This is a genomic window from Mesorhizobium sp. P3_A10 (assembly GCF_056403175.1).
Window position 1 is genome coordinate 553,925 of the sequence record NZ_JBFUFZ010000002.1, and the last position, 54,913, is coordinate 608,837.

General features: G+C 61.9%; 58 protein-coding genes and 1 pseudogene (2 of these 59 cut by a window edge). 22 read left to right on the forward strand and 37 right to left on the reverse strand.

Annotated elements, in window-relative coordinates:
• From AC1DXU_RS09500 to AC1DXU_RS09510, 3 genes are all read right to left on the reverse strand, one after another.
• Positions 1-326, reverse strand: partial view of a GGDEF domain-containing protein gene (locus AC1DXU_RS09500; RefSeq protein WP_477367411.1) — the 5' portion only. It extends 463 nt beyond the left edge of the window; 326 of the gene's 789 nt are visible here — the first part of the coding sequence; the start codon lies at positions 324-326; its stop codon lies off the left edge, out of view.
• 294 nt (positions 327-620) lie between these two features.
• A complete protein-coding gene (locus AC1DXU_RS09505; RefSeq protein ID WP_477367413.1) occupies positions 621-1,202 on the reverse strand; it encodes a hypothetical protein in 582 nt (193 codons plus the stop codon).
• Positions 1,203-1,709: 507 nt separating this feature from the next.
• Entirely contained in the window at positions 1,710-2,222 is a 513-nt protein-coding gene (locus AC1DXU_RS09510; protein ID WP_477367415.1) for a DinB family protein, read from the reverse strand.
• Between the two features lie 61 nt (positions 2,223-2,283).
• Between AC1DXU_RS09510 and AC1DXU_RS09515 the strand changes: the two genes are divergently transcribed.
• On the forward strand, positions 2,284-2,976 hold the full coding sequence (locus AC1DXU_RS09515; RefSeq protein ID WP_477367418.1) for a glutathione S-transferase family protein: 693 nt from the start codon (positions 2,284-2,286) through the stop codon (positions 2,974-2,976).
• Between the two features lie 177 nt (positions 2,977-3,153).
• Positions 3,154-3,789: a 5,6-dimethylbenzimidazole synthase gene (bluB, locus tag AC1DXU_RS09520; RefSeq protein WP_477319374.1), complete on the forward strand. Its 636-nt coding sequence runs from the start codon at positions 3,154-3,156 to the stop codon at positions 3,787-3,789.
• Positions 3,790-3,829: 40 nt separating this feature from the next.
• Here bluB and AC1DXU_RS09525 read toward each other — a convergent pair whose 3' ends face one another.
• A complete protein-coding gene (locus AC1DXU_RS09525) occupies positions 3,830-4,036 on the reverse strand; it encodes a hypothetical protein (RefSeq protein ID WP_477367421.1) in 207 nt (68 codons plus the stop codon).
• A gap of 202 nt (positions 4,037-4,238) precedes the next feature.
• Between AC1DXU_RS09525 and ndk the strand changes: the two genes are divergently transcribed.
• Complete coding sequence (ndk, locus tag AC1DXU_RS09530; protein WP_477319378.1) at positions 4,239-4,661, forward strand: nucleoside-diphosphate kinase; 423 nt, start codon at positions 4,239-4,241, stop codon at positions 4,659-4,661.
• A 142-nt stretch (positions 4,662-4,803) separates the two neighbouring features.
• The gene (locus AC1DXU_RS09535; protein WP_477367423.1) at positions 4,804-5,412 is read left to right on the forward strand and encodes a class I SAM-dependent methyltransferase; all 609 of its coding nucleotides are present in this window, start codon (positions 4,804-4,806) and stop codon (positions 5,410-5,412) included.
• A 49-nt stretch (positions 5,413-5,461) separates the two neighbouring features.
• Here AC1DXU_RS09535 and AC1DXU_RS09540 read toward each other — a convergent pair whose 3' ends face one another.
• The 6 genes from AC1DXU_RS09540 to AC1DXU_RS09565 all read right to left on the reverse strand — a co-directional run bounded on the left by AC1DXU_RS09540 (position 5,462) and on the right by AC1DXU_RS09565 (position 10,617).
• The gene (locus tag AC1DXU_RS09540) at positions 5,462-6,229 is read right to left on the reverse strand and encodes a YbaY family lipoprotein (RefSeq protein ID WP_477367426.1); all 768 of its coding nucleotides are present in this window, start codon (positions 6,227-6,229) and stop codon (positions 5,462-5,464) included.
• Positions 6,230-6,298: 69 nt separating this feature from the next.
• The gene (locus tag AC1DXU_RS09545) at positions 6,299-6,781 is read right to left on the reverse strand and encodes a molybdenum cofactor biosynthesis protein MoaE (RefSeq protein ID WP_477367429.1); all 483 of its coding nucleotides are present in this window, start codon (positions 6,779-6,781) and stop codon (positions 6,299-6,301) included.
• Between the two features lies 1 nt (position 6,782).
• Positions 6,783-7,037 (reverse strand): molybdopterin converting factor subunit 1, encoded by a 255-nt coding sequence (moaD, locus tag AC1DXU_RS09550; protein ID WP_477367431.1) that lies wholly within the window; start codon positions 7,035-7,037, stop codon positions 6,783-6,785.
• 1 nt (position 7,038) lies between these two features.
• On the reverse strand, positions 7,039-7,635 hold the full coding sequence (gene pgsA, locus AC1DXU_RS09555; protein ID WP_091577231.1) for a CDP-diacylglycerol--glycerol-3-phosphate 3-phosphatidyltransferase: 597 nt from the start codon (positions 7,633-7,635) through the stop codon (positions 7,039-7,041).
• Positions 7,636-7,789: 154 nt separating this feature from the next.
• Positions 7,790-9,856: an excinuclease ABC subunit UvrC gene (uvrC, locus tag AC1DXU_RS09560; RefSeq protein WP_477367434.1), complete on the reverse strand. Its 2,067-nt coding sequence runs from the start codon at positions 9,854-9,856 to the stop codon at positions 7,790-7,792.
• Positions 9,853-10,617, reverse strand: a complete 765-nt coding sequence (locus tag AC1DXU_RS09565; protein WP_477319388.1) for an SDR family oxidoreductase — start codon at positions 10,615-10,617, stop codon at positions 9,853-9,855. Before AC1DXU_RS09565 ends, uvrC begins: the two co-directional genes overlap by 4 nt.
• 412 nt (positions 10,618-11,029) lie before the next feature.
• Here AC1DXU_RS09565 and AC1DXU_RS09570 point away from each other — a divergent pair, with 412 nt between their 5' ends.
• On the forward strand, positions 11,030-11,689 hold the full coding sequence (locus AC1DXU_RS09570; protein WP_477319390.1) for an outer membrane protein: 660 nt from the start codon (positions 11,030-11,032) through the stop codon (positions 11,687-11,689).
• 94 nt (positions 11,690-11,783) lie between these two features.
• On the opposite strand, the gene AC1DXU_RS09575 is transcribed toward AC1DXU_RS09570, so the two are convergent.
• From AC1DXU_RS09575 to AC1DXU_RS09590, 4 genes are all read right to left on the reverse strand, one after another.
• Entirely contained in the window at positions 11,784-12,206 is a 423-nt protein-coding gene (locus AC1DXU_RS09575; protein ID WP_477367437.1) for a GFA family protein, read from the reverse strand.
• Between the two features lie 76 nt (positions 12,207-12,282).
• Positions 12,283-12,624, reverse strand: coding sequence for a TfoX/Sxy family protein (locus AC1DXU_RS09580; RefSeq protein ID WP_477367439.1), 342 nt, complete (start codon positions 12,622-12,624; stop codon positions 12,283-12,285).
• A 154-nt stretch (positions 12,625-12,778) separates the two neighbouring features.
• Positions 12,779-13,375: a glutathione S-transferase family protein gene (locus AC1DXU_RS09585; RefSeq protein ID WP_477367442.1), complete on the reverse strand. Its 597-nt coding sequence runs from the start codon at positions 13,373-13,375 to the stop codon at positions 12,779-12,781.
• Positions 13,376-13,692: 317 nt separating this feature from the next.
• Positions 13,693-14,115 (reverse strand): hypothetical protein, encoded by a 423-nt coding sequence (locus AC1DXU_RS09590; RefSeq protein ID WP_477319397.1) that lies wholly within the window; start codon positions 14,113-14,115, stop codon positions 13,693-13,695.
• A gap of 539 nt (positions 14,116-14,654) precedes the next feature.
• Between AC1DXU_RS09590 and AC1DXU_RS09595 the strand changes: the two genes are divergently transcribed.
• On the forward strand, positions 14,655-14,966 hold the full coding sequence (locus AC1DXU_RS09595; RefSeq protein WP_477367445.1) for a transcriptional regulator: 312 nt from the start codon (positions 14,655-14,657) through the stop codon (positions 14,964-14,966).
• 32 nt (positions 14,967-14,998) lie between these two features.
• Here the strand turns inward: AC1DXU_RS09595 and AC1DXU_RS09600 are convergent, their stop codons facing one another.
• From AC1DXU_RS09600 to AC1DXU_RS09620, 5 genes are all read right to left on the reverse strand, one after another.
• A complete protein-coding gene (locus tag AC1DXU_RS09600) occupies positions 14,999-15,451 on the reverse strand; it encodes a hypothetical protein (protein WP_477367448.1) in 453 nt (150 codons plus the stop codon).
• A 233-nt stretch (positions 15,452-15,684) separates the two neighbouring features.
• Positions 15,685-16,158: a MarR family transcriptional regulator gene (locus AC1DXU_RS09605; RefSeq protein WP_477367451.1), complete on the reverse strand. Its 474-nt coding sequence runs from the start codon at positions 16,156-16,158 to the stop codon at positions 15,685-15,687.
• Between the two features lie 29 nt (positions 16,159-16,187).
• Positions 16,188-16,445 carry a DUF1127 domain-containing protein gene (locus AC1DXU_RS09610; RefSeq protein WP_477367454.1) on the reverse strand — a complete coding sequence of 86 codons (258 nt, stop codon included), beginning with the start codon at positions 16,443-16,445 and terminating at the stop codon, positions 16,188-16,190.
• Between the two features lie 238 nt (positions 16,446-16,683).
• The gene (locus tag AC1DXU_RS09615) at positions 16,684-17,532 is read right to left on the reverse strand and encodes a 23S rRNA (adenine(2030)-N(6))-methyltransferase RlmJ (RefSeq protein WP_477367457.1); all 849 of its coding nucleotides are present in this window, start codon (positions 17,530-17,532) and stop codon (positions 16,684-16,686) included.
• A complete protein-coding gene (locus AC1DXU_RS09620; RefSeq protein ID WP_477367460.1) occupies positions 17,529-18,149 on the reverse strand; it encodes a hypothetical protein in 621 nt (206 codons plus the stop codon). The genes AC1DXU_RS09615 and AC1DXU_RS09620 overlap by 4 nt, the downstream gene beginning before the upstream one ends.
• Before the next feature lie 1,228 nt (positions 18,150-19,377).
• Between AC1DXU_RS09620 and AC1DXU_RS09625 the strand changes: the two genes are divergently transcribed.
• A complete protein-coding gene (locus AC1DXU_RS09625) occupies positions 19,378-20,415 on the forward strand; it encodes a UDP-glucuronic acid decarboxylase family protein (RefSeq protein ID WP_477367463.1) in 1,038 nt (345 codons plus the stop codon).
• A complete protein-coding gene (galE, locus tag AC1DXU_RS09630; protein WP_477367466.1) occupies positions 20,416-21,495 on the forward strand; it encodes a UDP-glucose 4-epimerase GalE in 1,080 nt (359 codons plus the stop codon). It begins immediately after the preceding gene.
• A 72-nt stretch (positions 21,496-21,567) separates the two neighbouring features.
• Here galE and AC1DXU_RS09635 read toward each other — a convergent pair whose 3' ends face one another.
• The 3 genes from AC1DXU_RS09635 to AC1DXU_RS09645 all read right to left on the reverse strand — a co-directional run bounded on the left by AC1DXU_RS09635 (position 21,568) and on the right by AC1DXU_RS09645 (position 25,744).
• Positions 21,568-22,143 carry a DUF995 domain-containing protein gene (locus tag AC1DXU_RS09635; protein WP_477367469.1) on the reverse strand — a complete coding sequence of 192 codons (576 nt, stop codon included), beginning with the start codon at positions 22,141-22,143 and terminating at the stop codon, positions 21,568-21,570.
• A gap of 320 nt (positions 22,144-22,463) precedes the next feature.
• Positions 22,464-24,953, reverse strand: a complete 2,490-nt coding sequence (locus tag AC1DXU_RS09640; protein WP_477367472.1) for a sulfatase-like hydrolase/transferase — start codon at positions 24,951-24,953, stop codon at positions 22,464-22,466.
• Positions 24,954-25,225: 272 nt separating this feature from the next.
• Complete coding sequence (locus AC1DXU_RS09645; RefSeq protein ID WP_477367475.1) at positions 25,226-25,744, reverse strand: hypothetical protein; 519 nt, start codon at positions 25,742-25,744, stop codon at positions 25,226-25,228.
• A gap of 233 nt (positions 25,745-25,977) precedes the next feature.
• Between AC1DXU_RS09645 and AC1DXU_RS09650 the strand changes: the two are divergent.
• From AC1DXU_RS09650 to AC1DXU_RS09660, 3 genes and pseudogenes are all read left to right on the forward strand, one after another.
• Positions 25,978-26,586, forward strand: a pseudogene (locus AC1DXU_RS09650) (glycosyltransferase); the annotation flags it as partial.
• 12 nt (positions 26,587-26,598) lie between these two features.
• Positions 26,599-28,671 carry a glycosyltransferase family 2 protein gene (locus tag AC1DXU_RS09655; protein WP_477368922.1) on the forward strand — a complete coding sequence of 691 codons (2,073 nt, stop codon included), beginning with the start codon at positions 26,599-26,601 and terminating at the stop codon, positions 28,669-28,671.
• A gap of 143 nt (positions 28,672-28,814) precedes the next feature.
• Positions 28,815-29,102, forward strand: a complete 288-nt coding sequence (locus tag AC1DXU_RS09660; protein ID WP_477319420.1) for a hypothetical protein — start codon at positions 28,815-28,817, stop codon at positions 29,100-29,102.
• A gap of 39 nt (positions 29,103-29,141) precedes the next feature.
• On the opposite strand, the gene AC1DXU_RS09665 is transcribed toward AC1DXU_RS09660, so the two are convergent.
• Positions 29,142-30,149: a glycosyltransferase family 2 protein gene (locus AC1DXU_RS09665; RefSeq protein WP_477367478.1), complete on the reverse strand. Its 1,008-nt coding sequence runs from the start codon at positions 30,147-30,149 to the stop codon at positions 29,142-29,144.
• A gap of 130 nt (positions 30,150-30,279) precedes the next feature.
• Here AC1DXU_RS09665 and AC1DXU_RS09670 point away from each other — a divergent pair, with 130 nt between their 5' ends.
• Positions 30,280-33,582 carry a DUF6212 domain-containing protein gene (locus AC1DXU_RS09670; RefSeq protein ID WP_477367481.1) on the forward strand — a complete coding sequence of 1,101 codons (3,303 nt, stop codon included), beginning with the start codon at positions 30,280-30,282 and terminating at the stop codon, positions 33,580-33,582.
• A gap of 84 nt (positions 33,583-33,666) precedes the next feature.
• Entirely contained in the window at positions 33,667-34,443 is a 777-nt protein-coding gene (locus AC1DXU_RS09675; protein WP_477367484.1) for an OmpA family protein, read from the forward strand.
• Positions 34,444-34,495: 52 nt separating this feature from the next.
• Here the strand turns inward: AC1DXU_RS09675 and AC1DXU_RS09680 are convergent, their stop codons facing one another.
• A complete protein-coding gene (locus tag AC1DXU_RS09680) occupies positions 34,496-35,155 on the reverse strand; it encodes a TetR/AcrR family transcriptional regulator (protein ID WP_477367487.1) in 660 nt (219 codons plus the stop codon).
• A gap of 85 nt (positions 35,156-35,240) precedes the next feature.
• Between AC1DXU_RS09680 and AC1DXU_RS09685 the strand changes: the two genes are divergently transcribed.
• Positions 35,241-35,708 (forward strand): carboxymuconolactone decarboxylase family protein, encoded by a 468-nt coding sequence (locus tag AC1DXU_RS09685; protein ID WP_477367490.1) that lies wholly within the window; start codon positions 35,241-35,243, stop codon positions 35,706-35,708.
• Between the two features lie 67 nt (positions 35,709-35,775).
• On the opposite strand, the gene arsK is transcribed toward AC1DXU_RS09685, so the two are convergent.
• The 7 genes from arsK to AC1DXU_RS09720 all read right to left on the reverse strand — a co-directional run bounded on the left by arsK (position 35,776) and on the right by AC1DXU_RS09720 (position 40,861).
• On the reverse strand, positions 35,776-37,017 hold the full coding sequence (arsK, locus tag AC1DXU_RS09690) for an arsenite efflux MFS transporter ArsK (protein WP_477367492.1): 1,242 nt from the start codon (positions 37,015-37,017) through the stop codon (positions 35,776-35,778).
• Positions 37,014-38,426 carry an NAD(P)-binding protein gene (locus tag AC1DXU_RS09695; protein WP_477367495.1) on the reverse strand — a complete coding sequence of 471 codons (1,413 nt, stop codon included), beginning with the start codon at positions 38,424-38,426 and terminating at the stop codon, positions 37,014-37,016. Before AC1DXU_RS09695 ends, arsK begins: the two co-directional genes overlap by 4 nt.
• A gap of 51 nt (positions 38,427-38,477) precedes the next feature.
• Positions 38,478-38,798 (reverse strand): ArsR/SmtB family transcription factor, encoded by a 321-nt coding sequence (locus tag AC1DXU_RS09700; protein WP_477367498.1) that lies wholly within the window; start codon positions 38,796-38,798, stop codon positions 38,478-38,480.
• 64 nt (positions 38,799-38,862) lie between these two features.
• Positions 38,863-39,285 (reverse strand): arsenate reductase (glutaredoxin), encoded by a 423-nt coding sequence (arsC, locus tag AC1DXU_RS09705; RefSeq protein WP_477367501.1) that lies wholly within the window; start codon positions 39,283-39,285, stop codon positions 38,863-38,865.
• Positions 39,282-39,971 carry an aquaporin gene (locus AC1DXU_RS09710; RefSeq protein ID WP_477367504.1) on the reverse strand — a complete coding sequence of 230 codons (690 nt, stop codon included), beginning with the start codon at positions 39,969-39,971 and terminating at the stop codon, positions 39,282-39,284. The genes arsC and AC1DXU_RS09710 overlap by 4 nt, the downstream gene beginning before the upstream one ends.
• Positions 39,961-40,485 carry an arsenate reductase ArsC gene (locus AC1DXU_RS09715; RefSeq protein WP_477367507.1) on the reverse strand — a complete coding sequence of 175 codons (525 nt, stop codon included), beginning with the start codon at positions 40,483-40,485 and terminating at the stop codon, positions 39,961-39,963. Before AC1DXU_RS09715 ends, AC1DXU_RS09710 begins: the two co-directional genes overlap by 11 nt.
• 43 nt (positions 40,486-40,528) lie before the next feature.
• Complete coding sequence (locus tag AC1DXU_RS09720; protein ID WP_477367510.1) at positions 40,529-40,861, reverse strand: ArsR/SmtB family transcription factor; 333 nt, start codon at positions 40,859-40,861, stop codon at positions 40,529-40,531.
• Between the two features lie 128 nt (positions 40,862-40,989).
• On the opposite strand from AC1DXU_RS09720, the gene AC1DXU_RS09725 reads away from it, so the two are divergent.
• Positions 40,990-41,607 carry a cation efflux transmembrane domain-containing protein gene (locus AC1DXU_RS09725; RefSeq protein WP_477367513.1) on the forward strand — a complete coding sequence of 206 codons (618 nt, stop codon included), beginning with the start codon at positions 40,990-40,992 and terminating at the stop codon, positions 41,605-41,607.
• Positions 41,608-41,718: 111 nt separating this feature from the next.
• Here AC1DXU_RS09725 and AC1DXU_RS09730 read toward each other — a convergent pair whose 3' ends face one another.
• Both AC1DXU_RS09730 and AC1DXU_RS09735 read right to left on the reverse strand, forming a co-directional pair.
• On the reverse strand, positions 41,719-42,168 hold the full coding sequence (locus tag AC1DXU_RS09730; protein ID WP_477319448.1) for a DNA polymerase III subunit chi: 450 nt from the start codon (positions 42,166-42,168) through the stop codon (positions 41,719-41,721).
• 17 nt (positions 42,169-42,185) lie between these two features.
• On the reverse strand, positions 42,186-43,682 hold the full coding sequence (locus AC1DXU_RS09735; RefSeq protein WP_477367516.1) for a leucyl aminopeptidase: 1,497 nt from the start codon (positions 43,680-43,682) through the stop codon (positions 42,186-42,188).
• Between the two features lie 341 nt (positions 43,683-44,023).
• On the opposite strand from AC1DXU_RS09735, the gene lptF reads away from it, so the two are divergent.
• The 6 genes from lptF to rsmA all read left to right on the forward strand — a co-directional run bounded on the left by lptF (position 44,024) and on the right by rsmA (position 51,810).
• Positions 44,024-45,226, forward strand: a complete 1,203-nt coding sequence (gene lptF, locus AC1DXU_RS09740; RefSeq protein ID WP_477367519.1) for an LPS export ABC transporter permease LptF — start codon at positions 44,024-44,026, stop codon at positions 45,224-45,226.
• Positions 45,227-45,239: 13 nt separating this feature from the next.
• A complete protein-coding gene (lptG, locus tag AC1DXU_RS09745; RefSeq protein WP_477368924.1) occupies positions 45,240-46,325 on the forward strand; it encodes an LPS export ABC transporter permease LptG in 1,086 nt (361 codons plus the stop codon).
• Positions 46,325-48,751 carry an LPS-assembly protein LptD gene (locus AC1DXU_RS09750; protein WP_477367521.1) on the forward strand — a complete coding sequence of 809 codons (2,427 nt, stop codon included), beginning with the start codon at positions 46,325-46,327 and terminating at the stop codon, positions 48,749-48,751. The genes lptG and AC1DXU_RS09750 overlap by 1 nt, the downstream gene beginning before the upstream one ends.
• A gap of 217 nt (positions 48,752-48,968) precedes the next feature.
• Positions 48,969-49,904: a peptidylprolyl isomerase gene (locus AC1DXU_RS09755; RefSeq protein ID WP_477319456.1), complete on the forward strand. Its 936-nt coding sequence runs from the start codon at positions 48,969-48,971 to the stop codon at positions 49,902-49,904.
• 12 nt (positions 49,905-49,916) lie between these two features.
• Positions 49,917-50,945 (forward strand): 4-hydroxythreonine-4-phosphate dehydrogenase PdxA, encoded by a 1,029-nt coding sequence (gene pdxA / locus AC1DXU_RS09760; protein WP_477367524.1) that lies wholly within the window; start codon positions 49,917-49,919, stop codon positions 50,943-50,945.
• A gap of 10 nt (positions 50,946-50,955) precedes the next feature.
• Positions 50,956-51,810, forward strand: a complete 855-nt coding sequence (gene rsmA, locus AC1DXU_RS09765) for a 16S rRNA (adenine(1518)-N(6)/adenine(1519)-N(6))-dimethyltransferase RsmA (protein WP_477367527.1) — start codon at positions 50,956-50,958, stop codon at positions 51,808-51,810.
• Between the two features lie 15 nt (positions 51,811-51,825).
• Here rsmA and AC1DXU_RS09770 read toward each other — a convergent pair whose 3' ends face one another.
• A complete protein-coding gene (locus AC1DXU_RS09770) occupies positions 51,826-52,263 on the reverse strand; it encodes a DUF4260 domain-containing protein (protein WP_477367530.1) in 438 nt (145 codons plus the stop codon).
• 90 nt (positions 52,264-52,353) lie between these two features.
• On the opposite strand from AC1DXU_RS09770, the gene AC1DXU_RS09775 reads away from it, so the two are divergent.
• On the forward strand, positions 52,354-52,674 hold the full coding sequence (locus AC1DXU_RS09775; protein WP_477367533.1) for a LysR family transcriptional regulator: 321 nt from the start codon (positions 52,354-52,356) through the stop codon (positions 52,672-52,674).
• A gap of 87 nt (positions 52,675-52,761) precedes the next feature.
• Here AC1DXU_RS09775 and gmk read toward each other — a convergent pair whose 3' ends face one another.
• The 3 genes from gmk to mltG all read right to left on the reverse strand — a co-directional run.
• Positions 52,762-53,418 carry a guanylate kinase gene (gene gmk, locus AC1DXU_RS09780; protein WP_477248296.1) on the reverse strand — a complete coding sequence of 219 codons (657 nt, stop codon included), beginning with the start codon at positions 53,416-53,418 and terminating at the stop codon, positions 52,762-52,764.
• A gap of 5 nt (positions 53,419-53,423) precedes the next feature.
• The gene (locus AC1DXU_RS09785; RefSeq protein ID WP_477367536.1) at positions 53,424-54,314 is read right to left on the reverse strand and encodes a YicC/YloC family endoribonuclease; all 891 of its coding nucleotides are present in this window, start codon (positions 54,312-54,314) and stop codon (positions 53,424-53,426) included.
• A 174-nt stretch (positions 54,315-54,488) separates the two neighbouring features.
• Positions 54,489-54,913: the final stretch of an endolytic transglycosylase MltG gene (mltG, locus tag AC1DXU_RS09790; RefSeq protein WP_477367539.1), read on the reverse strand. 832 nt of this gene lie beyond the right edge of the window; the window shows 425 of its 1,257 coding nt (coding positions 833-1,257); its start codon lies off the right edge, out of view; it ends in the stop codon at positions 54,489-54,491.

A 54,913-nucleotide genomic window follows, 5' to 3' on the forward strand; every position in this document is an offset into this window, starting at 1 on the left:
GCCTGGTCGAGATATGCCTCGACAAGCATGGAAAACGCGCCGCGGTTGAACACCGCAGTCAGGCTGTCGGTTGCCGCGACAATGCTCAGTTCCCTTTGAGCGATGGCCAGCTGGCGCATCTTGTGCATCAGGAAAAAGAAAAACGACCCCCCCAGCACCAGCGGCAGCAGCAGGTCGGTGAGCTTCGCCCAGCGCAATGCGTCAGGCGACAGAGACGGAAAATTGAAGGAGTCGACGAAGAAGGCGGCGGCAATGCAAACCGCCGTGCCGGCGATGGTTACAGCTATGACCCTGCCCCAGCTCGTTGGGGACAAATCGATCCGCATGCCGTTACTCCCGCTACGTCAGCCATTTTGCAGCGGCAAGGCAAACGAAATCCTAAGACCTTGCTTCCAACTCGAATGTGGTTAACCGCGCGTCAAAGGTACTGAAGCGCCTGCGCAGCCCCCATGTGCAGCAAAAAGCCCGCCACCTGAGTGGCGGGCTTTCCGACTGGCCGGAGGCCAGGAGTGTGCCGTCGAAGCCTCCCGGCTGGTTCGACACTTTTTGCCGGAGTTAACCGGCCCTGCAGTGCGGCGCGTCCGCTCTGGATGCGCCGGGCGCTGTAGCACCCTCATGCGTTAGCGGCGTGAGATCAGCAGGCAGAGCTGCCGCAGGTCACTATCATAGGTGCCTTCGCTGGCGAGCACGTCGACGCAGCGCTTCTTCATGTGTGCGATCTGGCTGTTCGACATGCTGGCGACGACGCCAGGGAGGCCAGGCGTGCCGGGCGTACCCGGGGTGCCAGGCGTGCCTGGAGTGCCGGGCGTTCCAACGCCGACTCCGACACCGACATTGACGCCATTGTTGGTACCAACGGATACGTTGGCAGTGGTGCCATTGTTGGTGCCAACGGTTACGTTTGCAGTGGTGCCATTTGTGCCGATAGATGCCGTGGCACCGCCACCGCCAATGGTGGCGTTCGCATCTGCGCCGCCAGCGCCGCCGATCGAAACGTTGGCACTGGTGCGGTTACCACCCAACGACACACTGGCATTGGCCCCGTTGGCGCCGCCCACATTCGCGCTGGCTCCGCCATTGCCGACGGAAGCGCCGCCGACGCCACCAAGGCCAATACTTTGGGCGTTTGCGGGCATGGCAAAAATAACGATAATCACGCCACTCGCAAGTGTTCTAGCGATTTTCTTGCCGATACTATGCATGACACTCTCCTTTGTGGTCCTTCTATTTGCTGCACTGCAACAGCCTGGAATCAGGCCCCGCCTCTTTGCTTGTGCATCTAAGGATACGTACGCGATCTCCTTTTAGTTTCTTAATTTTTTCTGTGATCAGAAATTTTAGTTTGTAACCATTTCATCTCTATTCTAAAAAACTATACAATTTTTCTTAAAGGTCTAAATTTTATCGAATCGGCCAACAAAATTTCAACCAAAGATTAAGTATAAGTTCACCCTAATTTAGCACGATGGCCGAACGGCACCTGTGGGCGGCCCGGAAGTGGTCAATGACCGAGTTCCAGGTCCGTGCAAAAATCCGGAATGTCGGCGCTGGACCGCACCGTTTGCGGCGCCTTAGTGAAGCGAAAAGTGGTCTTGGTCAGGCTAGCGAGGAGAGCGCCAATGCCGCCGATAGCTTTTCCCGCGGAAGGGGCCAGTCCAGGCCTTGTGAAAAGTTCTCGCTAGGGATGACAGCTGCGCAAGCACCCTTCGTCAGGCGTAGACGCGCCCTTCTTCGGTGCGCTGGAACAGCATCAGGTCGAGCGGCACCGAAGGCCGGCCCAGGATCGTCAGGATCGCGTGCGCCTGGCCACGATGATGGGTCTGGTGGTTGAAGACGTGAGCCAGCGCCGGCGCCAGCCGCTGCGAGACGGTGCGCATGTCGGAGACGGTCATGTAGGTGAAGCGGCCCGACAGCGCCTTGTCACTGAGGCCGCCGACCCAGTCGATGATACGCCTGTCTTCGGACTCCCGCGCCATCCGCAATACGGGCAAAGCGCGGTGCATGATGGCGTCGAGACTGGCCGGTGCGTCGCCTTCGCCAGTGAAGCGTTTCATCCAGATGCGATCGGCGGTGAGCAGATGATTGAGCGTGCCCATCATCGAGCCGGAGAAGGCGCCGACATTGCGGTTGAATTCATCGTCGTTGATTTCGCCGGCGGCATCGTAGATGCGGCCATTGGCCCATTGATTGTAGGCCGCAAACATCATGAAATGCTGTTTCATCTTTTCTACCCGCCTCGCATCGAATCCCGAGCCTACCTAAACCGCAGGGGCGACCCCGCCAATGACCATTCTGCTCTATGAGCTCGTTGGACGCGATGCCGCGCGTCCCTTCAGCCCGCATTGCTGGAAGGCGGCGATGGCGCTTGCCCACAAGGGGCTCGACATCTCCAGCGTGCCGACGCGCTTTCTCGAAGTGCCTGCCGTCGAAGGCGGCGTCTCGAAACTCGTTCCGGTGATCCGCGACGGCGATCATGTGGTCGCCGATTCCTTCGCCATCGCGCTCTATCTCGAGGAGGCCTATCCTGAGCGGCCGACGCTGTTTGGCGGCGACGGCGGCAAGGCTGCGGCGCGCTTCATCGAGCGCTGGTCGCAGCTGGCTATCCATCCCTTTGTCACCACGGCCGCGATCATGGATCTTCACGCCATGCAGGACGGGGCCAATGCCGCCTATTTCCGGCAGAATCGCGAGCAGCGCTTCGGCAAGCGGCTGGAAGAGGTGATGGCGGCCCGCGACGCCGGGCTTGGGGCTTTTCGCGCCTCGCTGGAGCCATTGCGCTCGATGCTTACGTATCAGCCGTTCATCGGCGGTCCATCACCGCTGTTTGCCGACTACATCGTCTTCGGCGCACTGCAGTGGGCACGCATCGCGACGCCCTATCGGTTGCTCGACGATGGCGACGTGGTGGCGCAGTGGTTCGAACGCTGCCTCGATTTGCACGGCGGCCTCGGCCGCAAGGTGGCGGCGGCAGCCTAGGACGGCACGTCTCCCGAAAAAAGGGAGCGGATCTCAGCGGTTTTTCGCCAATCGCCAACGAAATGCGACAATGTGGATGCACAAGCGTCGCTTCACACGCCTCACCGTTGCCCTGATCCGGGCAAAGAAGACGAAAAATCCCGTGACCGGGCAATCGAAACAAGGCAGCGCGACGCCATGACGTCAGGCCCGGAATTCCGCGACGATTTTCGCGCCGAACTCGTCAATCTCTTCCTGTGGCGCCGGGACGTCAGGCGATTCAGGCCGACGCCGCTGCCCGAAGGGGCGCTGGAGCGGCTGCTCGACCTTGCCAGCGTCGCGCCGTCCGTCGGACTTAGCCAGCCCTGGCGGTTTGTCGTGGTCGAGAGTGCCAATTGCCGTGACGCCGTCAAAGCGTGCTTTGAACGCTGCAATGCGGAAGCGCTGACATCGTTCTGCGGCGAGCGCGCCGCCCTCTATGCCCGGCTGAAGCTCGCCGGCTTGAACGAGGCGCCTTGTCAATTCGCGGTTTTCGCCGACCGCACGACGGAGCAAGGGCACGGACTTGGCCGCCTGACGATGCCGGCGACAATCGAATATTCGGCGGTGATGGCGGTCCACACGCTGTGGCTGGCGGCGCGCGCCGAGGGCATCGGCATGGGCTGGGTGTCGATCCTCGACCCAGTCGAGATGGCGACGATCCTCGACGCGCCGCCGCAATGGACGCTGATCGGCTATTTCTGCGTCGGCTATCCCTCGGAGGAGCACATCACGCCGACGCTGGAGCGCGAAGGCTGGGAGTTTCGGCGGCCCTCGATGGTGATAAGGCGGTAGAGCGGCCTGCATGGGTCGACAGGCCGGAGCGGGAACCCGGTCACTTCGAGCCATCGGGGTTGAGCAGGCGCACGCAGATCGGCTCGCCTTTTTCTATGCGGGCGCATTGCCAGTCCGGACTGAGGCCGAAATTCTGTCTTTGCCCCAACCCCGGATGGAAAACCAGAACAAGGACCACAATACCAAGAGCCACGGCAATCAGCAGGATGCCGGCGACGTCGCCGTGTTTCAGCCAGGGCCAGGGCATCGTGTCCGGCGCTTGCGCTGTCCGGTCTCTCCTCTCAGGCCGCCTTTTCGCCGGGCCGACGTTTCGACCCGCGTGCAACCGCTTCCATTTTCTCGCAAAGACCGGTGCTTGACCAGAACGCCCGCGCCCCTTGGCAATAGGCCGGGCGGCTTGTATAGAGCCCGCCACCCTCAATTCCATTCTCTTAAACAAGGACGACCCCATGGCGCTCGAACGCACCTTTTCCATGATCAAGCCGGACGCGACCCGGCGCAATCTCACCGGCGCCATCACCCAGATGCTGGAAGCGGCCGGCCTGCGCGTCATCGCCTCACGCCGGGTGTGGATGAGCCGCCGCGAAGCCGAAGGTTTTTATGCCGTTCACAAGGAGCGTCCGTTCTTCGGCGAGCTGGTGGAGTTCATGTCGTCGGCGCCGACCATCGTTCAGGTGCTGGAAGGCGAGAACGCCATTGCCCGCAACCGCGAAGTGATGGGCGCCACCAACCCGGCCAATGCCGCCGAAGGCACCATCCGCAAGGTGCACGCGCTGTCGATCGGCGAGAATTCGGTGCACGGCTCGGACGCGCCGGAGACCGCCGCCGAAGAGATCAAATACTGGTTCTCGGACACCGAGATCGTCGGCTGAGCAGAAATCACCCGCTCTGATCAAAAAGGCCGGCGTTTCGCCGGCCTTTTTTCGTTTGCAGATAGCCGGCAGGCTCCTCGATCGGTTAGACCTGCGCTAAGGTCAAGGTCCCGGCATTGCCGACAGTGGAGCCGAGCCGAGCATGACCAGCACCATTCCCGGCTTCTTCCAGGGCACAGAGATGCCAAACAGCGGCTGGTGGGAAGCGCTGTGGCCCGACCCGGCCGGCGTGCTCGCGGCAACGGGGATCAGGCCGGGCATGGTCGTAGTCGATCTCTGCTGTGGCGACGGTTGGTTCACGCTGCCGATCGCCAGGGTCGCCCGGCATGTCATAGCCATAGACATCGATCCCGATCTGCTCGAAGCCGCACGGCACCGGCTGACCGAAAGCGGCGTGGCGAATTGCGATTTTGTGGCGGGCGATGCCTGCGAGCTGGCCAAGCTGGTGTCTTCACCCGTCGACTTCGTCTTCATGGCCAACGCCTTTCATGGCGTTCCGGATCGGCCGCGGCTGGCAGGTACGGTGGGCGCGACGCTTGGCCCGGGCGGCCGCTTCGCCATAGTCAACTGGCACCAGCATCCGCGCGAGAACACCACAGTGCTGGGTGAGCCGCGCGGTCCTAAGACCGAGTTGAGACTGTCCCCGCGACAGACCATCGCGGCCGTCGAAACGGCTGGCCTCAAGTTTGCCGAACTGGTCGACGTGCCGCCTTATCACTACAGCGCAGTGTTCGAAAAAACGACAGTTTGAGTGTCTTCTGGGAACCGGCAGGCCGGCACCACCTGAAGATCAGCACATTCTAGCTCGCTGCGTTGAAGCGCAGGATATCGCGGCCGTCCTTGTCGACGATGGTAAGCTTGCCGGCGTCGACATGGTACGTGGCGGCCTTGGCGAGCGCCTCGAACAGCGCCTTTTCCTCGGCCATGATCTCCGGCGCACAGGCCTTGAAGGTCGAGCCGATGTCGCTGATGGCGATCGTAGAACCATCGACCTTGGCGGTGGCGAAGTAGACATTGCACGGGCCGCTGCCGCCAGCCTTGCCGGCCTCGCTGATCCGGAACGTCGCCTGCGGCTCGGCGATGACGCCGATGCCGTCAATATATTCAACCAGCCAGCTCTGCCCGATCAACGCGGCCGCCGTCGGCGTGTCGCGAGGCGCCACCATTTTCAGCACGATGGCCTGCGGCGCATCGCTCAGCGGGTCGACCTGATAGCTGACATCGGTGATGAACAGCAGCCTGTCATCGGCGGTGATGCGCGCCTGCAGCGCGTAGGTCATCTCAGGCCGGATCACGGCCGGGTCGAAGCTGATTTCGAACTTGATCGGCACCTGGCCGGCCGGCGCCACCTTGCGTTCGCCGATGATTGCGGCCGGCGCGTCGGCCAGCGACACATCGGCAAGCTGCACGGACAGCACGGCGTTGGGTGGCAGCGCGATGCGCTCGCGATACATCACCTCGCCCTTCAGGGTTTTCTCGGCAGCGACCGACAGATCGGGCACCGCAAGCACGCCGACGACCAGCGGCACGAAGCCGAAGATGAAGAATTCGGCGATCCTGTCCAGCATGACCTTGCTCCCTTTGCCAAGCGCGATTTGGCCAAGGGATTGCGGTCAATGCATGGCTGCGGCGCGATTTTATTCGGTCGGCTTCGCCTTCCAGCGGCGTGCCGCCGTGTTGTCGGTTTCCTTGGCGTCGACCCAGCCGCCTTCGGAACCGTCGGCACGATGTTCCTTCTTCCAGAACGGCGCCCGTGATTTCAGATAATCCATGAGGAAATTCGCCGCTTCGAATGCCGCCTGCCGGTGCGCCGAGGCGGCCACGACCAGCACGATGTTTTCGCCGGGCGCTATTTTGCCATGGCGATGGATGGCGGTGAGCCCCTGCAGCGGCCAGCGCTGTATCGCTTCTGCCGCGATGCGGGCGATTTCGGCCTCGGCCATGCCGGGATAATGCTCGAGTTCGAGTGCAGACAGCGCGCCCTGCTCGTCGCGGCAGAGGCCCGAAAAAGTCACCACGGCGCCGATATCGGCGCGACCGGCGGTCAGCCTGGCGATCTCGGCGGCGATATCGAAATCCTGCGCCTGGATGCGCACGACAGGCACCACCGGGGACGGCATGTCAGCCACCGGTCATCGGCGGGAACAGCGCGATCTCGCGCGCGCCCGATAGCTTTTCGCGGTGCTCGACATGTTCCTGGTTGATGGCGACACGGATCACATCGGGATATTGCAGCGCGTGCTCGTATTCCTCGCCGCGCGATTTCAGCCAGCGCAACAGGTCGGCGACCGTCTCGATGCCGGCGGGCAGTTCGACATCCTCTTCCGGCTTGCCGATCCGCTCGCGCACCCAGGCGAAATAGATGAGCTTCGTCATCTCACTCGTCCATGATGTGCTTGAGGCCGGCGCGGAAATAATCATAGCCGGTGTAGAGCGTGACCAGGGCAGCGATCCAAAGCAGCACCAGGCCGGTCTGCGTGGTCAGCGGAAAAATCTTGTCGCCGGCCGGCCCGGCCAGCAGGAAGGCGATGGCGACCATCTGGATCGCAGTCTTCCATTTTGCCAGCTGCGTCACCGGCACCGAAACCTTTAGTGCCGCCAGATATTCTCGCAGGCCCGAGACCAGGATTTCACGGCACAGGATGATGATCGCCGCCCACAGCGACCAGCCGGCGATGCCGGCATGGCGGTCGGTGTCGGCCGCCAGCAGCAGCAGGCAGGTGGCGACCAGCAGTTTGTCGGCGATTGGATCGAGCATCTTGCCGATGTTGGATGTCTGCTGCCAGGCGCGCGCCAGATAGCCGTCGAGATAATCGGTGATCGACGCCAGCAGGAAAATGATCAGCGCCGACCAGCGGGCGAAGTCGCTCGATTTCAGGTGCCCTTCGAGAAAAAAGCACAGGACCACCAGCGGCACCGCGATAATGCGGGCGTAGGTGAGCATGTTGGGCAGGTTGAACGCGCGCTTGGCCATGTGCGGGGGGACTCTTTCTTCCTGCGTACTCAAATCAGAAGCGAATGTGGGGGGTCAACTGGCGAGTGTCGATGGACCAAGCGAAAATAGCCGACAATCCTTGTTTTCATGCATGTCGTTGTCCCAAACCGCTTCACACTTTGAGCGACATGCATCAACTCTCGTGAAAATGATTGTAGACCAGTTTGGCCACCTGCTCGGAAATGCCGTCAACCACCATCAGATCCTCCATCGCGGCGCGGCTGACCGCCTTGGCGGTGCCGAAATGCATCAGCAGCGCGCGCTTGCGGCCGGGACCGATGCCGCTGATCTCGTCGAGCGGGCTCTTGACCATCTCCTTTTTGCGCCGCGCACGGTGCGAGCCGATGGCAAAGCGGTGGACCTCGTCGCGCAGCCGCTGGACGAAATACAGCACCGGATCACGCACGGGCAGCGAGAACGAGTCCCTGCCCCTGACGAAGAAGCGCTCGCGGCCGGCATCGCGGTCCTGGCCCTTGGCGATGCCGATTGCCACGACGCGGTCCTCGATGCCGAGATCGGCGAGGATTTTGCGCACCGCCGACATCTGGCCCTGGCCGCCATCGATCAGGATGACGTCGGGCCAGGCCGGGAAACTGCCGGAAATGTCGTCTTCAATGTCATCTGCCGTGGCTTCCGCAGCCGCATCGCCCACCGGGACATCGCCATGTTCCTTCAGCAGTCGCGAAAAACGCCGCTCCATCACTTCGCGCATCATGCCGAAATCGTCGCCCGGGGTGATCTCGGTCGAGCGGATGTTGAATTTCCGGTACTGGTTCTTCACGAAACCTTCCGGCCCGGCGACAACCATGGCGCCGACCGCATTGGTGCCCATGATGTGTGAGTTGTCGTAGACCTCGATGCGCACCGGCGGCTTTGCCAGGCCGAAAGTCTCGGCGAAACCGGCGAGCAGCCGCCCTTGCGTCGAGGTTTCGGCCAACCGGCGACCGAGCGCCTCACGGGCGTTCTGCAGCGCGTTGTCGGTCAAATCCTTCTTCTCGCCACGCTGCGGCACCGAGATCGCCACCTTGCGGCCGGCGCGGGTGGAGAGAGCCTCGGCGAGCAATTCCTGGTCCTCTACGCCATGCGACAACAGGATGGCGCGCGGCGTCGGCTTGTCGTCATAGAACTGGGCCAGGAACGAGCCCAGCACCTCCGCCGCCTCCAGTGCCGGATCGGCCTTGGGGAAATAGGCGCGGTTGCCCCAGTTCTGGCCGGTGCGGAAGAAGAACACCTGGATGCAGACCTGGCCGCCTTCCTGGTGGATGGCAAAGACGTCGGCCTCGTCGACGGTCGCCGGGTTGATGCCCTGGTGGCTCTGCACATGCGAGAGGGCCGCCAGCCGGTCGCGATAGATGGCGGCGCGCTCGAAATCGAGGCTTTCCGAGGCCAGCTGCATGGCGGATGAGATTTCCGTCTTCACCTTCTGGCTGCGGCCCGACAGAAAATCCTTGGCCTCGCCGACCAGCTCGGCATAGTCGGTATGCGAGATCTCGCCGGTGCATGGGCCGGCGCAGCGCTTGATCTGATAGAGCAGGCACGGCCGAGTACGGTTCTCGTAGAAGGAGTTGGTGCAGCTCCTCAAGAGGAAGGCGCGCTGCAACGAATTGATGGTGCGGCCAACGGCGCCGGCCGAGGCGAAGGGGCCGAAATAGTCGCCTTTGCGCGAGCGCGCGCCGCGATGCTTGTAAATGCCCGGCGACACATGATCGCCGGTCAGCAGGATATAGGGGAACGACTTGTCGTCCCGCATCAGCACATTGAATCTTGGCCGCAAGCGCTTGATAAGATTGGCTTCGAGCAGCAGCGCTTCGATCTCGGTGCGGGTAACGACGAACTCCATCGTCGAGGTCTCGCGCACCATGCGGCCGATGCGGCTGGTGTGGAACCGGCCTTGCGCGTAGCTGGTCACCCGCTTCTTCAGGCTGCGCGCCTTGCCGACATAGAGCACGTCGCCGGCGGCGTTCATCATACGGTAGACGCCGGGTGCGTTGGGCAGCCGCTTGACCAGCGTCTGGATGACCTCGGCGCCGACCATGCCGTCGGCGTCACCGGCATGCGGCGTCCAGTCGATGGCCGTGAAGGCGACGTCCGGGCCGGCCGGCGTGACGATCTCTTCTACCGCCTCGTCCTCGATGTCGATTTCGGGAGGCAGGTCGTCGGCGCCGCCGCGCGTCTTGTGTTTCTGCTCTACAGGACTCATTCCGTCATGCCTGTCACATCCGGCGTCTGCCATGCAAGATGCTGGCCGCCATCGAGGGCAATCATCTGGCCGGTAACCGAGCGCGCCGCCCAGAAATAGCGGATGGTGGCGCCGAATTCCGACAGGTCCGGTGCACGCTTCAGGATCAGGCCGTCGACCTGCGCGGCAAAATCGTCGTCGTCCTGGCGGGTGTTCTTCAAGGTCGGGCCGGGACCAATGGCGTTGACGCGGATGCGCGGACCCAGCGCCTGCGCCATCATCTGCGTCGCCGTCCACAGCGTCGACTTCGACAGCGCGTAGGAGAAATAGCGCGGGGTTGGCCGCCAGACACGCTGGTCGATGATGTTGACGATCAGCCCCTCCTTCCCCTCCGGCAGGGCGCGGGCGAAGGCCTGCGCCAGCAGCGCCGGTGCCTTGATATGGACGGCGAAGTGGCGATCCCAGGCCTGCCAGTCGAAATCCTGGACACTGTCGTCGACGAACAGCGAGGCGTTGTTGACCAGAAGCGTCACGGGGCCGAGCGCTGCCTCGGCGCGGCCGACCAGATCGCCGACGGCGTCCATGTCGGTGAGGTCGGCCGCAAGTGCCGCGGCGCGGCCACCGGCATCCCTGATCAGGGCAGCCAGCGCTTCCGCCTCGGCCAGCGAATTGTTGGCGTGGATGGCGACGGCAAAACCATGCGCGGCAAGATCTTCGACGATCGCCTTGCCGATCCGCTTGGCGCCGCCCGTTACCAGTGCGGTCCCGGCCGCTTCATTCATCTGTCAATCCTCAAATTGCGGCCTCGATTCCGGTCTGCCGGCAAATATGGCCCGCCAGGGGGTTAAATGCCGTTTCCACCTGGGGCGGGATTGTGGCGAACGGCCCTATCGGCTCTCCGAGCCTGCCAAGACTCGGGGTGGGCCGAACCGCAATATAGGGCGCTGGACTCCTTGCACCAAGCCGTGTGCAGCGCAGCATGACAAGCTTGCTGACATCTCGCTGTTGCGAAGATGCAACGTCAAGGTTCAGCCTCATTCGCGCCGGGGAATGACCCAAGTTCAGGTTCGCTTCAGCCGCATTTTGACACGACATTTGGAACTGTTGAACGCCAGATCCGTTTCACCCCCCGGATGGGTCGATGGCGCTCATGACAAACAAGCCTGTGTCCTGTGGCTTAAGGAGTAAAGAACAATGCAAGCCAATCTTAAATTTGCGCGACCTCTTGCGGTGGCGCTCGGGCTCTTCGCCCTCAGTGGAACTGCCTACGCCGCGGACGTCGTCTCGGAAGAGCCGCCGGCACCCGCCCCGATCGCCGAGCTCCCCGTCGCGTCCTGGGCTGGTCCCTATGCCGGTCTCAACGTTGGCTATGGCTTTAGCGGCCATACCAAGGAAAGGGATTTCGACGTGGACGTCGGCACCAAGGGTTTCGTCGGCAGTGTCTTCGGCGGCTACCAGTGGCAGCAGGAGAACTTCGTCTACGGCGCTGAAGCCGAACTCGGCTACAACGGCGTCAAAGGCGATGAAGCCGGTGTGAATTCCAAGGCCGGCTTCGATGGTTCGCTGCGTGCCCGCCTCGGCTACGCCGTGACCCCGGAAATCCTGCTCTATGGTACCGGCGGTCTCGCCGGCAGGAGCCTGAAGGTAGAAGATACGGTGCTTGGCACCAGCGATAGCGCTACCATGCTTGGCTGGACCGCCGGTGTCGGCACCGACATCAAGATCACCGACAATGTGTTCGGCCGTGTCGAGTATCGCTACACTGACTATGGCGACAAGGACTTCGGCGGCGGCATCGGTAACGTCAAGGCCACCGACAACCGCGTCACCTTCGGCGTCGGTATGAAGTTCTAAGTCGTTCAAGCCACGACACGAAAAAGCCGGGCCTCGTGCCCGGCTTTTTTATGGGCGGTTTCCCGGAATGGGAGCTGTCACCAACTCATCCGGATCACAAGCTGTGTGGGTGACCCGACGGCTGTTGCTGGAAACCGTCATGGGTGGGGATCGACGGCAGCTGGTCGAGCCACTTCGCCCGCGAGCGCATGACGACCTGCGCGCCCGGCCGGTAGTCACCCGGATCGGTCATCGTGGCAGCGTGAACATGAACCTCGGTGGGCCATCTGTCTGAGCGGAAATAGAGCCTTGAGCCGCAGGACGGGCAGAACCCGCGAAATGTGTTGGGGCTGCTCTCGTAATGCACAATGTCGCCGGTCCAGCTCAGCTGCTCCGGCCTCAGCCCCAGGAAGGCCGTGAAGGGAGCGGACGTGGCGCGCTGGCAATCGGTGCAGTGACAGACCAGGTTGCGTGTGACTTGCCCGGAATATGTCCAGGCGACTGCCCGACACATGCAATGCCCTACTAGAAATGCCATTGCTACCTCCTTGCCGGCTGCGCCCCGGAGCCGGGCTGCAACAACCGACCGGCGCAGGATAGCCAGCGCGATCGGCTCAGGCTTGTCGCTTTGCGACCTTGGTGGGTTTCGATTTCGGCGGCAGCGTCTTGACGAAGGCCAGCGCGAGATCAAGCCAGCCGGCGAGATCGGCGTCGGTCGCCGTGCCTTCCGGCGCGATATGGACATAGCCTTCCATTGCCCGCCCGCCCATCTCCATCGGACGTGCGTGCGGACGCGCGGCGGCCGTCTCATGCGCTGCCTTGCCGACACGCACCAGCAGTCCGCGCTTCGAGGTGCCGATCAGCATGTTGCCGTTCAGCATGAAGCAGGTACCGCCGAACATCCTCTGTTCGGTGAAGGCGCGCTGACCAAGTGCGGCACGCAGGCGCTCGATCATGGGGTCTGCTGTGCTGGCTGATTTCTGCATCTTCGCCACCTGTGCGCGATTTGCGTAGCGTCAGGCAAGCACGGAAGCAGGCGGAGGTTCAACAAGGAAGTGAGGGTGTAGCCAGCGGCAGCCCCTTCTCCCCTTGCTCGAGAAGGAGGAGTGACTACGCTGGTACCGCCGGCTTCAGCTCCGGAAACTTCTCGTCGAAGCGCGCCGCCCAGCGCGTCAGCCGGCCGCGGCCCTTTTCCCATTTTCCGGCAAAGCGTAGCGACAGATAGCCAAGGCAGGCGCGCAGCGCCATCTGGCCGGCGGTGATCTTCTTCGGCAGTTTCGGCGGATTGGCGTTGAGCAGATCAAGTGCCGCGGTGATCTTCGACCACTGCTTGTCCAGCCACGGCTGGTAGACCATGTCTTCCGGCCGCACACGCCGTTCATAGACCATCGACAGCGCGCAGTCGCAGATGCCATCGGCCAGCGCCTCCAGCACCTCCGCCTCGAGGCGCTTGTCGGCATTGCGCGGAAACAGCGCGCCCTTCGACACACGGTTGAGATGCTGGGTGATGGCACGGCTGTCGTGGATCGAGCGGCCGTCGTCGAGCACCAGCACCGGGATTTTGCCAAGCGGATTGGCGGCCATCAATTCGGCTGGCTTGTCCTCGGTCCTCAGCGGCACCAGATCGATGGCGATGCCGGCATAGGCTGCCGCCATGCGCACCTTGGAACTGTAGGGAGAGGATGACGCGTAGAGCAGCTTGGGCATGGTCGGGTTTCCTGTTTGCCGGTGCGCCAGTGTTGACCGATCAAGCACAGCCGAGCAATGGCCAGAAGCGAAAAACCCAGCCGCCAGAAGCGGCGACGGTGATGCCGGCCCGCAGCGAGAGAATAATTTCAAATCCTTGAAAACAAAAAAACCCCACCGGACTTCGCCTGACGGCGAAGTCCTGGGAGCTGCGAAAAGATATCCTCCGTCCGCCTCTGTTCTCGCCTTCCGAATACCAAGCCACTGAGCGAGCGGAGCGCCCGTCCGGCACCCGCCCTCACCTGTCCTGGCACCGTCCCCCGGCGAGGGAGGAAACGTTACTTCTTGCCGGCCTTCGCTGGCGCTGCCTTCTTGGCCGCAGGTGCTGCTTTCTTCACCGGCGCCGAAGACTTCGCTGCCGCTGCCTTCATTGCCGGTGCAGCCTTCGCAGCCGGCTTCTTGGCAGGTGCTGCTTTCTTCGCGGCTGGTTTCGCCGCAGCCTTTGCAGCCGGCTTCTTGGCGGGTGCCGCCTTGGCAGCCGGTTTCTTGGCAGGCGCTGCCTTCTTCACTGCGGGTTTCGCCGCAGCCTTTGCAGCCGGCTTCTTGGCCGGTGCTGCTTTTGCCTTGGCCGCCGCGGCCTTCGGCTTGGCAGCGGGTGCTGCTTTCTTCACTGCAGTCGCAGCCTTGGCCGCCACTGCTTTTGCGGGTGCTTTCTTTGCCGGTGCCTTGGACGCCGGCGCTTTGGATAACTGCTTAGCCATGCGATGCCCCTTTAGTTGTGCCGATGGCCGTTAATGACCCGGCGCGCAATGCATATCTGACTCGCGGCTTGCTAGCCAGCGAAGCAATGCACTGTTTTTGCAGTTTAGATTTTAGAGATTAACTGGAAGCAAAGATCGCGATCCGCTCAAAGACCCACCGCCAATCTTGCGCCCTCGAGCGCGAGCTTTGCGCTGCAATTCAACGCCCTCTATCGCGCGCTCTCTGCTCGTGATGTGCAGAATTTCTGCGGCAGCGAAATCCATTTTGAATCTGCCCGCAAGATGCGCCCGCATGAATGCGCTCGCAATGCATCCGGGAGTGCAGGTTTGATCTTTGGAAAGAAGTCGATCGCGACAAAGGCAGATAACTCTGCTATGCAGAGTCATCTGCGCAAGATGCAAAGGGTGTCAATGTCGATGACTCGGGAGCAAGTGGCGCCAGCCGCCAAAAGCCGGACACCGCGGGCACGCGATGCGGGCTGCGCCGTTCCAGTCCTCCAGAACCGTGCCGCGGCAGCCGCCTTCGCGCGAGCCCGCCGATGAGCGCGGACGAGATCATCCACCAAAGCACGCGGCTCAGGATCATGGCGACACTGAACAGCCTCGACCGAAGGGATGCGCTGGAATTCACCCGGCTGAAGGCCATTGTCGATGCCACCGACGGCAATCTCGGAGCCCATCTCGATACGCTCGCCAGGGCCGGTTATGTCGATGTCGAAAAGCTGTTTGTCGGACGCCGGCCGCAGACCCGCATCAAGGCGACAACGAGCGGACGGCGCGCCTTCCGCGGTCACGTCGCCTTTCTTCGCAAGATAGTCGATCAGGTCGAGCCGGCGCAGCGCCGAAAATAGCGCGGCGATCGATTAGAGCCTGGCTGGCGTTTCTAGCGCAGGACGCGGCAGCGGCCGTTATAGACCATCCAGCGATCGAATCCGGAAACGCAGAATTCGACATTGTCGCCGATCGAGGCAAAGCCCTGGCCTTCCTCGATCAGGTACCAGATGGTGCGAGCGCGACCGTCGGAGAGGCTGACGGTGGCGCCGCAATAGCGGCGGCCGATCGGCCAGGTGTCGTTGGCCGGCAGATAACGATGCTGGTGGATGCGGCGGAAATCGGTGATCGCGACATCGGGCAGATGCGGCACGTGATGCACCTGATAGGAGAAGCGGTTGGTGATCTTGTTCAGCACCCAGGCCTGGCCGCAGACACTGCCATCATCGTCGGAATAGACACCAAGGTCAGCCGCCTGCACCGCCTGGGTGAGGCCAAGCGAGGTACCGAGCGGCGTGCAAAAGGCGATCAGTGCGACAAGACAGGATTTGGCGAAGCGAGTCATGGCAGCCTCTTATGGTCGATTGCGCGCACTGTGCGGATTCGCTCACCCGCGGTCAAGCGGTTGCACTGACGATGGTTTCCAGTTCGCAATTGCTTTTGGTAAATCCGGCCTGAGGCATGGAACCGGAAGCGCATTGGCGCGTTGATATCCAGATCCGAGACCCCAAAGACTTGGGTCGTTAAAGAGCCCGCCTTCCCGACCCCTCAGGAAAGCGGGCTTTTTCGCGCCTGCCGTCACTTCAAGGCACTGGCCTTGTTTTTGCGGCGCAGGATTTCGGTCTGCGACGACTGCATCACGCAAACCTCTTCGATGAAGCCGAGCAGCAGCTGCATCTCGGCCGCCGAGTACCTTGCCAGCAGGGCGGCCCCCGCCTCGAAGATCGGGTGGTACGCCCGCTTGACCAGCTCTTCAGTCTTCTTGCCCGCGGCTACCATCACCTTGCGCCGGTCGTCAGGGTCCGGCTGGCGACGAACGAAGCCACGCTTTTCCAGCCGGTCGATCAGGGACGTGACCGCCGCCGGCGTAAGGTTTGTTTCCCTGGCGATCGCGCTTGCAGGCTGCGGGCCGCGACTGATCGCGCCGAGACAGCGGTGCTCGGCAGCGCTCAGCATATAGATTTCCGCGACCGTCCCATCGAACGTCTCAACGGCATCCTGCCAACGCGAAATCGCGAACCCTATCGCATTGACCAGTTCGCTTTTGCTCATTCTTGGCATTTAGTTCGAAAATCTTATTATCAGAATATTTGCCTATCTGATTTTGGAATGATCGTCAACGCCGTTGAATAGGCATCGCTACGCGACAGGCCTATGTCCTTGAGCTGTTCGTCGGTCATTTCGAGCAAGGCGAGCCGGCTTCTGCGCCTCACCATCTGACGGTTGATCCAGCTCGCCACCGCTATGGCTGGCGCCGAGAAGAATTTCCAGATTGTCAGCAGGTTTGAGGGACGAGCCGCCGCCCGGCATTGCGCCGTCGCGACATGATCCGCGCGCATCGGTCAGCCCTCACCAAGGCTGGTTGCCGAAACCGGTGCGTCGGCATCCAGTTTGCAATCGCAGGCCGCAAAAATTTTCTCGGTCATGCTGTCCATCTCCGTGGCGTTCGGTTCGATGGACACAGAGGAGCACTTGCGAAGGGCACCCGGCTGTCAAATTCTTTAGCGACTTTGCTTCGCTGCCGCGGGCTCGCCAGCTGTGAAAGCGGTCAGCACATGAGCACCAGCGGTCGAGCGGCTACTCGCCGGCCAGCCACTCCAGCGACCAATGCGCCGGCTTTTCCACGACAAGCAATTTGTGCAAGGCCGGCAGCACGGTTCGCAGTTCGCCTTCCAGTGTGAATGGCGGGTTGACCACCAGCATGCCGCTGCCGTCGAGGCTGGGCTCTCGCGACGCCGGCCTGATCTCGAATTCGATGTCGAGCAGCTTCGGGATGCCGGATTGCTTCAGCGCCTTCCTGAAGGCGATGACCGCCTTGCGGTCCTTGATCGGATACCACAGCGCATAGATGCCGCCCGGCCAGCGCTTGTGCGCTCTATGCAGCCCGTCGACGAGGCGCTCGAACTCGCCCTCCTCCTCGAACGGTGGATCGATGAGCACAAGGCCGCGCTTTTCCTTTGGCGGCAGATGCGCGCCGAGCGCCAGCCAGCCGTCGAGCTCGATCACGCGGGTCTGGAAATCGCCGGCGAACAGCGTCTTCAGCCTGGCGACGTCCTTGGGGTGCAGCTCGATCGCCGACAGCCGGTCCTGCTTGCGCATGAGGTGGCGCGCGATCAGCGGCGAGCCGGGATATTTCTCGACGCCGCCCTCGGGATTGAGCGAACGCACCGCATCGAGATAAGGCGCCAGCAGGGCCGCTGCCGGGCCGCCGGCCGCGGCATCGATCAGTCTTCCGATGCCACCCTGCCACTCGCCGGTCTTCTGCGCTTCGACCGACGACAAATCGTAGCGGCCGATGCCGGCATGGGTGTCGATGACGCGAAACGCCTTGTCCTTCTGCTTGAGATAGTCGAGCAGCCGCACCAGCACGACATGCTTGACGACATCGGCAAAATTTCCGGCGTGATAGGCGTGGCGGTAATTCAATTGGCGCCCCTGCCCCAGCGCGGCGGTGGCGGCTGCGAATTCGGATTTTCCGGCCGGCCGCTACCGCCACCACGAAAGCGCCTGGCCAGCAGCAGCCCGATCAGGCCGGCAGCCATCAGCGAAAAACCGACCGGCCGGGCTCTGTTGTCGATCGCGCCGGCGCCCGAGCGCAGCACGAGATCCACCGCCCGCATCTCGATGCCGTCGGCATCGCCCGGGCCGACGGTGAAAAGATACGGGCCAGGGCTGACGGGAGCGATCACGCCGGCCTCGTCGCGAAAAATCTTGTCGGGCAATTGCGGGCTCGCCTGGCGCGGATTGTCGGCATGGTTGAACTGCAACGTCGAGGCCAGCACCGTCTTGCCACCTGTCGCGGCGGTCAGCGTCAGCACGGTGCGCTGCTGCGACACAATGCGCTCGGCTTTTGCGGTGAGATCGACCAGCACGCGCACCGGCGCGTCGCGCGCGCCCAGCGGCACCGTCACCGGCTTGAAGCGGCCCTGCTCGTAAACCCGCCAGGTGCCGATCTCATGGCCGGAGAAATTGCTCATCGCCCAGGGATAGACGATGCCGATGCCGGCGCCGGCAAGCAGGATCAGGACAAACAGAAAGCGCATTGAGGATCACCCGAGTGTTCGACCAGCTTGCCAATAGCGCTCTAAGGATCAAAAGGCGATGGCCTGCTCGGCAGGCCTCGTCTTTCCAAAACAAAGATAATCGCCAGATCGATGTTTGCGCGGATTCCGCCAAATCGAGTTGCCCGCCGCCCGACTGCTTCGGCGCCACGGCTGCGTCACAACGATCATGAATTTCTACCTATGCGCTCAAAAGCCATCGCTAAATTAAAAACATCTACATAAATGGATGGGAGCCGGGACCGTTCCGCGATTTTGATTGTCGAGAGGCATATTGTGCCCGAGGTAAATTTAAGCCCCAAAGTCTACAAGAAGAATGATGGCACATATTTCGATCCGAAATTTCTTCGATACGGACATTCATGCATAGAATGCCAGTAATTATTTCTATCTTAACTGCAATTAACCACATAACCCCTGCCAATGACGAATCCGTACTGTTAAATCCGCATATTATCTTAGAATCTTACATGGACAACCTGAATATATGTCAGGCAATAAAGAGCACGAACGCGCCTGCTCCAATCGGCGGGGCGAATCTAAACCCCTACATTGGGAATGCTGCGAACATTTTTACCTCGAGCCGCCTCGGGCGCCGATCGCATCGTTTTCCAAGAATTTATGGACGAAACGCGGCGCTAGGATATTTTGATATTTTACAAATCGGAACAACCTCAAATATATGATGTGACATACAAGGTCGGTATAGGCCTTTGGCTGACTCGTTCCGCTCCGAATTCGAAAATACTTCGTCGTATCTTCGGTCACGGCCATCGAAAAACCCCATACATATTCTTATTTTCTACTGGCATATTGCCAATTGTGCGTTTAATGCTCGAGCGGCGGCGGCAGACGCTACCGACCTCATGATTAACCACTCCCAAACGATTACGGTTAAGGATTCGCTAATTTAGTTGACTATGCTCTCCACAGGTATATTTTTGATGCGTTGGGATGTGCAATTTGGGCGAGCAATGGGCGATGGCGGTACCAGACGCGTAACCGTGATTTCGGGGCGTATCGAATGCTGAACGGCAGCCAATAGCCGCATAGCGTCGCGCAGCGAACTCAGAAAGCAATCAACAGACATCAGGAGTGACGATTCCGCAGAGGCGGAAGGTTGGTGACGTCCGCAAGGACGTGGCCGGGCAACGCTATGGCCCGGTCTGGGCGGAGCGTGCGCAGTGCGTAAGGGCGAAGGGGTGGGCATATGGGTAGAAATGTCAACGTTCTAAAACTCGAGTCTAGGAACAGCCGAAGGCGCGGCAACATCAATCGGGGCCGCGCCCTTGTTGCCGGCGGGGCAGGATTTCTGGGTTCGCATCTGTGCGAACGTCTCTTGTTGGATGGATACGAGGTTGTCGCGCTGGACAATTTCCACACCGGCAAAAGATACAATCTCAATGCCCTCCTGCGTGATCCGCGATTTAGCTGCATCGAGCACGACATTGTCGATGCACTGCCTTTGGATCTTCAGGTCGATGAAATCTACAATCTCGCCTGCCCGGCCTCCCCGCCGCATTACCAGGCAGATCCGATCCATACGTTCAAGACAAGCGTGCTTGGCTCGCTGAACCTGCTGGAACTCGCGCGGCGGAACAATGCCAAGATATTTCAGGCTTCGACGTCCGAGGTCTATGGCGACCCCCTGGTGCATCCGCAGCCGGAGGGCTACTTCGGCAACGTCAACCCGCATGGTCCGCGATCCTGCTATGACGAGGGCAAGCGTTCGGCCGAGACGCTGTTCTTCGACTATTCGCGAATGTTCGGCCTCGATATCCGCGTCGCTCGGATTTTCAACACCTATGGCCGCCGCATGCAGCCGGACGACGGCCGCGTCGTGTCGAACTTCATCGTCCAGGCTTTGCACGGTGACGACCTGACCGTCTACGGCAGCGGCCAGCAGACACGTTCATTCTGCTACGCGGACGACCTGATCGAAGGCTTCATCCGGCTGATGAATGCACCAAGCGCACCGCAGCACCCGGTCAATCTCGGCAACCCTGCCGAATTCACCATTCTGGAGCTGGCGACACTGGTGATCGAATACACCAACTCGCGGTCGAAGATCGTGCATCGGCCGCTGCCCGTGGACGATCCCAAACAGCGCAAGCCGGACATCTCCTTTGCCAGGGACAATCTCGGTTGGGAGCCAAAAATCAGCCTGAGCGAGGGGCTCGCGCATACTACGGCGTATTTTGACGCCCTGCTCTACGCGCGCCGGCCCGTCAAAGAGGCTGCGATGTAAATGAACCGCCCGGCAATCCTGGTGACGGGTGGGGCCGGTTACATTGGCAGCCACACCTGCAAGCTGTTGTCGGCTGCCGGCTACCTGCCCGTCGTTTTCGACAATCTGAGCCGCGGCAACGAGAAATCCGTTGCCTGGGGGCCGCTTGTCGTCGGCGACATCCGGGACCGGAAGGCGCTGCAGCAGGCGATCAGGACGCATCAGCCGAAAGCGATAATCCACTTTGCGGCGCTGGCCTATGTCGGCGAGTCTGTTCATGAGCCCGCGGAATACTATTCGACCAATGTGTCGGGTACCATCGCGGTGCTTGACGCGGCGCGCGCGAGCTCGATCGAAAACATCATCTTTTCCAGCAGCTGCGCGACATACGGTGTGCCCGAAACACTGCCCATTCGCGAGACCTCGGCGCAAAATCCCATCAGCCCCTATGGGCGGACCAAGCTGATGGGCGAGCAGATGATCAGGGACTATGCCTGCGCCTACGGAATGAAATATGCGATCCTGCGCTATTTCAACGCCTGTGGCGCCGATCCCGACGGCGAGCTCGGTGAGTGGCACTCGCCTGAAACGCACCTGATCCCGCGCGTGCTCATGGCCGCGTCCGGCATGATCGACGAGATCGAGGTTTTCGGCACGGACTATGACACGTCTGATGGAACCTGCGTGCGCGACTACATCCATGTCAGCGATCTGGCGAGCGCGCATCTGAGGGCGCTCATGCATCTGGAGTTGGATGGCGAAAACCTGGCGATCAATCTCGGCACCGGCCGTGGGGTGTCCATCAAGGAGATTCTCCAGGCGGTCACCCGGGTGACATCAAAATCAGTCCCGGCCGTCTTCAGGCCCCGGCGCCCGGGAGACCCGGCAGAACTCTACGCCGACCCGGCCAATGCACTCAAACATCTCGGCTTTGCACCGGAATTTTCCGACATCGATACGATCGTCAGGACAGCCGCCCCATTCTTCGGATTGGCGACCACCGCGTCCACAATGCCGATGCCGACGGCGACGCGCCGCCGGCCAACTGCGCCAGGCATGTCAAATGCATCGGAAAGCAATACCAGCTCGCAAGGCTGGTAGTCGTCCCTGTTTGTAGTGTGCCGGGGACGTGGGCTCGCTGAGGTGGGTGGGGCTTCTCAGCGAGCCTTTGCATCAATTTTTGGAATCGATCAGGCTACGGATCCTTTCGAACTCCACGCCCTTCGTATCGCCTGCCTCGAATTTGCGTTGCTCGTCGGAAGGGTCTTCCGCGGCGTGCCTGAAACTGTACCAGGCGCCGTCCGGATCCTTGCGCTGCTCGAGTATCCCACCCTGGATGCGGTGGCTGAAGCAGGTGCGAATCGGCGCTGCGGCGTAGGTCTTGGACCGCCAGACGAGATCCATGCACATCTTGCCATCGTTGGTCAGATGCCATCTGCCTTCGCCGACCGAAGCCGTCTCCTGTACGGAGGTCCAGGCCCGGACCGGTCGATCCTTCTGTCCGAAATAGGCCGCTCCGTCATTCCATATCCATGTGCGGTCGGCATAAAGAAGCTGAAGCTCGAAAGCCGTCGGGACGGTAACGGCATCCGCAGGTGCGCTGTCTTTGGCGGCAGCTGCGTGCGCGGCTCCGCAAAGCGCCATCTGGCACCAAATGGCCAGGAGGGGCGCAAGCGAGACAGGCCTGGCAAATCGATGGCGCCTCGCCCGGCTCGCTGATTCAGATGGCAATCCGGTCCGGGTCGTCATGCTGAGCGATCGCATTTCGATGTTCGTTTTCCCAAGCGGGCGTCGACCAGCCAAGCATACCGCAAGAACGGGCCCGGTCCGTCCTGCGCTGACAAGTGTTCGGGATTGGCGCCACACCACAGCCGTCAGTATTTCACATGCTATTGACTGCCGCGCGAAGATGTCAACCAGAGAGCCGACAGTGTCTGTCGCGACGCTCACCAGCTGTAAATCCGGGCTGTAAATCAGGGACGACGATGTGCTCGACGCACCGTCGGTGGGGTCCAATGCCGTGCCGCTGGAAATGGGGAAATGAAGCGACCCGCCCAGGCACGCGGCGCTCACACACATCCCTCGACGAAGGGGCCGCTAACCCATAGCGAGCCGTTGCTGTACATGGCGGTCCCATTGTCGTCGGTGTAGCCATGAGACTGCTCGTCGACACGCAGCCTGGCGTTTGGCACCAGCTGACCGTTGACCTTGACGCTCTTGATGAACAGGTTGCGATCACCTGGCTTGCCCTCTCCGCCCCACAGGTCGTTGACATAGCGAAGCTCGATCGTCTTCGGATTCGGCACGCTGCTGAGATCGATGTGGAACGGCTGGGCTTCGGTCGACGCCTGCATAAGCTCCGCCACGGCGGCTTCGGGCGTCGATGCGGCGCTTTCCTTGCCCGGGACGTCGATCTCGGCGACGGTCTTTCCGTCGACCAGGACGTCGAACCGAGGCGCGCCCTGAAGATTAATGCCGGCAGCGTCGACCTCCAGACTGGTGAGGGTGCAGCGTCCTGTGTCTTTCGCTGCGGCGGCCACCAGGTCTGCCACGCGCTGTCTCTGCGATTGCACCCATCCGGCGATGGGCTGCAGCAGCGCGTCTCGGTCGCCGGCATCGACCTTGAAGAGGTTGGTTCGTTCACCGGAATCGGCCTTGAGGTCATATTCCTCGACCTTGCCGGTGGTAGCGTTGAAGATGATTTTTCGATCGTTCTCGCGATAGCCGAACAGGAAACCGGCCCAGGGATTGAAGAAGAAGGTCTTGTTTGGCCGTTGTTCGCTGAACAGGCTGCGCCCCTGCCATTGCTTCGGCAGCGGAAGCCCGAGTATGTCGAAAATCGTCGGGGCGATATCGATAATGCCGCCGACCGGGTGCGCCACCTCGTCATGAAAGAGATGCTTGTTGATCATGATGAGCGGGATGTGGATGTTTTCCTCGTAGATCGCGCTGGCATGGATGTAGTCGCCATGCTCCCCGAACGCCTCGCCATGATCGCCCAATATGACCACGAGCGTCGAATCGAGCTTGCCGGACTGCTTGAGCGATTCCAGGATCTCGCCAAGCGCCGCATCGCCGACCTTCAGCGCGTTGAGATAGGCATTGAATTTCTGGTCATCCGAGTAGTGGACCAGCGTGTTGCCATCGGAGGAAGGCGCCATCTTCGAAAACATCGGGCTGTCGGTGATGTAGGGATAGTGGGTCATCGCCGTGAACATGATGCCGAAGAAGGGTTTTTCCGCGTCCTTGTCCATCCAGTCGATGATCGACTGCGCCGTGCAAAGATCGCTGTTGTAGTCCATGTTCTTCCACTGCTCGGAGCTGAGCTTGAAAGTCGGGGTGCCACATTTCTGGCCCCGGTAGTCCTGGATCACATCCAGTCCCTTGTTGAGCAGAAACTCGTCGACCCGCTGAAATCGCGAATCCGCGCTCCAGAAAAACCCTGTGCGGAAATTGTCCTTCGACAGGGTGTTCGAGATCGAGTCCAGAGGCAGATATGGATACCTGGTGGTCATGCCATAGTATGAAATGTCGTTATACATCGATGTGAGCAGAGAAAATACCGAGTAATGCGTGGAAGGAGCGTGCGCGTATATGTTGTCGAATCGTATGGAATCGCTTGCATAGCGCTTGATGTTTGGTGTGATCGGATACTTGCCGCCAAACGTCTCGATGTATTTGGATGGCACCGACTCCATCATGAAAACCAGCACGTTCTTGATCGGGTTTGGCGTCGGCGCCTTGAAGCTCGACGTTTCCGGCGGACGCTCGCCGACGCTCGCGACATCCGGGTCATTGGTGCTGGCATTCATGGTCAGCACGACCGGCGTCGGGCTGAGCAAGGCCGATTCAACAAAATACAGGATCGGATTGTCGATCTTGGCCGCCGGCAGCGCCTCCGCACGCACGTGGTATCCGGTACCGACGAACGCCGCGCCGACACCCAGAACGAGCACGCCCAGCAACGCCCTGTAACCAGTGGCGCTCAGCCGCCGGCACAGACTGGCCGCGGCATGGCCAAGGATGAACACCAGAATGACAGACCCGGAAAGGGTCGCGAAGTCCCGGATGTTGAGCGCGTCGCCCATCGCATTCCTGGCATCGGCATTCTGCAGGAAATCGCCATAGACCAGCCACTGGAACGTGAACGGTTCGCCCAGCATCTTGACGAGATTGATGTTGGCAAATCCCCAGGCCAGCGAAATCAGGATGGTGAGATGGAAAAGGAAGACGACGATGGCGGAACCGATGCGGTTGGCCTTTGCCAGGAACAGCAGCATCAGAGCCATCACGGTCAGGAACGCAACGACAATCAGGTCGTAGTAGCTTGATGCCAATCCCTTGGGGATGGCCCTCAAAATGCCTGGAAACGTCGTCTGCGGATCAACGATAGCGCTGCGGTAGACACCCAGAAGCAGCCATGACAACAGTCCCGTGCAAATGATCCGCAGGCTCATGCGGCCGAAGCGCATGTCCTGCGACAAAGCGATACTCGTCTTCGATTCCGTCAGGCCGCCCTCAGGTCGGCCAGCCGACCCCATACTGCCGCCGATGTTCATACAACTACCTGCCGCCAGTTTGCGCTTCGGCCCCAACCACAGCCGATAGTCTTCAAACCCCTACCCGCAAAATCGGCTTGCGCTAAAAAAGAGTCAACAAAATCAAGTTTGGGTTAACCACGTCTCTTGAGAACTGGTTAACCTGACGCATTGAACGCGATGCGTTTGGCCAAGTGACCTGCTCAACCGAGTGTGCACCCGCCATAGGAATCGGCAACGGCGGGCGCTGTCGAGCACCCGCCGTCGTGACGTTTCAATACTGGCTCCAACAATCAGCCGCCACGCAGCCGCGTCGGGCTCAGGCTGGCGATTGTCATGCTCCGCTGTTCGGAAGGGCACGTCGGCAGAAAGCGGCTCGCATCCGCGTATGTCATGGTCGCGATGGAACCCTTCAACCCACCACGCTTGGCGATCCAGCCGCGAACCCAGCCGGGGTAGTTTTTCATCATGAAATTCGCAGCGACCTGATTGCCCCGCGCCCCAGCGCCATAGGGCAAGTGAAAGCCGAACGATGCGTTGTGGGTGACGCACACCTTGCTCTTGGGCATCGACAGATACAGCGTGCAGGCGGAGTCGCACGCACCGTTGAACCGCACAAAGGTGCCGCTGCGGCGCATTTTCAGCGCACGGATGGCGTAGTCGATCACATAGCCGCCGCGATCGCCACTGACCGTCTTGACGTTGGCAGTGCCGAGGCTGATGCGCGGTCGCAGCAGTTCACCTGCGGAGCTCGCCGAGACCATTGCGCCCATCAAACCGAGCGCACCGAGAAACTTCATTATCGTTTTCATTCGTGCCTCCTGCTATGCCGTCAATGACTAGCTGGGAGGCGTAAAGATTGAATATTCCGCGTCGCTAAAGTTGTATCAGTCGGTTGATTGTACAGCCGTTTTAGGACCTGCTTGACGATTTGGTTTACTAATGGCGCAGCAGGATGATCACTGAAAAGTAAACCCGGCGCGGGCGTCCTTGCCGATCGACTGCACGGAAGCACACTCGGCGGGATTGGATCAGAGGAATTTGGATGGCCGTTGGTGGCAAGGAGCAGACGCCGTCAAGATCGGAAGGCAAGCCCCGCCGCGTCTGCGTCGTGACAAACGCTATCGACCAGGGTGGCGAAGACGCTAGCATGGTCGAACTGGCCAGGCTTTTCGCCGAAGATGGCGACGACGTCACCCTGGCATGGGTTCCTGGCAGGAATGCATCATCTCCAGGGGAGGAGGAGGCGCGCCGCCGCGACCTGGAGGCGGTCTCCGTGCACCTGGAGATTCTCGACAAGTCCGATCAGTTGCTTCCTTCGCTGGCGACGCCCGAGAGCCGGTCCGCCGCGGTGCTGCATTATCTCGAACGGTCCGGCCACGACCTGGTCTACGCGCCGCTTGAGGGCGGATTGCCTTACTACACGCTGCTGGCGGTCGAAACTGCTGCCTTTGCCGCGCCGCCGATCGTGGTCGTCGCCCATGCTCCGGAAGAATGGGAGCAAGAAGCCGACAAGGCGTTCATGGGCAGCACCGAGGCGATTGCCGTCGCCTACATGGAGAAATACTGCGCCGAGATGGCGAACAGGACGATCTGTGTATCAGCCGCGTTGCGACAGTGGATGCTGTCGAAGGGCTGGAAGGTGAAGAAGGCGACAGTGACGCCGATGTTGCCGTTGCAGGATCGCCTTGGCCCTGCCGGAGCGCGACCGTCGATTGCGACGAGAAGCGCAAAAGAACTTGTCGCCCTGGCCGGGTGGCACTTCCGCGATGGCCTGACGCTGTTTTGCGACGCGCTCGACATCATCGCGCCAACGGCGCCAAAAGGGCTGACGGTCACCGCATTCGGTCCATTCGGAAAGATCATGGGCGAGCACAGCGGTGGACTGCTTCTGAGACGCGCCGAGCGGTGGCCGTTCAAACTCAACCTGTTGGCGCGCGCAAGCTTCGCCGCAAAGGTCGACTATGTCGCGCGGACCGGCGCGCTTGCTGTCATTCCCGCCCGCGCCGCATCGACGGGCAGCACTGTTGCCGCATGTGTCGGGGCGGGATTGCCTTTCGTTGCGACCAATGTTGACGCGAACGCCGAGACCTGGAATGCGCAGGCGAGGCAGCCGGGGCTGGTCGATCCTGACGCTGCCGCGTTGGCGCTGGCGATTTCGGCGGCGCTCAAGGACCCGCCTCGCCCACTGCCTGTCGACAGCCTGCGCCAATGTCGGCAATCCTGGCTGGATACGCGCAATTTGCCGACGCCAACCAAGCGCAGGCGCGTCGATAAAAGTGCCGGGTCGTCACCGCTGGTCTCTATCGTCATGGCCCATCGCAACCGGCCACTCTATCTGAAACAGGCAATCGCGGCGATCGAGGCACAAACCTACGATCATCTGGAACTGGTTCTGGTCGACGACGGAAGCGATCTGGACGAAGCCAGGCGATTGCTGGATGCGCTGGAACCGACCTTCCGTCAGCGCGGTTGGAAGATCCTGCGCCGACCGCACAAGCATCTCGGCGCGGCGCGAAATGCCGGCATCCGCGCTTCGCACGGCGAGCTGATCCTGTTCGTCGACGATGACAACGCGCTGTTTGCGGAGGCCGTCGATCATTTCGTGCGTGCCATGGCAGCATCGGGCGCTGACATCTGCACTGCGTTCCAACTGATCTTCTACGAGGATTTCGTGCCCGAGGATCGTGCCGACGGGCTGATCCAGTACCTGCCCCTGGGTGGTCCCGACACGCTCGGCCTGATCCATAACGTCTATGGTGACGCGAATGCCATGATGCGCCGATCTGTCTTCTCGCAGATCGGGTTCTTGATCGAAAAACCCGGCTACGCCATGCACGACTGGGAATTCTTTGCGCGAGCCTCCCTCGCCGGACTCAAGATCAGGACCATACCAAAGCCGCTATACTGGTATCGCTCGAGACCGGATGGAATGTTTCGGACGTCGAATTGGTACGACAACCGGCTTCCCGTGCTTGAGGCGTTCAGGTCGAGCCAATCCGATGATTTCCGCCTGCTGTATCATTTGGCCATCGCCCAGAACACGCAGCGGTCCGAAATTGAAAGTGTCCGCGAAAACCTGAAATATACCCCCGGCAATCGAAAATATCTGGAACTGTGCGACATCGAACCGAACAGCGATGCAGCCATAGAGAAACTTGCGAGCATTGCTGAATCGATCGGCCGCCCCGATACGGCTGCCACCCTGCTTGGACGCCCCGCCGCCGCCATATCTAGCGATGCCCCGGACCGTCCTGATGTCGACGGCGGTTCGATCACCCTCGGCCACGACATGCTGAGGAGCGCACGGCTGCTTACACCGCGCGTCTCGGCTCTGCCGCTGTTGCTTGTCGCATCGGATGACGGCGGGGTCTTCTTGCGCCCGCATACGGACGGCCCGGTCGCCGCATCGCTTGATCACCAATTTCCAACCTTCTTCCGGAAGGTGGAGGCAATCGTCGAAATCGCTCATGCCGACGCGCCGGCAATGGATTTCGGTCTCGCCCTTGCTCGCCCCGATCAGACCATAGATTGGCAACAGGACATCGCCGCGCAAACGATCGCCTTTTCAGGCTGGATGAGCGTCAAAGACAAATTCGTGCGCCATCCCTTGGTGGCAGTGATTCGCACACGACGGAAGATGCCGCTTTCGATCGTTCTCGCCGTTCGCTTCGCTGAAACGCCCAATGGTTCCGCGACCAATGCCTTCTTTCGGAAGCTGACACTGTTCGGTGATTAGCGGCGATCCGACAAGGCTGGTGAGGCCCACGCGCAGTTCAATGGCGCGCGTTAACCATGTTGGCTCAACGTTGCCAAAATGGTTGACAAAACGTTAACAGATGCTAATATTTCCAGTGGGTTATTTAGTGTGTGGGGTGTATTATGCGCAAGGTTCAATCACTGCTTTTGGGCGGCCTTAGTCTGCTGGGGTTGAGCGTCGCTTTCTCCGGGGCGGCGCAGGCGAGAATGAACGTTGGTGTCAAGGAAGCCGAGCTTGCCTGCGAGCAAGCTCTTAAAACCGGCACCATCGAGGCGCTTGAGGATTATCTGCACCGTTACCCGAATGCTCCGTCCGCCTGCAAGGCGCTTGCTCTCAACAGTCTGTCCCAGTTTGGGCCAGGTGGTGGGGACACCAACAAGGGTGACGGTGGCCACCGCTACGGCGGATAAGCGTCAGCCGGATTTTTGCCTTCAATAGTTTCGGGCACATCAGGTGGCCGCGTCGGTGCGCTGGTGCGGCATGGGCAGGGTTGACACGAATCCGGCATAGCGATCCGAGGTTTTCATCCAGCCGAGTTCCACGAGCTGCGCGGCGTCACCGCGATAGCGGACGGACCTATGGTTACGGAGCGCCAGTTTCGGATCGCGCTCCAGGGCTTCCATGTAGGCGGCGCGTTCCTCAAGCGTCTTTTCCTTGAGTTGCGCATTTTCACTCAGAGACGACGCTGATTTCTGGCGGAAGCCCCAGACGAATTTGAAGTGGAGCAACGCGATCCGCAGCTCACTGAATCGGACCTCGCTGATTGCATGCTGTGCCACGTGGTAGTGCCTGCCTCGTCTCCATCGTACGATCGGCACCTTTGTCAGGCATGGAGGAAGCGTTTGCTTGAACCGGCCGTGCCAGAAGGCCCGTTCCCTGACGCCACCGAACATCTGCTCCGGTGGATACCTACCGTCGCGGGCGCGCAGCCAGCCTGGCTCCGGATCGAAGTACGGTGAAGCCTCAAGAAGCGGGATCGTGCCGTCATAGCTGCATTCGGCCAACGGGCCGTCAGCATACATGTCAACCAGGGATCCGATTACAGCTTCGGCGCCGGTGGCGTCCAGATAGCTGCAAAGCTGCCGCAGGTCTGCCCGCTCATAGTCGGGGTAGACGAGAAGCTCGTCGGCGTCGACCGAAAGGCACCAATGGCCGCTGCCGAAGACATTTATGAGCGTGTTGTTCCACCGCGGCGGATCGATGTTTTCAGCGAAATGCGATCCTTCCGTGTGGAAGCAGTGGCTGTCCGGCTGCTCCAGGATCAGCTCACGCGTCCCGTCCGTGGAGCCGTTGTCCAGGAAGAAAAAACGATCGACGCCGAGGCCACGGTAATGGTCGAGAAGCTGCGGCAGCAACGTTGCTTCATCGCGCAGTCCGATGAAGCACAGGATCTCGCCATCGGTCACGTCGATCGGCCGGTCGTCCAGTCGCGCGAGATGTTTTGGGGATCGAACCATCCGAAACTCATTAAGTCCGTTCGCGCGAAAGGCAAGTGCGGTATGGTGAGCTCCGCGTGATAGTTATCAAAGTATTATCCTACAGTTGGCAAGACTGTTCCAGCGAGGCGGGCTGAAAAAGGAGGGCTGATTGAGCGTTGGTTCCAAGACAGGCGCGACGTCCGGGGATAGGCGACAGGCAAGCAAGACGGCCCGCAGTGTGTGTATCGTTTCCGAGATCGAGTTCGGGTCGACGATGACCACGGATTCCGGGTCTGCAACCTACGCGCTGGCGCAGCATATGGCGAGAGCCGGTGACACCGTGACGCTGCTTTGGGCGCCAAGCCCGCTGGGTGCCCAGCCCGATGAGCAGGAGATCGCCAAGGTAGCCAAATGGTGTTTCGACAATTTCCTGGTGAGGCTGGAATTGTTGCCGCCGTCACCCGAGTTGCTGCGGGGCCTGGAGTCGAGCGACAAGAACTCATTGGCTGTCTACCACTATCTCAGGCAGAACGCTTTCGACGTCGTCTATTTTGCGCTTGAGGGCGGACTGGCGCATTTCCCTGCCCTCGCCAAGCGCACGGGGGTCTTTCCCAATCCTCCCTCGATCGTCGTGCTCGCGCATGAACCACTTATGTGGAGGCTGGAGGCCAATGCCCGGACGGTCGAACGCAAGGAACAGATGACCGTCGCGCACATGGAAAAGATGTCGGCTGAGACGTGCGACCATCTCGTCGTTGTCGGCCAGTCGCTGCTCGACTGGATGGCCAAGGCGGCATGGAAGCTGCCCGCAAGCTGTCACATTGCTACGCCCCTCGAGCCGGAGGAATGGCGTTCGAACTTCGCTGTCGATCACTACAGGCCGCGAGGGCGGCCAACCGCCGAAGTGGTTCATTTCTCAGGCACGGAGGAGCGTGGCGGACTGACGCTGTTTTGTGACGCGCTCGATCGTCTGGCCGACAGCGGCGTAACAGATTTGGCAGTGACGGTTGTCGGCGCGTTTGGTCATGTCCTGGGCGAGCATTCGGGCGGCATGATCGTTCGGCGGGCGCGGCAGTGGCCGTTCAAACTGAAGCTCCTGCCCATTCGAGACGAGCCCGACATTTTCCGATATCTGCGGCAGAGCCATGCGCTGGTGGCGATCACGCACTCGGCTGCCCAACTTCCGCTGGATGTGGTCACCTGCCTGAACGAGGAGATCCCGTTCGTCGCGACCGACGTCGGCAGCATACGCGACATGCTTCATCCGAAGTCGGCTGACGCCGTCATGATGGAGGCTTCAGCTTCCTCCATCGCCGCCAAGATCGCGTCGGTGCTGGAAAGCCGATCGTTCGGCCCGGCGAAGCCGCAGCAAAAACGGGAAGCGCGCGAGAGGGTCTGGAACAAGCTGCACGCAAAATTTTCCAGCGGTCCCAACAAGGTCTCCAGCCGTAGCCGGAGCCGACCACCGCTCGTTTCGATCATAACGGCGCACTACAATCGGGCACGCCTGTTGCCAAATGCGATTGCCTCGGTTCGCTACCAGGATTATTCCAACATCGAATTGATCGTCGTCGATGACGGCAGCACCGATCCAGACGCGATCCAGCTGTTGGCGCAGCTCGAGCCGGAGTTCGAGCAGCGAGGCTGGCGGATCATCCGGCAGAAGAACGGCTTCCTCGGCAAGGCGCGCAACACGGGAATCCGCGCCGCCAAGGGCTCGTTGATCCTGTTCCTGGACGACGACAACGCACTCTTCCCGAATGCCGTCAGTACGTTCGTCGCCGGCATGCAAAAGTCCGGCGCCGATATCTGCACGACCTTCGCCAAGTGGTTCAACGAGCCGTTTGTGCCACCGGATATCAAGAGCGGTTATATACGCTATTTCCCGGTCGGCGGACCTACGGACATCGCTATGCTCACCAACCCGTATGGTGATGCCAATGCGATGTTCCGGCGCGAGGTGTTCGACAAGATAGGCTACCTGAACGAGCAGCGAGGCTTTTCCGCGAGCGATTGGGAATTTTTCGTTCGCGCGGACCTGGCAGGCCTCGAGATCGTCCCTATCCCGGAGCCGATCTACTGGTATCGGTCGGCGCCGACGGGCATGAACCTGAATGCCGAGTGGGTGAGGAACCGCAAGCCTATCATCGATGCCTTCCGAAAGCACAAGTTCGCGCATACGGACATGTTCGTGCAACTCGGCATCAGTACGAACACCGCCTACTATGAAAAGGATCTCAACCTCCGGAATTTGGAGCTGCGGGTCAACGACGAACGGTATCTCAAGCTAAGCACGGGCTCCGCCAACACCGATGATGCAATGCAGTTGCTGGCCGAGATCGCGGCGCGCGAAGGCAGGGCCGATACGGCGATTTCGCTTCTCGCTCATACAGGGCGAATCGACTTCGCCTTGGGTGTGGTTGAAATGCTCAACGCGGCGGCCGACGAGACCGTGCCGGAGCTACACTCTTCGCTTTACCGCGAGCAGTATCTCTCCGCCGAGCCCCTGCGTCTGGCTCACATCAGTTCGCATCCGGATACCGATCCAGACCTGCTGAGCTATGTCGAACAATCGCCGGACCAGCTGTTTCTCGAAGCCAAGGGCAGCAATGTCACCATGGCACTGCTGAAGGGCGTCTGCCCACCGGGCGTCACCAGCGCGAGCTGCTGGGTTTACCTCGACGAGGAGTTGGCGGACCCGGCTCAATTTCAGCTCGTCGTCGTAGACGCGGAAAACCAGGCCGTCAGCGATCTCGCCCAGCTCCTTGAAAGCGGCAACGGGAGCGGCTGGGCCGATCTCCGCCGAGCGCGCGAGGCGCGCGAAATAAGGGCGACAGTCAGTTCGCCGGCATCAGGCAGGCGCGATCTGTTGCTGGCGGTGAGGTGCGGCGGCAGCAGTCCGGGCGGGCGCGTACTTGGCGGCTTTTCAGGCATCCAGATCCGCCATGCCGTTTCGGTCGGTGCAACGCGCCCGCGCCTCAACGCGCCGCAACAGCGCCAACGTACCCGCCGGATGACCGATGATGAACTGAAGCGTGCGACGCTTGTGACCGATTATCCCTCCGAGCTGCCAACACTGCTCGTTGCCGGCGACAATGGCGGCATCTTCCTGCGGCCGAGCACGCATGGCATCGTTGTTGCCGCCCTCAATTCCGCTTTCCCCGCCTTTGCCAGAAGTGTCATGGCAACGGTGGAGATCGCTCACGATGACGCGTCCCCATTCGAGTTCGCCATGGCGCTGGGCAGGGAGGAAGAAAAACTCGCGTGGAAACACGATGCTCCGGTGGGCGCCTTGGCATTCTCCGGATGGACGCGCGTTTCGAGACCTTTCGAACTGCATGACTTGAAAGTTTCGATCCGGGAGATAGATCGCAAGTGGCTGACGATCTATCTGGCAATCCGGCTACCACGCGGCTCGAAACCGATGCCGTCCAATGCTTTCTGGCGCAAGTTGTTGTTGCTGTGGGACTGACAGGTGCGTCGTCAGGGCGCGGTCGCACACTTGTCGAGGCATAGGTGCGGCAGTAGATTAAGCCTGCGTGGAGGCACCAAGACAATGAAGAAATCACTGGGTCTTGTCCTGGCATTTATTGTTATTGCCGGAAGCGCAATGTCTTTCGGCGCGGCCGCCCAGGAACGCGACGTGGGGCCTAAATGCGTGCAGTGGAATGCGCATCGCGTCCTCTTCAAGAAAGGTGACGGCACGATATCGAAGGATTCCGCGAACGCGTTGACGGCTTTCATCAAGGAAGCGGGGCGCGATTGCGGCTACAGGCTTTATGCAACGGCCAGCAAGGAAGGCAATTTCAACAAGGCGTTCGACATTGCTGGTCGCAGGCTCAACGCAACCGGCGACTTCCTCAAGGCCCAGGGCGTCAAGCCCGAAATGGTGCTGGCGCTTTCGCATTGGGTTGACGACGGCGCCGCCGACACCAACACGGCGCGCAGCGCGATCCTGTACACTCTGCCAAAACAAGGAATATCGTGCCGGCAATATGAGAAGCGCAGCCCGGTGCAGGTCGTCCTGTTTTTTGACAACCAGTCGTATGTGATTTCAGCGCGGGTCAAGGACGAACTTGAGAGGTTCGCCGCCAGCATTCGAGACTCACGCTGCAATGTCGCACTGACAGCTTTCGCGGCCACGGAATTCACCGGCGCCGACGCTGCAAAGACGAACAAGGAACTGGCCAAGCAGCGCTTGAAGGCGATCGAGGATATCTTGACCGCGGCCGGGATCGACAGTGACCGTCTGGTGGACACAAAAGTCGAGTATGTTGGCGACCAGAAGCCGAACGTCGTTCGCAGTCGTCTGGCGACCGCGTCGCTGATGTAACGGCTCGCCCTGCGGACGGGATCAGACGATCTCGGCATCAAGCGCCTGACAATTACCTTGTGTCGGCGCTGTCGCGCAGACGCTCCATCTCATCCAGCAGCATGTCGAGGCCGAGCTCGAATGTCGCATCGAATTCGGCGGTGCCGAAGAAGCGGCCGGCGGCCATGACATTGGGAAAATCGCGCGCCAGTTGCTCGTCGCTGACCGTGCTGACCGCCGACGGACCCTTGGCATAGCCTGATGTCTCGTCGAGGATGGCGCCCATAAGGTAGTATCCGGCAGTGCGGAACAGCCGCGCCCCCAGCTCGGCGCTGAAGCCACCGGCTTCGAACAGACCGAGAATGCTGTTCAGCCAGGCGAGGCAGGTCGGCGAATTCATCCGGTAGGTAACGAGGAACGGCGCGAATGCCGGATGCTCACGCCCGACGCGGCGGAAATCCTGCATGGCCATGCGCATCCTTTGCCGCCACAGGAGGCTGGCGTCGGGCATTTCGAGCGCGCCGACCAGCCGGTCGACCAGCGCCTCGTGCAGATGCGCCAGCGAGGGAAAGTGATGGTAGATGCTCATCGCCTCGCAGCCGAGTGCTGCCGCCAGCTTGCGCATGGAAAAGCCGGCAAGCCCTTCCCGCTCGATCACCTCGAAGGCGGCATCCTCGATCATCTGTCGGGAGAGCCGGCCACGTGTTCGCGTTTTTTTGATCGATGAGTCCATGGCGTTGCTTGACAACTTACACTGTAAGGTTCATTTTTCACATCACCTTACATCGTAAGGCTAACAAACGCCAGAGGAGAAAATCATGTCCGCCTACCGCATCCTTTCACCCGTGCCGTCTTCAATCCGCCGCGCGTCCCTGCTCGCCGTTGCCGCCTGCGCGCTTGCGCTGCCGGCGCCTGCCCACGCCGACGATTATGACGCAGCCATCAAGGACATGCAGGCGACGATGGGCGGTGTGCCAAGCTTCGTGAAGCAATTTCCGAAAGCCGGTCTGCCCGGCGCCTGGGCCGAGGTCAAGGCTTTGCAGTTGAGTGACCAGACGGCGCTGCCGCCGAAGGTCAAGGCGCTGATCTCGCTGGCCGTCGCAGCGCAGATCCCGTGCACCTACTGCATCTGGTCGGACACGCAGGACGCCAAGCGCGCCGGCGCTACCGACGAAGAGATCCAGGAGGCCGTGGCCGTGTCGGCGCTGACCCGCCACTGGAGCACCGTCTTCAACGGCATGCAGATCGATTTCGACACGTTCAAGAAGGAAATGGGCGGGCAGTAAAGGTTTTGAAGACAGGGAAGCGATGGCTCGTACCTGCGGGCCACCGCCTGTCTGACAAGGACGCTCGTCAGACGATCTCCGCACCAAGTGCTGCGGTCTCATCCGCAGTCTTGCGTGATTTGTTCCGGCTCCGACTGAGCAAGGCAATTCCGGCAAACGCCGCAATTCCACACAGCCCGACCAGCACGTTGAGCCACAGCGCCGGAAACACGCCAACGCCGGCGATCATGACGGTCAGACCGAACGGCGCGAAGGCCGAACAGAACTGACGCGCTGCCGTGATCCAGCCGACATAGGAGCCGTAGCGGGCGTGGCCGAACAATTCGAGCGGCAGCGTGCCCGAGACGATGCTCATCAGGCCCGAACCGAAACCGAACAGCACGGCAAAAAGGATGGCGCCCGACACTGACGGCGCCGCGACAAGCAGCACCGCAAGACCGCCAGCCAAAGCCGCTGTGGCGCCGAGCGCCAGCCATGTCTGGGACAGGCCATGGCCGAACAGCATGTTGACCAGGCGGCTCGCCACCTGCGAGGGGCCAAACAGGCTAGCGACAATCACAGCTGCTCCGCCAAGCCCTACCATCGTCAGCAACGGCACCATCTGGACAAGGATCGCCGACAGCATGAACCCTTCGATGGCAAAGCCGACCAGCATCAGGACGAAGATCGGTGACCAGCCATGGCGTTGCGTGGACGCCGAGATACCTGATGTGGCGGGAATGATCCTGTACTCTTCGCCAATGCGGCGCGAAAACCGTGCAAGCCACCAGTGGACCGGCAGGCAGACGCCGACATTGAGCGCGGCGAAGATGGCGAGAACCTCGCGCCAGCCGAGATGGTTGTGCAGCACCGTCGTCAGCGGCCAGAACAGTGTCGAGGCAAAGCCGGCGATCAAGGTGAGATGAGTGATACCGCGACCGCGACCGCCCAGTTGCACGATGGCGACGAACGCGGTGCTGTAGAGCACGAAGCATGAGGCAAGTTCCATCGCCAGCACCCCGGCGGCAAAACCGATACGTCCGGGCGCCAGTGCACACAGCAGCAGCGCGCCGGCCGCGGCCAGTGATCCAGGCACCATAAGGCGGACGGCGCCATGCTTGTCCGCCAGGCTGCCGGCAATGGGTGCCAGAACAGCACTTGCCAGCAGCGATGCCGAAAGCACGGCGAACACCCATTTCGGTGACCATGCCAACTCCGTGGCGATGGCCGGCGCAAGGATGCTGTAGCTGTAATAGAGCGTGCCGTAACCAATGATCTGGGTGACGCCGAGCGCCCAGATCGCCGAAGCGGGAACCTTGCGGTCGGTCACTCCGCGGCTTCCATCGCGCTCGACTTTGCCACACCGCAGCCGCAGCCAGCCTTGCCGTCGGCTTTTGCCTCGGCATCGGCGACGCAGCAGGCATCGACCTCGCTTGGCGCCGGACCGCCGCAGCAGCCTTTGAACGCCGCGCCGACTGTCGACGAAGGCACCGTGCAGACGCCGGTTTCCGGCAAAACCAATTGCACGGTGTCGGCGGAAGCGATGTCGCCGGCGATCGCTGCTGCGACCGAGCGGACTTGCTCATAGCCGGTCAAAAGCAGGAAGGTCGGCGCGCGGCCATAGCTCTTGATGCCGGCGGTGTAGTAACCGGGCTCGGGATGGCTGAGTTCGCGGTGACCATGCGGCGGCACGTCGCCACAGGAATGCTCGTTGGGATCGATCAGCGGGCCGAGCGCCTTGACGCTTTCGAGCCACGGATCGAGATCCAATCGAAGCTCCCGTGTCAGCGTGAGATCTGGCCGCTGTCCGGTCGCGGCGATGATGCGGTCGACGGGACCGACCTGCCGCAAGCCATCCTTCGTCTCCCCTTCGACAATCAGGCGGCCGTCGACCATGCGGATGGCCGTAGTGGCAAAGCCGGTCACCAGCGCGACGCGGCCGCTTTCGGCGAGGTCGCGCACTTCGGCGCCAAGCTCGCCGCGCGCCGGCAGCTGGTCGGCATCGCCGCCGCCATAGATGCGCACAAGGTCGGTGCCGCGCGTCGCCCAGATGAACGCCGTGTCCGGCTCGACATCGGCCAGTCTGGCAAGATCGAGCAAGGCGTTGGCGGCCGAATGGCCGGAACCTGCAACCAAGGTCGTGCGGCCTGCATAAAGCTGGCGGTCGTGGCCGAGAATATCGGGTATGCCATAGGCGATGCGATCGGCACATTCCGCCTCGCCTTCGGCAGCAAGGCCGCCGGCGCCGAGCGGATTGGGCGTCCGCCATGTGCCCGAGGCATCGATGACGGCGCGCGCCCAGTCGCGCCTTGTGCCATCGGCGGTCTCGACCACCAGCATGAAGGGCCGCGTCTCACGTGCCTTGCTCACAACCTTGTCGGCGCCCCAGCGCGAGATGCCGACGACGCGGGCGCCGGTTTCGATCGATGGCGCCAGCGCCGGAAGGTTTGCAAGCGGCTCGAGATAGCGTGCGACGAGCTCATTGGCGGTTGGAAATGCCTCGGGCTCCGGCATCTGCCAGCCGTGCGCCTCCAGCAGTGCTCGGGCCGCCCGATCGACGCAATAGCGCCAGGGCGTGAACACTCGGACATGGCCCCAATCCCTGAGGTTGGAGGCAACGCTGCTGCCAGCCTCGTAGAGTTTCACCGGCAGGCCCTGGCTCAGCAGATGGACGGCCGCCGCCAGACCGACAGGGCCGGCACCGATGACGGCGACAGGGAGATCACTTCGCATGGCCATTTTACACCTTCCATATTTCCGGGATTACCGAAATACTAGACAAAAAAGAGATCAGGCGGCGGCGTCTTCCGCTGGCGAATTGCAGGCGGCGTCGGCGCAGCATTCGTCGGCGAGGAAGCCGATGAGGTCGTTCATGATGGGATAGTTGGCGCGGCAGATCAGCGTCGTCGCCTGCCGCTCCTGCGTCACCAGGCCTGTGAGGATCAGCCGGTGCAGATGATGCGACAACGTCGAGGCGGCGATTCCGAGGCTTTCCTGCAGAGTGCCGACCGGCCTGCCCGCTGCACCGGCCCGGACCAGAATGCGATAGAGGTTGAGCCGCGTCGGATTTCCGAGCGCTTCAAGCTGCTTTGCTGCTTGTTCGAGTTTCATCGAAATAGCATAGGCCGGCGATTGCGGCGGTCAAGCACTATTTCGATGAATATCGAAATAAGCTTCAGACAACCCGCCTGCCGCCATCATCGATGATGACTTCGCCATCTTCCTTGGTGAAGGGGCCGATGTCGGGATTGGGCAGGATGTCGAGCACCGCTTCCGACGGCCGCGCCAGCATGACGCCGCGCGGCGTCACCACGATCGGGCGGTTGATCAGGATCGGATGCGCCAGCATGAAATCGAGAATCTCGTCGTCGCTCCATTTGGGATCGCCAAGGTTGAGCTCGACGTAAGGCGTGCCCTTCTCGCGCAGCAGTTCGCGCGGCGTCATGCCCATCGCCGCAATCAGCTCGACCAGCTTTTCGCGCGATGGCGGCGTCTTCAGATATTCGATCACCTCCGGCTCCTCGCCGGACTGCCTGATCATCGCCAGCGTGTTGCGCGAGGTGCCACAGGAAGGGTTGTGATAGATGGTGATAGTCATCGCGCAGCTTTCGTTGTTGGCATGGTTTTGGGTTCAGCGAGCAGCCAGCCGGCCAGCGCCATGGCGAGCAACGCGCCGGCCAGTTCGGCGACGACGAAGGCCGGGACATCGAGCGGCCTGATGCCGGCAAACGTATTGGAGAAGGCGCGCGCAATGGCAACGGCCGGATTGGCAAACGAGGTCGAGGCGGTGAACCAGTAGGCTGATGTGATGTAGAGCCCGACCAGCCAGGGAATGGCGTCACCGCGAAAGCGCAAGCCAGCCAGGATGGTGAACACCAGACCGAAGGCGGCCACCAGTTCGGCAAGCCATTGGCCGTTTCCGCTCCGCACCGTCTGGGAAATCTGCAGGATCGGCAATTCGAACATGGCATGCGCCAGAAACGCCCCTGCTATGCCACCGACGATCTGGGCGGCGATATAGCCTAGCGCCGCATTGATCTCGATGTCCCGGCGCAACGCAAAGACCAGCGTCACCGCCGGATTGAAATGCGCGCCGGAGATTGGCCCGAGAATGGTGATCAGCACCACCAGCATCGCGCCGGTCGGAATGGTGTTACCGAGCAGCGCCAGCGCCACGTCGTCGGTCAGCCGGTCGGCCATGATCCCCGAGCCGACGACCGCGGCAACCAGCATGGCGGTGCCGAGGGCTTCGGCGACGAGGCGGCGGGACAGATCAGTGGTCATGCTGTTCAGCCTGCGTTGGACGATTGCGACCGATCTCATCCAGCCGTTTCTGCAAAGCGAGCTTGTCGACCGTATTCATCGGCAGACTGACGAAGATCGAAATCCGGTTGTTGAGCATGCGGTAGGCATCGGCGAACGCCAGATGCTTCTCCGCATCCGTGCCCTCGACGGCGGCAGGGTCGGGCACGCCCCAATGCGCCGTCATCGGCTGACCGGGCCATACGGGGCAGGATTCATTGGCGGCATTGTCGCAGACGGTAAAAACGAAATTCATTTCTGGCGCACCGGGCACCGCAAATTCTTCCCAGTCCTTCGAACGGGCAAAGGACGTGTCGTAGTTGAGGTTTTTCAAAAGTTGCAGAGAGTAAGGATGAACCACGCCCTTCGGGTGCGATCCCGCCGAAAACGCCTTGAACCTGCCGGCGCCGACGCGGTTCAGTATCGCCTCGGCGAGAATCGATCGGGCGGAATTGCCGGTGCACAAAAACAACACGTTATAGATCTGATCGCTCATGGCTTCCTCCCCTAACACTTGCCCGGCTTAACAATTGCCCGGCTTAACACTTGCAGGTCACGGCCTGGATGATCGGTTGGCAAAGCTCCGGCGCGCCGTTGCAGCAATCCTCCATGAGGTAAGCAAGCAGGTCGCGAAAACCGGTCATGTCGGCGACGTAGCGGATGGTGCGCCCCTCGCGCTCGGCCCGAACCAGCCCGGCATGGTCGAGGACCTTCAGATGCGCCGACATGGTGTTCTGGACGATATTCAGCCGCGCGGCGATCTCGCCGGCGGCCACGCCATCGGCGCCGGCTCGCACCAGCAGGCGAAAAACCTCAAGTCTGGTGTCCTGGCCGAGGGCAGCGAGTGCGAGAAGTGCTTTTGTCTTGTCCATGCATCCATAAATCCGGAATTAAGGATGCTTATCGCCGCGATATGACAGATGGATGACAGGCAGCGCCCGAAGGTCGGAAGGCGACGGTCCAGTCAATCCGGCCAGGGGGGGTCTGTTTCGCGAAGCTGATGGCCCAATGCAGCGGTCTCGTTTACTTTCAGAAGATGAACCTCCCCCTCCGTCGCATCGTCCTTATCGTCGCGCTGCTCAATCTCGCCTATTTCGGGATCGAGTTCGCTGTGGCGCTAGCCATAGGGTCAGTGTCCCTGTTTGCCGACAGCATCGACTTTCTGGAAGATGCCTCTGTAAATCTCCTTATCCTGCTGGCACTTGGCTGGTCGGTACGCTCTCGCGCACGTGTGGGGATGGCTCTGGCACTCATCCTGCTCGTGCCCGGTCTGGCCACGCTCTGGACGGCCTGGGAGAAATTCAACGTGCCGGTGCCGCCGCAGCCGAACGCCTTGACCCTGGCGGGACTGGGCGCTTTGGCCGTCAACCTCTCCTGTGCCTACATGCTCGCCGCGTACCGTCATCGTGGTGGTAGCCTCACAAAGGCCGCCTTCCTGTCGGCCCGCAATGACGCCTTTGCCAACATCGCCATTATTGTCGCCGGGCTGGTCACGGCTTTGCTCTGGCACTCCGCCTGGCCCGATTTGATAGTGGGTTTAGGGATCGCGGTAATGAACGCCGATGCGGCCCGCGAAGTGTGGGAAGCCGCCCGTGAAGAACACCGTGCGGCGGCCTGAGAACCAGGTAGAGCTGGGCTACAAGATGCAACGCACAGCTCGATCGGTCGGGAAAATTCTCAATCCACGCTTTGCACAAATTGAGATGAGACGCCACCCGCCAGGGTCTTGCTAAGCCTTGCGCTCCCAGCGCCGGTCCGGCGTCTGCTGCCAGTAGGTCACGGCGTGGCCGGCGCCCTTCATCGTCTTCCAGTGCCCCCGCGCCGCCTCGACCTGGACGGCGTCGTGGCCGTCGAACATGAATACCGCGCGTTCGTAGCCGGCAAGTTCCGGCGGCATCGCGCCGTCGACCAGGAAGCGTATCTTTGCCTCGTTCGGATTCTCCTGGCCGGTGGTCAGCAGAATCGGCTGCTCCGCCGGAAAGGCTTCGCGATCCGTTGCATGGGCCAGGAACGAATCGTCGCGAAAAGTCCAAAGGTGCTGGTCGAGCGCATCGCGCCGCTCTTCGGTGCCCGTCTGCACCACGGCGCGCCAGCCGCGATCGACGCTGCGCTCCAAGAGGCCGGGAAGCGCGTCCTCCAGCGTCGATTCAGTCAGGTGGTAGAACAGGACGTCGGCCATGATTGCGCCTTGAAAGCCTATCCCTCGTAGTTGTCACGCACCAGCCGGTCGAGCAGCCTGACGCCGAAGCCGGAACCCCATGACTGGTTGATCTCGCTCGGCGGCGAACCCATGGCGGTGCCGGCGATGTCGAGATGCGCCCACGGCGTCTCCTTGACGAAGCGCTGCAGGAACTGCGCGGCGATGATGGCGCCGCCATAGCGACCGCCGATGTTCTTCATGTCGGCATTCTTGGAATCGATCAGCTTGTCGTATTCAGGCCCGAGCGGCATGCGCCACAGCCGCTCCTGGGTCGCCTGCCCGGCCGCCGTCAACTTTTCCGACAGTTCGTCATTGTTGGAAAACAGGCCGGCATAATGTTGGCCGAGCGCGACCATGATGGCGCCGGTCAGCGTCGCCAGGTTGACCATGAATTTCGGCTGGAAGCGGTCGTTGCAGTACCACAGCGCGTCGGCCAGCACGAGACGACCTTCGGCGTCGGTGTTGAGCACCTCGATGGTCTGGCCCGACATTGAGGTGACAATGTCGCCGGGGCGCTGCGCATGGCCGTCGACGGCATTTTCGACCAGCCCGATGATGCCGACGACATTGGTTTTCGCCTTGCGCGCGGCAAGCGCGTGCATCAGCCCGGTGACGGCGGCGGCACCGCCCATGTCGCCCTTCATGTCTTCCATGCCGGAGGCCGGCTTCATCGAATTGCCGCCGGTGTCGAAGGTGACGCCCTTGCCGACAAAGGCCACGGGTGCGTCCTTGGCCTTGCCGCCATTCCATTGCATGACGGCCATGCGGGCGCCGCGGGGCGAGCCCTGGGCGACGCCGAGCAGGGAGCCCATGCCGAGCTTCTTCATCTCCTTCTCGGCCAGGATCTCGACCTTGACGCCGAGCGCCTCCAACTCCTTGGCACGGGCGGCGAATTCCACCGGTCCCAGCGCATTGGCCGGTTCATTGACAAGATCGCGAGCGAGAAGCACGCCGTCGATCACCGCCACCTCGTCGGCAAAAGCCTTTTTCGCTGCGGCAGGGTCGGCGGTGTGGATGGTCACCTTGACCGGCTTCTTCGGTTCGTTCTTGCCGTTATCCTTGTCCTTCTTGGTCTTGTACTTGTCGAAGGCATAGGCACGCAGAAGGATGCCCGCGGCAACGCTCGCCGCTTGGCTGCCGGCAATGGTGGCGCCCGGCACGTCGAGCACGACGGCCACTTCGGCCGCCTTGCGCAAGGAGGCGGCGATGGTGCCGCCAAGCTTCAGCCATGCATAGTCGTCGAGGCTGGACACCTTGCCGGCGCCGATCGCCACCAGCCGGTCGAGCGCCGTCCCCTCCGGCGCCAGCACTTCGACGAGACTGGCGAACTTGCCGGTGAAATCGGCCACCGGGAACGCCCGGTCGAGGGTTTTGGCCGGATCGCAGGCCTTTGCCGGCTCGCCAAGGCCGCCATCGTCGGCCGCCAGCACGAAGACGCTACCCTTTTTGGGCGCGGCAAATTTGGCGAAGGCGATCGAAGGTCTCGAATTCATCAGGTCCTGCTTTCGGGGAACGGCTAGGCTTTCGGGGAAGTGTGCGCGACATTTGGTCGTTTTCCGGCATTTGGCAAGACTTTGCCGAAATTGCATCCCATATGCGCGGTTGAATCGATGGCGATTCGTCGCGGCACGGCCCCGCTTCTTGCCGCAACCTGTTGTTAACCATTGATGTTCGCCCTTTCTTATCCATTGCCGCCGACACTCCGGCATGCGGGACGGCGATGTGGAACGGGACCGAATCGAACCGCCAGATGGAAGCAGTTGTACAGGCGCCTGCGGACGACTACCTTGTCGGCAGGCATGATGCCGTTCGGCAAAATCGAGAAAAGCCTTAGATGAAGGTCGTTGAACGCTACATCATGCGTCGCGCTTTGGCGGTGTTCCTGGCTGCGCTGGTCTGGACGCTGGCCATTGTGTGGACGACGCAGGTGCTTGCCAAGATCGACCTCGTCACCGACAGCGGCCAGTCGGCGCTGACCTTCTTCGAGGTCGCGGCGCTGATCATCCCGACGATCGTTCCGATCGTGGTGCCGTTCGCCCTGGTGGTGGCGGTCGCGCAGACGCTCAGCGTCATGAATTCCGATTCGGAACTGGCCGTCATCAACGCCGCCGGTTCCTCGCGCTGGACCATCGTGCGGCCGATCATGCTTTTGGCGCTGGGCGCGGCGGTCTTTTCCTTCTCGGTCGACAATGGCGTCGAGCCCTATGCGCGGCAGAAGAACCGCGAGCTGGTGGCGTCGTCGCGCGCCGATCTGTTGTCGCTGATCATCCAGGAAGGCACTTTCCGCAAGATCGATGAGGGCCTGTTCCTGCAGATCGGCGAACGGCTTCCCGACAACCGGCTGGGCGGCATCTTCGTCGCCGATTCGCGCGAGGAAGGCGCAGATCTGGTCTACTACGCCAAGACCGGCAGCGTCGTCGAACGCGGCAACGAGAAGGTGCTGATGATGAATGACGGCGTCATCCATCGCAAGACACTGACCGGCGACCTCTCGGTCATCCGCTTTTCCTCCTATGCCTTCGACCTCTCGGCGTTCATGTCGGCGGCGAACGAGGTCACGCTTTTGCCCAAGGACCGCACGACGCAGTACCTGCTCAATCCGAGTCCCAACGACAAGATGTTCCAGCGCCAGCCGGGTCGCTACAGCGCCGAAGTCAACCAGCGTTTTTCCGAATGGTCGTACTCGCTGGTGTTCGCGCTGATTGCGCTGGCGGTGGCCGGTGACGCGCGCTCGCACCGTGAGGCGCGCATCCATCCGCTGATCACGGCCATTGCGATTGCACTGTTCGTGCGCTGGCTCGGCTTCTTCGCCGCCGGCAAGGCCGACAAGATCCCGCAATACGCCTATATGGTCTACGGCGTGCCGATCGTGGCTTCATTGGTGGCCATCTGGTTCATCGTCTCCAACCGGGCCATGGAACTCCCCGGCGCCTGGGCCGACTGGATGACCAATTTCGCCACCCGCGTCAGCGACGGCTGGACCGCCGTCAAGCTGCGCTTCGCCAGGCGCGGCGCGTCCGGGCAGGGAATCGGCTGATGGGCTGGACAAGCTGATGGGCTGGACTCTGGGCCGCTACTTCTTCTTCCGCTATGTGGCGATCACGGTGTGGTTCTTCATCGGCCTGCTGGCGCTGGTGTTCCTGATCGATTTCACCGAGCTTTCCGGCCGCATCGTCGGCTTGCCGGGTTTCACCTATGGCTCGGCATTCGCCATTTCAGCGCTGCGGATGCCGATGATCATGCTGCAGACGGTGCCGTTCGTCGGCCTGTTCTCGGCCATGGCGACGCTGGTCTCGCTGAACCGCAAGTACGAGCTGGTCATCGCGCGCTCGGCCGGTGTTTCGGCCTGGCAGTTCCTGTTGCCGTGCTGCATCGGCGCGCTCTTGTTCGGGGTGTTGTCGGTCGGCATCATCAATCCGATTGCCGCGCACGCCTTCTCCTGGTCCGAACAGATCGAAACCCAGCTCCGCTCCGGCAAATCGAACGCTGTTTCGCCCGACGCGACGCCCTGGATCCGGCAGAAAACCAGCTCCGGCGACACCATCATCGGCGCCCGCGCCATTCTCAACCAGGGCCTCGAGATGTCCGACGCCGTCTTCTTCGTCCTGTCTCCGCAAGGCGACATCGTCGAACGCAAGGATGCGGCGCGGGCCTTCCTGCGCGACGGCTACTGGGAGCTGCAGGACGTCAAGGTGTTCAAGAACGGCACCGTCCAGTCGCTGCCCAGCGACCGGGTGGTGACCAATCTCAAGCCGGAATTCGTGCAGGAGCGGCTGGCGCGCCCGGAAACCATCCCTTTCTACGAGCTGCCGGGTAAGATTGAGGTTGCCCGTTCCTTCGGCCTGAAGGCAAATGCCTTCGCCATGCAGTTTGATTCGTTGGTGGCTTTGCCGTTCCTGCTTGTCGCCATGACGCTGATTGCGGCAACAGTATCAATGCGATTTGCGAGGATGGGGCAGTCGGCAACGATGATTCTGGGTGGCGTCCTGGCCGGCTTTCTGCTTTATGTCGTTTCGGTGCTGGTCAAGGCATTCGGCGTTGCGGGATTCGTGCCCACAGCCGTGGCTGCATGGGTTCCGGTTGTCGTGGCTATGTTCTTCGGGGTGACATTCCTGCTATACAAGGAAGACGGCTAGTGAGGGAGGCGGTTTTGCGCAGCCATAGGCAGGCCGGTTTGGCGCGCCTTTATGGGGCGAGCGCCTTGGCATGCCTGCTCGCATGCGCCGTGCCGATGACCCCTGCCCTGGCGCAGGACGTCACCGACATGGCGTCGAAGGTTCCGGCCGGCACGCAGATGCTTTTGGCCGCGGATACGCTTGTCTACAACAACGACAACCAGACCGTGACCGCCGTTGGCGCCGTCCAGATCGACTATGGCGGCAATCGCCTGGTCGCCCAGCGGGTCGTGTACGACCGCAACACCAAGCGCCTGGTTGCCAGCGGTGCTGTTGAAATCGTCAACAGCGACGGCACCAAGATCAATTCGGACCATATCGACATCACCGACGATTTCGCCGACGGCTTCGTCAACGCGCTGCGCGTCGAAACCCCGGAAAAGGCCTATTTCGCCGCCGAGAGCGCTGAGCGCATGGGCGGCGTGCTGACGACCTTCCACAACGGCGTCTACACCGCCTGCGAACCGTGCGAGGACAAGCCGGACAAAGCGCCGACCTGGCGCGTCAAGGCCAGGAAGATCATCTGGAACGGCGAGAAGAAGACGGTCCGCTTCGAGAACGCGAATTTCGAGTTCTTCGGCTTTCCGCTGGCCTACCTGCCGGCGTTCGAGATCGCCGACCCGACGGTCAAGCGCAAGAGCGGCTTCCTGATCCCCGGCATCGTCTACAAGAGCGACCTCGGCATCGGCGTCAAGATCCCCTACTATTTCGCGCTGTCGCCAACTTATGATCTCACCGTCACCGGCAGCGGCTATACCAAGCAGGGTTTCCTCGGCGAGGCCGAGTGGCGCCAGCGCTTCAACAATGGCGAGTACAGCCTGAAGATCGCCGGCATCCGGCAAGAAAATCCCGACGAATTCATCGACAGCAGTGGCAACAACGTCAATTCCGGTGCCGTCGGCGACCCGAACAAGTTCCGCGGGATGATGGGCACCAAGGGCCAGTTCGCCATCAACCCGCGCTGGGATTTCGGCTGGGATGTGATGCTGCAGTCCGACAAGAACTTCTCGCGCACCTATGCCATCGAAGGCTACAACGACGCCGTCCATCAGTCGACGGTCTACCTGACCGGCCTCAACGGCCGCAATTATTTCGACGTGCGCGCCATGCGGTTCCAGGTCCAGGAAAACACCCTCGACAGCAACATCACCGCACGCGCCGACAAGCAGCCATGGGTGCTGCCATCGCTCGACTATGCCTACATCCCCGACATGTCGGTGGCCGGCGGGCAGTTGTCGTTCAACGTCAACGCCCGGGTCATCCGCCGCGACGATCTCGATGAAGCCTATTTCACCCCCTATGTGCCGGCTTCGGGCACCCAGCGCGTGCGTGGCATCGAGGGCGAATCCGGCCGCCTCACAGCCGAGGCCGAGTGGAAGCGCACCTTCACCACCGATGGCGGCCTGCAGCTGACGCCGCTGCTGGCGCTACGCGGCGACGCCAACTACCTCACCGCATCCTCGGCCTCGCTGGCCGCTGTCAACGCCATGGCCACAGATCCTCGGATCAACGTCGACGACGACATGCGGTCGTCGCTGGCTCGCTATATGGCGACCGCCGGGCTTGAAATGCGCTGGCCGGTGCTGTTCTCGATGCCCGGCTCCAGCCATATCGTCGAACCGATGGCACAAGTCTTCATGCGCCCGAACGAGCAATATGTTGGCGGCCTCAGCGTTCCCAATGAGGACGCACAGAGCTTCGTCTTCGATGCCACGACGCTGTTCGAACGCGACAAGTTCTCCGGCTACGACCGCATGGAAGGCGGCACCCGCGCCAATGTCGGCTTTCGCTACTCCGGCGCCTACGACAATGGCTGGAGCACCAATGCGATCTTCGGCCAGTCCTACCAGCTGGCCGGCCAGAATTCGTTCACCGCGCCAGACCTGGTCAATGCTGGTGTTGCTTCGGGCCTCGACAAGCCTACCTCCGACTATGTCGGCCTCGTCGGCTTCAACAGCCCCAGCGGCTTCTCCGGTTCGCTCAGCGGCCGTTTCGACGAGCAGAGCTTCGAGGTTCGCCGCGCCGAGGTGAAGGCGGCCTATTCCGGCCTGCCGATTTCGCTGAGTGCAAAATACGCCTTCATCCAGGCGCAGCCGCTCTACGGCTTCACCACCGACCGTCACGAGGTCACACTTGGCGCCTCGACGCACCTTGCCGAGAACTGGCGCATCTTCGGCACCGGAACCTATGACCTGCAGCAAAGCGTGCTGGTCAAGGACGGGGTCGGCTTTGCCTACAATGATTCCTGCTTCACCTATTTGATGACGTTCTCGGAATCGCGCGACTCGGTCACCAAGGAAGTGTCGCAGAATGTCGGCTTCAACCTGTCGTTCCGCACGCTGGGCGATTTCGGTTCGTCCACCAGCGCCGTCGACACGATCCAGTAACGACCGGCTAACGAATCGTCCGAAGTTCGAAAATTGATTTTGCTGCGCTGACCTTGCGGTCAGGAAAAGCGCGGTGTTTGGTTTCAAAATGTTAGAGCGTATTTTGTGCGTCCCGGAGTGGACGCACGCGGCGCCAGCGACATCGTTTTGCCGCATAAAGCAGGCACGGGTTTGGCCCCTTGGCATGGGGTTGGTCGGGAACCAGGATAGATTTGGGATGCTTTCGATGAGGAAATACCTCTTTTCGGCAGGTTTCGCGCTGCTTGTGGCGGCGACTTCGGTCTCGATCACCATGATGACGCCGCCGGCTTTCGCCAGCGAGATCAAATACGTCGTCAACGACGTACCGATCACCACCGGCGACATCGCGCACCGGGCCGCGTTCCTGCGCCTGCAGCACAAGAAGGGCGACGCCGCCAAGGAAATGGTCGACCAGACGCTGCGCGTCACCGAGGCCAGGCGCCTCGGCATCCGCGTCACCGACGCCCAGGTCGAGGCCGCCTATCAGCGCTTTGCCTCGACCAACAAGATGCAGCTCAAGCAGCTTGACGGCGTCATGGCGCAGTCCGGCGTCAGCAAGGAGCATTTCAAGGAGTTCATCCGCGCCCAGATGGCCTGGAACCAGGCACTCAGCGCGCGTTACCGCGCGGACAGCGGCGGCGGGGCAGTCAGCGAACAGGATCTCGTCAAGAAGATGCTCGAGAAAGGCGGCACCAAGCCAAGCGCCACCGAATACATGCTGCAGCAGGTCATCTTCGTGGTGCCGGCGGCCGAGCGGGGCGCCACGCTGGCCAAGCGCAAGCGCGAGGCCGACGCCATGCGCGCCCGCTTCAACGGCTGCAACACCACGCGAGAATTCGCCAAGGGCCTGATCGACGTCACCGTGCGCGATCTTGGCCGGGTGCTGGCGCCGCAATTGCCACCGGACTGGGCCGAGCAGATCAAGGCCACCAAGGTCGGCGGCGCCACCACCACGCGCGAGACGGATCGTGGCGTCGAGTTCATCGGCATCTGTTCGTCGCGCGAAGTCTCCGACGACAAGGTCGCCCAGATGGTGTTCCAGGCCGAAGGCAGCACCGACAAGAACGCCGACGAGCTCAGCGTGAAGTATGTCGAGGAGCTGCGGAAGAAAGCCCGCATCGTCCAGCGCTGACCTGGCTTGGCCGTGCTTGACGCAGAGCTTCCGCTGGCGCTGAGCGTCGGCGATCCTTCCGGCGTCGGGCCGGAGATCGCCATTGCCGCGTGGCAGGCGCGCGACACCGCCGGTGTACCGCCGTTCTACCTGCTCGCAGACCCGTCGCTGATTGCCGCGCGCGCGCATCGGCTCGGCGCCAATGTGACGATCGTTGAGACGACGCCGGTGCAAGCGGCACGCGTCTTTCGCCGCGCCCTGCCCGTCGTGCCGCTGGTTGCCCGCTTCATCGACAGTCCCGGCCGGCCGGACCCGGCCAATGCCGCCGGCACCATCGAGGCCATCGACCGCGCCGTGGCCGACTGCCTTGCCAGCCGGGCCGCGGCCGTCGTCACCTGTCCGATCGCCAAGAAGCCGCTCTACGATGCCGGCTTCGGCTTCCCCGGCCACACCGAATATCTGGCGCATCTGGCGTCGCTTCACAGCGGCGTCGAGGTGACGCCGGTGATGCTGCTGGCCGGGCCTGAGTTGCGCACCGTTCCGGTGACCATCCACATCGCGCTGGCCGAGGTGCCGAAGGCGCTGACGGCAGAGCTGATCGTCACCACCTGCCGCATCACCGCCGCCGATCTTGCAAGTCGTTTCGGCATCGCCAGGCCAAGGCTCGCCATTGCCGGGCTCAACCCGCATGCCGGCGAAGACGGTGCGATGGGCAGCGAGGACGAGCGCATCATCCGCCCGGCGATCGACATGTTGCGCGCGCTTGGCATCGACGCCTTCGGGCCGCTGCCGGCCGATACGATGTTTCATGCGCGCGCCCGCGCGGGCTACGATGTGGCGATCTGCATGTATCACGACCAGGCGCTGATCCCGGCCAAGGCACTGGCCTTTGACGAGGCGGTCAACGTGACGCTCGGCCTGCCCTTCATCCGCACCTCGCCCGACCATGGCACCGCCTTCGACATCGCTGGCAAGGGCATAGCGCGCGCCGACAGCCTGATCGTGGCGCTGGTCCTCGCCCGCAGGCTGGCCAATACCGGAACGAAGGTCGCAGCCGCATGAGCCCTCGGACATGAGCATCGACGGGCTGCCGCCGCTGCGCGAGGTGATCGAGCGCCATGGGCTGCAGGCGAAGAAGGCGCTCGGCCAGAATTTCCTGCTCGACCTCAACCTCACCGGCAAGATCGCGCGTACCGCCGGCGAGCTGACAAACTGCACGGTGATCGAGGTCGGCCCCGGTCCCGGCGGGCTGACCCGGGCGCTGCTGCTTGCCGGCGCCCGCCGCGTCGTCGCCATCGAGCGCGACGAGCGCTGCCTGGCGGCGCTGGCCGAGGTGTCGGACCACTATCCCGGCCGGCTCGAGATCATTGCCGGCGATGCGATGAAGACGGATTTCGCCGCCCTTGCCCAGGAGTGGTCAGGAGGCGGCATGCCTGGGAGCGGGGGGCCGGTGAAGATCGTCGCCAACCTGCCTTACAATATCGGCACCGAACTTCTGATCCGCTGGCTGACAATTGCCGAGTGGCCGCCCTTCTATGCCTCGATGACGCTGATGTTCCAGCGCGAGGTGGCCGAGCGCATCGCGGCCAACCCCGGCAGCGACGCCTATGGCCGGCTGGGCGTGCTGGCCGGCTGGCGGACGGAGGCGAGGATCGCCTTCGACGTGCCGCCGCAAGCGTTCACGCCGCCACCCAAAGTGACGTCATCGGTGGTGCATCTGGTGCCGCGTGCCAGCCCCTTGCCCACCGAGGTGAAGAAGCTCGGCCGCGTCACCGAAGCGGCCTTCGGCCAGCGCCGCAAGATGCTGCGGCAGAGCGTCAAGAGCCTCGGCGGCGAAGCCCTGCTGACCCGCGCCGGCATCGATCCGACACGGCGTGCGGAAACCTTGAGCGTCGAGGAATTCGTGCGGCTGACCAACGCGGTGTAAGCCGAACCGTTGCCGTCACGTGGCGCTGTTCGGCGTCGCCCGGCCGATGCGGCCAAGATGCGTGTCGGAAAACGCAGTCGCATATTTGAGGCCATAGCCCAGCGCACGATCTATGCCGATATGCGCGACCCAGATCAGTGCCAGGCTGACGAACCAGGGCGCATGCGCCACCCAAGCCAATGCGGCCACCAGACCAGGTCCGACATAGGTATGTACTGCGTTGTAAGCGATGGCACCGGCGCGCGGACCAGCAAGAAAAGCAAACATCGAAAGGTCGGGTACCAGCAGCAATACGGCAAACCAGCCCCAGCTGCCGCCGGACAGCTGATAGGCCCACACCGCCGCGGCGACAGCGGCCAATCCCTCAAGGCGAAGCAGAATGCGTGGGACGCCGGTGACCGCGAACGGCGACGAGGAGGAGCGCGAGCCGGGTAGAATGGCGTTGCTGGTCACAGTTCAAATACCTCAAAAAAATCAATGACACACGAACATTGCCTGGCATTCAGCTTCGAGTCTATCGTCGCAACATAACCAGCGCTTCGAATGAAAATGACCATGACGGCTTCTCCCAACTGGGATCTGTACGTGACCTTTTTGTCCGTGATGCACAATCGCAGCCTGTCTGCGGCCGCACGCGCGCTTGACAGCGCGCAGCCCAAGGTCAGGAAACAAATTGCCGAGCTCGAAGCCGCCCTGGGCTGCGTGTTGTTCACCCGATCCAAGGCAGGCCTGGTGCCCACGGAGGCTGCTCACGCGGCATATCCTTTCGCGCAGACCATGGCCGCCACCGCCAATGCTCTGGCCCGCTCGATCTCGGGCCAGGAGCACGATGAAAGGCCTGGGTCGTCATGCATGAAGGTCTGAAGGCGGTGCGCAGGGTGCGTCTGGTGTTCGACGCCCTATCGAGAGGCCTGGCGGCCTATGCGCGCGCTTAGGTCTCGGGTAGGCGGTCTAATCCGTCTTCTCGTCGAGCAGGCCTGAGACGAAATCGAACAGGCCCGGTCGGCGGTCGCGCCTTAGCCGCTCTGCGGTGACGATGCCGCGCACCTCGGCGAAGGCGCGGTCGAGATCGTCGTTGATGATGACGAAATCATATTCCTTCCAGTGCTCGATCTCGTTGCGGGCGTTTTTCAACCGCATCTCGATCACCGATTCCTGGTCCTCGGCGCGGCGCTTCAGCCGTGCCTTCAATTCCTTCATCGACGGCGGCAGGATGAAGATCGAGACGATGTCGGCGCGCATCTTTTCCTTGAGCTGCTGGGCGCCTTGCCAGTCGATGTCGAACAGCATGTCGCGGCCTTGCGCCAGCGCCAGTTCGGCCGGCTCGCGCGGCGTCGCGTAGCAATTGCCGTGCACCTCCGCCCATTCGAGCAGCGCGTCGGAATCGCGCAGCCGCTCGAACTCGCGCATGGTGCGGAAGTGGTAGTGGACACCCTCGATCTCTGAGCCGCGGCGCGGCCGTGTGGTGACGGAGACCGACAGTTCGAGGCTTGAATCGCTTTCCAGCAGATTGCGCGCGATCGTCGATTTGCCGGCGCCGGACGGCGACGACAAGACCAGCATCAGCCCCCGACGGCGAATGCGGGAACCTACATCCTTGGCGGCCATCGGGGTTACTCCAGATTCTGGACCTGTTCGCGAAATTGGTCGACCACTGCCTTCAGCTCCAACCCGATGGCGGTCACCGCAGCAGCGTTCGACTTCGAGCACAGCGTATTCGATTCGCGGTTGAATTCCTGCGCCAGAAAATCGAGCTTGCGGCCAATGGCGCCGCCATTTGCCAGCAGTGCCCGGCCCGACGCCACATGCGTCTTCAGCCGGTCGATCTCTTCGCGGATGTCAGCCTTGGTGGCGAGAAACGCCGCTTCCATGTGCAGGCGGCTGGCGTCTAGATTGGCCGATGCGTCCATCAGCAGCCGGACCTGCTCGGCGATGCGTTCGCGGATCGCCGCCGCTTCGCGCGACGGATCGGCCTCGGCGCTGAGCGTCAGCGCCTCGATGGCGTCGATGTGGCCGGACAGCAGCGCTGCAAGTGCGGCGCCCTCGCCCTGGCGCGCCAGCTCCAGCCCGCCCAGCGCCACTTCCAGCGCCGACACTATCGCCGTATCGAGGGCTGCCCGCGCCTCCTCGGTTTCAGTGCTTTCGGGAATGTCGAGCACGCCGCGCAGGGCCAGCAGTCCGTCGGCCGTCGCGGGTGCCACACCGAACTGTTCCTGCAGCCGCGTGGCCAGTCCGGCCAGATCCTGCAGGAAGGCTTCGTTGACCACCGGCTGGGCTTGTGTGCCGGCGGCGCGACCGATGGTCAGCGTCGCCTGGAAATTGCCGCGTGAAAAGCGCTTCTGCAACGTCTGCCTGACCGCCGGCTCCAGCCGCTCAAAACCTTGCGGCAGCCGCAGCCTGACCTCGACGCTCTTGCCGTTGACCGACTTGACCTCCCAGGCGATCGACGTGCCGTCCTGTTCGGCGACAGCGCGCGCAAAACCGGTCATGCTCTGCAAACTCATGGTTTCCGTATGTCCCCCTGGCGGCTTGCCCCGAAAGCGCTCCGGATCATGCCTGGCTTCAAAATGCCGGAGCGTCCCATGCGTGTTCAAGCCGACGCTGGGCGCTCTTATAAAGTCTTAGAGCGTCCCTGGCGCGTTCAAATGGAACGCGAGGGGCGATTTCAAAAATCGGCGCTACTGGGCGGCTCCGGCATCGCCGCCGGCGTCGCCATTGTCACCGGTATCGCTGCCGTCACCGTCATCGCCGGTTTCGGCCGGCTTGTCGGCGCCAGTCTGGTCGGCGCCGGTTTTGGCGGCATCTTCGGCCTGCTTCTTCTGCAGCGCCCGGTAACGGGCAACGTTCTCATTGTGCTCTTCGAGCGTCGCCGCAAAGACATGGCCGCCGGTGCCGTCAGCGACGAAATAGAGATCACCGGTCTTCGACGGATTGGCGACGGCTTCGAGCGCGGCGCGGCCGGGATTGGCAATCGGCGTCGGCGGCAGGCCGTTGATCAGATAGGTGTTGTAGGGCGTCGGCTTCTGGATGTCGGACTGGTAGATCGGGCGGTCGGCCGGTTTGCCCTTGCCGCCGAACAGGCCGTAGATAATGGTCGGGTCGG

Bases quoted from the DNA above. Each gene is read 5' to 3' on its own strand.
- AC1DXU_RS09505 (WP_477367413.1), bottom strand. From the start codon at position 1,202: ATGCATAGTATCGGCAAGAAAATCGCTAGAACACTTGCGAGTGGCGTG.
- AC1DXU_RS09510 (WP_477367415.1), bottom strand. From the start codon at position 2,222: ATGAAACAGCATTTCATGATGTTTGCGGCCTACAATCAATGGGCCAAT.
- AC1DXU_RS09515 (WP_477367418.1), top strand. From the start codon at position 2,284: ATGACCATTCTGCTCTATGAGCTCGTTGGACGCGATGCCGCGCGTCCC.
- bluB (WP_477319374.1), top strand. From the start codon at position 3,154: ATGACGTCAGGCCCGGAATTCCGCGACGATTTTCGCGCCGAACTCGTC.
- AC1DXU_RS09525 (WP_477367421.1), bottom strand. From the start codon at position 4,036: ATGCCCTGGCCCTGGCTGAAACACGGCGACGTCGCCGGCATCCTGCTG.
- ndk (WP_477319378.1), top strand. From the start codon at position 4,239: ATGGCGCTCGAACGCACCTTTTCCATGATCAAGCCGGACGCGACCCGG.
- AC1DXU_RS09535 (WP_477367423.1), top strand. From the start codon at position 4,804: ATGACCAGCACCATTCCCGGCTTCTTCCAGGGCACAGAGATGCCAAAC.
- AC1DXU_RS09540 (WP_477367426.1), bottom strand. From the start codon at position 6,229: ATGCTGGACAGGATCGCCGAATTCTTCATCTTCGGCTTCGTGCCGCTG.
- AC1DXU_RS09545 (WP_477367429.1), bottom strand. From the start codon at position 6,781: ATGCCGTCCCCGGTGGTGCCTGTCGTGCGCATCCAGGCGCAGGATTTC.
- moaD (WP_477367431.1), bottom strand. From the start codon at position 7,037: ATGACGAAGCTCATCTATTTCGCCTGGGTGCGCGAGCGGATCGGCAAG.
- pgsA (WP_091577231.1), bottom strand. From the start codon at position 7,635: ATGGCCAAGCGCGCGTTCAACCTGCCCAACATGCTCACCTACGCCCGC.
- uvrC (WP_477367434.1), bottom strand. From the start codon at position 9,856: ATGAGTCCTGTAGAGCAGAAACACAAGACGCGCGGCGGCGCCGACGAC.
- AC1DXU_RS09565 (WP_477319388.1), bottom strand. From the start codon at position 10,617: ATGAATGAAGCGGCCGGGACCGCACTGGTAACGGGCGGCGCCAAGCGG.
- AC1DXU_RS09570 (WP_477319390.1), top strand. From the start codon at position 11,030: ATGCAAGCCAATCTTAAATTTGCGCGACCTCTTGCGGTGGCGCTCGGG.
- AC1DXU_RS09575 (WP_477367437.1), bottom strand. From the start codon at position 12,206: ATGGCATTTCTAGTAGGGCATTGCATGTGTCGGGCAGTCGCCTGGACA.
- AC1DXU_RS09580 (WP_477367439.1), bottom strand. From the start codon at position 12,624: ATGATCGAGCGCCTGCGTGCCGCACTTGGTCAGCGCGCCTTCACCGAA.
- AC1DXU_RS09585 (WP_477367442.1), bottom strand. From the start codon at position 13,375: ATGCCCAAGCTGCTCTACGCGTCATCCTCTCCCTACAGTTCCAAGGTG.
- AC1DXU_RS09590 (WP_477319397.1), bottom strand. From the start codon at position 14,115: ATGGCTAAGCAGTTATCCAAAGCGCCGGCGTCCAAGGCACCGGCAAAG.
- AC1DXU_RS09595 (WP_477367445.1), top strand. From the start codon at position 14,655: ATGAGCGCGGACGAGATCATCCACCAAAGCACGCGGCTCAGGATCATG.
- AC1DXU_RS09600 (WP_477367448.1), bottom strand. From the start codon at position 15,451: ATGACTCGCTTCGCCAAATCCTGTCTTGTCGCACTGATCGCCTTTTGC.
- AC1DXU_RS09605 (WP_477367451.1), bottom strand. From the start codon at position 16,158: ATGAGCAAAAGCGAACTGGTCAATGCGATAGGGTTCGCGATTTCGCGT.
- AC1DXU_RS09610 (WP_477367454.1), bottom strand. From the start codon at position 16,445: ATGCGCGCGGATCATGTCGCGACGGCGCAATGCCGGGCGGCGGCTCGT.
- AC1DXU_RS09620 (WP_477367460.1), bottom strand. From the start codon at position 18,149: ATGCGCTTTCTGTTTGTCCTGATCCTGCTTGCCGGCGCCGGCATCGGC.
- AC1DXU_RS09625 (WP_477367463.1), top strand. From the start codon at position 19,378: ATGGGTAGAAATGTCAACGTTCTAAAACTCGAGTCTAGGAACAGCCGA.
- galE (WP_477367466.1), top strand. From the start codon at position 20,416: ATGAACCGCCCGGCAATCCTGGTGACGGGTGGGGCCGGTTACATTGGC.
- AC1DXU_RS09635 (WP_477367469.1), bottom strand. From the start codon at position 22,143: ATGACGACCCGGACCGGATTGCCATCTGAATCAGCGAGCCGGGCGAGG.
- AC1DXU_RS09640 (WP_477367472.1), bottom strand. From the start codon at position 24,953: ATGAACATCGGCGGCAGTATGGGGTCGGCTGGCCGACCTGAGGGCGGC.
- AC1DXU_RS09645 (WP_477367475.1), bottom strand. From the start codon at position 25,744: ATGAAAACGATAATGAAGTTTCTCGGTGCGCTCGGTTTGATGGGCGCA.
- AC1DXU_RS09655 (WP_477368922.1), top strand. From the start codon at position 26,599: ATGTTGCCGTTGCAGGATCGCCTTGGCCCTGCCGGAGCGCGACCGTCG.
- AC1DXU_RS09660 (WP_477319420.1), top strand. From the start codon at position 28,815: ATGCGCAAGGTTCAATCACTGCTTTTGGGCGGCCTTAGTCTGCTGGGG.
- AC1DXU_RS09665 (WP_477367478.1), bottom strand. From the start codon at position 30,149: ATGGTTCGATCCCCAAAACATCTCGCGCGACTGGACGACCGGCCGATC.
- AC1DXU_RS09675 (WP_477367484.1), top strand. From the start codon at position 33,667: ATGAAGAAATCACTGGGTCTTGTCCTGGCATTTATTGTTATTGCCGGA.
- AC1DXU_RS09680 (WP_477367487.1), bottom strand. From the start codon at position 35,155: ATGGACTCATCGATCAAAAAAACGCGAACACGTGGCCGGCTCTCCCGA.
- AC1DXU_RS09685 (WP_477367490.1), top strand. From the start codon at position 35,241: ATGTCCGCCTACCGCATCCTTTCACCCGTGCCGTCTTCAATCCGCCGC.
- AC1DXU_RS09695 (WP_477367495.1), bottom strand. From the start codon at position 38,426: ATGGCCATGCGAAGTGATCTCCCTGTCGCCGTCATCGGTGCCGGCCCT.
- AC1DXU_RS09700 (WP_477367498.1), bottom strand. From the start codon at position 38,798: ATGAAACTCGAACAAGCAGCAAAGCAGCTTGAAGCGCTCGGAAATCCG.
- arsC (WP_477367501.1), bottom strand. From the start codon at position 39,285: ATGACTATCACCATCTATCACAACCCTTCCTGTGGCACCTCGCGCAAC.
- AC1DXU_RS09710 (WP_477367504.1), bottom strand. From the start codon at position 39,971: ATGACCACTGATCTGTCCCGCCGCCTCGTCGCCGAAGCCCTCGGCACC.
- AC1DXU_RS09715 (WP_477367507.1), bottom strand. From the start codon at position 40,485: ATGAGCGATCAGATCTATAACGTGTTGTTTTTGTGCACCGGCAATTCC.
- AC1DXU_RS09720 (WP_477367510.1), bottom strand. From the start codon at position 40,861: ATGGACAAGACAAAAGCACTTCTCGCACTCGCTGCCCTCGGCCAGGAC.
- AC1DXU_RS09725 (WP_477367513.1), top strand. From the start codon at position 40,990: ATGGCCCAATGCAGCGGTCTCGTTTACTTTCAGAAGATGAACCTCCCC.
- AC1DXU_RS09730 (WP_477319448.1), bottom strand. From the start codon at position 42,168: ATGGCCGACGTCCTGTTCTACCACCTGACTGAATCGACGCTGGAGGAC.
- AC1DXU_RS09735 (WP_477367516.1), bottom strand. From the start codon at position 43,682: ATGAATTCGAGACCTTCGATCGCCTTCGCCAAATTTGCCGCGCCCAAA.
- lptF (WP_477367519.1), top strand. From the start codon at position 44,024: ATGAAGGTCGTTGAACGCTACATCATGCGTCGCGCTTTGGCGGTGTTC.
- AC1DXU_RS09755 (WP_477319456.1), top strand. From the start codon at position 48,969: ATGCTTTCGATGAGGAAATACCTCTTTTCGGCAGGTTTCGCGCTGCTT.
- rsmA (WP_477367527.1), top strand. From the start codon at position 50,956: ATGAGCATCGACGGGCTGCCGCCGCTGCGCGAGGTGATCGAGCGCCAT.
- AC1DXU_RS09775 (WP_477367533.1), top strand. From the start codon at position 52,354: ATGAAAATGACCATGACGGCTTCTCCCAACTGGGATCTGTACGTGACC.
- gmk (WP_477248296.1), bottom strand. From the start codon at position 53,418: ATGGCCGCCAAGGATGTAGGTTCCCGCATTCGCCGTCGGGGGCTGATG.
- AC1DXU_RS09785 (WP_477367536.1), bottom strand. From the start codon at position 54,314: ATGAGTTTGCAGAGCATGACCGGTTTTGCGCGCGCTGTCGCCGAACAG.